Origin of the sequence: Flavobacterium fructosi, from assembly GCF_042787335.1 — a bacterium.
Lineage (GTDB): Bacteria > Bacteroidota > Bacteroidia > Flavobacteriales > Flavobacteriaceae > Flavobacterium > Flavobacterium fructosi.
The window spans coordinates 57,672-113,273 of sequence record NZ_JBHZQA010000009.1; the positions used below are offsets into that span (position 1 = coordinate 57,672).

The 55,602-nt window shown below is 35.1% G+C and carries 66 protein-coding genes and 1 pseudogene (2 of these 67 running past the window's edge); 37 read left to right on the plus strand and 30 right to left on the minus strand.

What is annotated here, in order from left to right:
• Together ACFX5D_RS13040 and ACFX5D_RS13045 are read right to left on the minus strand one after the other, a co-directional pair.
• Positions 1-952, minus strand: partial view of an MFS transporter gene (locus ACFX5D_RS13040; protein ID WP_379858631.1) — the 5' portion only. 266 nt of this gene lie to the left of the window's left edge; 952 of the gene's 1,218 nt are visible here — the first part of the coding sequence; the start codon lies at positions 950-952; its stop codon lies beyond the left edge, outside the window.
• A gap of 53 nt (positions 953-1,005) precedes the next feature.
• Entirely contained in the window at positions 1,006-1,917 is a 912-nt protein-coding gene (locus ACFX5D_RS13045; RefSeq protein WP_379858632.1) for an AEC family transporter, read from the minus strand.
• A gap of 206 nt (positions 1,918-2,123) precedes the next feature.
• On the opposite strand from ACFX5D_RS13045, the gene meaB reads away from it, so the two are divergent.
• Both meaB and ACFX5D_RS13055 read left to right on the plus strand, forming a co-directional pair.
• Positions 2,124-3,212: a methylmalonyl Co-A mutase-associated GTPase MeaB gene (meaB, locus tag ACFX5D_RS13050; RefSeq protein ID WP_379858633.1), complete on the plus strand. Its 1,089-nt coding sequence runs from the start codon at positions 2,124-2,126 to the stop codon at positions 3,210-3,212.
• A 224-nt stretch (positions 3,213-3,436) separates the two neighbouring features.
• Complete coding sequence (locus ACFX5D_RS13055; protein ID WP_379858634.1) at positions 3,437-4,735, plus strand: Xaa-Pro dipeptidase; 1,299 nt, start codon at positions 3,437-3,439, stop codon at positions 4,733-4,735.
• Between the two features lie 153 nt (positions 4,736-4,888).
• Here ACFX5D_RS13055 and ACFX5D_RS13060 read toward each other — a convergent pair whose 3' ends face one another.
• The 3 genes from ACFX5D_RS13060 to ACFX5D_RS13070 all read right to left on the minus strand — a co-directional run bounded on the left by ACFX5D_RS13060 (position 4,889) and on the right by ACFX5D_RS13070 (position 7,759).
• Positions 4,889-5,119: a hypothetical protein gene (locus ACFX5D_RS13060; protein ID WP_379855732.1), complete on the minus strand. Its 231-nt coding sequence runs from the start codon at positions 5,117-5,119 to the stop codon at positions 4,889-4,891.
• Positions 5,120-5,394: 275 nt separating this feature from the next.
• Entirely contained in the window at positions 5,395-6,303 is a 909-nt protein-coding gene (locus ACFX5D_RS13065; RefSeq protein ID WP_379858635.1) for a prohibitin family protein, read from the minus strand.
• A 76-nt stretch (positions 6,304-6,379) separates the two neighbouring features.
• On the minus strand, positions 6,380-7,759 hold the full coding sequence (locus tag ACFX5D_RS13070; RefSeq protein WP_379858636.1) for an MATE family efflux transporter: 1,380 nt from the start codon (positions 7,757-7,759) through the stop codon (positions 6,380-6,382).
• A 233-nt stretch (positions 7,760-7,992) separates the two neighbouring features.
• Here ACFX5D_RS13070 and ACFX5D_RS13075 point away from each other — a divergent pair, with 233 nt between their 5' ends.
• Positions 7,993-8,544, plus strand: a complete 552-nt coding sequence (locus ACFX5D_RS13075) for a hypothetical protein (RefSeq protein WP_379858637.1) — start codon at positions 7,993-7,995, stop codon at positions 8,542-8,544.
• A 33-nt stretch (positions 8,545-8,577) separates the two neighbouring features.
• Here ACFX5D_RS13075 and ACFX5D_RS13080 read toward each other — a convergent pair whose 3' ends face one another.
• The 3 genes from ACFX5D_RS13080 to ACFX5D_RS13090 all read right to left on the minus strand — a co-directional run bounded on the left by ACFX5D_RS13080 (position 8,578) and on the right by ACFX5D_RS13090 (position 12,956).
• Complete coding sequence (locus ACFX5D_RS13080; protein WP_379858638.1) at positions 8,578-10,350, minus strand: cytochrome c peroxidase; 1,773 nt, start codon at positions 10,348-10,350, stop codon at positions 8,578-8,580.
• Positions 10,351-10,438: 88 nt separating this feature from the next.
• Positions 10,439-11,887 carry a PhoX family protein gene (locus ACFX5D_RS13085; protein ID WP_379858640.1) on the minus strand — a complete coding sequence of 483 codons (1,449 nt, stop codon included), beginning with the start codon at positions 11,885-11,887 and terminating at the stop codon, positions 10,439-10,441.
• Positions 11,888-12,074: 187 nt separating this feature from the next.
• The gene (locus tag ACFX5D_RS13090; protein ID WP_379858641.1) at positions 12,075-12,956 is read right to left on the minus strand and encodes a PPK2 family polyphosphate kinase; all 882 of its coding nucleotides are present in this window, start codon (positions 12,954-12,956) and stop codon (positions 12,075-12,077) included.
• 195 nt (positions 12,957-13,151) lie between these two features.
• Between ACFX5D_RS13090 and ACFX5D_RS13095 the strand changes: the two genes are divergently transcribed.
• Both ACFX5D_RS13095 and ACFX5D_RS13100 read left to right on the plus strand, forming a co-directional pair.
• Positions 13,152-13,988, plus strand: coding sequence for a DUF6929 family protein (locus ACFX5D_RS13095; protein ID WP_379858643.1), 837 nt, complete (start codon positions 13,152-13,154; stop codon positions 13,986-13,988).
• 133 nt (positions 13,989-14,121) lie between these two features.
• Positions 14,122-14,838, plus strand: coding sequence for a 3-ketoacyl-ACP reductase (locus ACFX5D_RS13100; RefSeq protein ID WP_379858644.1), 717 nt, complete (start codon positions 14,122-14,124; stop codon positions 14,836-14,838).
• A 170-nt stretch (positions 14,839-15,008) separates the two neighbouring features.
• Here the strand turns inward: ACFX5D_RS13100 and mtaB are convergent, their stop codons facing one another.
• Positions 15,009-16,337 (minus strand): tRNA (N(6)-L-threonylcarbamoyladenosine(37)-C(2))-methylthiotransferase MtaB, encoded by a 1,329-nt coding sequence (mtaB, locus tag ACFX5D_RS13105; RefSeq protein ID WP_379858645.1) that lies wholly within the window; start codon positions 16,335-16,337, stop codon positions 15,009-15,011.
• Between the two features lie 392 nt (positions 16,338-16,729).
• On the opposite strand from mtaB, the gene ACFX5D_RS13110 reads away from it, so the two are divergent.
• On the plus strand, positions 16,730-18,763 hold the full coding sequence (locus tag ACFX5D_RS13110) for a S9 family peptidase (RefSeq protein ID WP_379858646.1): 2,034 nt from the start codon (positions 16,730-16,732) through the stop codon (positions 18,761-18,763).
• Between the two features lie 115 nt (positions 18,764-18,878).
• Here the strand turns inward: ACFX5D_RS13110 and ACFX5D_RS13115 are convergent, their stop codons facing one another.
• The 11 genes and pseudogenes from ACFX5D_RS13115 to hisS form a co-directional block, all read right to left on the minus strand.
• The gene (locus ACFX5D_RS13115) at positions 18,879-19,676 is read right to left on the minus strand and encodes a Cof-type HAD-IIB family hydrolase (protein ID WP_379858647.1); all 798 of its coding nucleotides are present in this window, start codon (positions 19,674-19,676) and stop codon (positions 18,879-18,881) included.
• Positions 19,677-19,715: 39 nt separating this feature from the next.
• On the minus strand, positions 19,716-20,021 hold the full coding sequence (locus ACFX5D_RS13120; protein ID WP_379858649.1) for a type II toxin-antitoxin system RelE/ParE family toxin: 306 nt from the start codon (positions 20,019-20,021) through the stop codon (positions 19,716-19,718).
• Between the two features lies 1 nt (position 20,022).
• Positions 20,023-20,268 carry a hypothetical protein gene (locus ACFX5D_RS13125; RefSeq protein ID WP_379858650.1) on the minus strand — a complete coding sequence of 82 codons (246 nt, stop codon included), beginning with the start codon at positions 20,266-20,268 and terminating at the stop codon, positions 20,023-20,025.
• 34 nt (positions 20,269-20,302) lie between these two features.
• Positions 20,303-20,521, minus strand: a complete 219-nt coding sequence (locus ACFX5D_RS13130; RefSeq protein WP_379858651.1) for a DUF2007 domain-containing protein — start codon at positions 20,519-20,521, stop codon at positions 20,303-20,305.
• A gap of 112 nt (positions 20,522-20,633) precedes the next feature.
• Positions 20,634-21,305: pseudogene (locus tag ACFX5D_RS13135) on the minus strand (DEAD/DEAH box helicase); the annotation flags it as partial.
• 86 nt (positions 21,306-21,391) lie between these two features.
• On the minus strand, positions 21,392-22,555 hold the full coding sequence (locus tag ACFX5D_RS13140) for a sigma-54-dependent transcriptional regulator (RefSeq protein WP_379858653.1): 1,164 nt from the start codon (positions 22,553-22,555) through the stop codon (positions 21,392-21,394).
• Positions 22,556-22,692: 137 nt separating this feature from the next.
• Positions 22,693-24,009: an ABC transporter permease gene (locus ACFX5D_RS13145; RefSeq protein ID WP_379858654.1), complete on the minus strand. Its 1,317-nt coding sequence runs from the start codon at positions 24,007-24,009 to the stop codon at positions 22,693-22,695.
• An 86-nt stretch (positions 24,010-24,095) separates the two neighbouring features.
• Complete coding sequence (locus ACFX5D_RS13150) at positions 24,096-25,016, minus strand: ABC transporter ATP-binding protein (RefSeq protein ID WP_379858656.1); 921 nt, start codon at positions 25,014-25,016, stop codon at positions 24,096-24,098.
• Between the two features lie 140 nt (positions 25,017-25,156).
• A complete protein-coding gene (gene dnaJ / locus ACFX5D_RS13155) occupies positions 25,157-26,272 on the minus strand; it encodes a molecular chaperone DnaJ (protein ID WP_379858658.1) in 1,116 nt (371 codons plus the stop codon).
• 78 nt (positions 26,273-26,350) lie between these two features.
• A complete protein-coding gene (locus tag ACFX5D_RS13160; RefSeq protein WP_103999710.1) occupies positions 26,351-26,923 on the minus strand; it encodes a nucleotide exchange factor GrpE in 573 nt (190 codons plus the stop codon).
• 307 nt (positions 26,924-27,230) lie between these two features.
• Positions 27,231-28,601 carry a histidine--tRNA ligase gene (gene hisS / locus ACFX5D_RS13165; RefSeq protein WP_379858659.1) on the minus strand — a complete coding sequence of 457 codons (1,371 nt, stop codon included), beginning with the start codon at positions 28,599-28,601 and terminating at the stop codon, positions 27,231-27,233.
• Between the two features lie 372 nt (positions 28,602-28,973).
• On the opposite strand from hisS, the gene ACFX5D_RS13170 reads away from it, so the two are divergent.
• Positions 28,974-30,215, plus strand: a complete 1,242-nt coding sequence (locus ACFX5D_RS13170; RefSeq protein ID WP_379858661.1) for an ABC transporter permease — start codon at positions 28,974-28,976, stop codon at positions 30,213-30,215.
• Positions 30,216-30,446: 231 nt separating this feature from the next.
• Here ACFX5D_RS13170 and prmC read toward each other — a convergent pair whose 3' ends face one another.
• Together prmC and ACFX5D_RS13180 are read right to left on the minus strand one after the other, a co-directional pair.
• Positions 30,447-31,301 carry a peptide chain release factor N(5)-glutamine methyltransferase gene (gene prmC, locus ACFX5D_RS13175; RefSeq protein ID WP_379858663.1) on the minus strand — a complete coding sequence of 285 codons (855 nt, stop codon included), beginning with the start codon at positions 31,299-31,301 and terminating at the stop codon, positions 30,447-30,449.
• A 136-nt stretch (positions 31,302-31,437) separates the two neighbouring features.
• Positions 31,438-31,923, minus strand: coding sequence for a GNAT family N-acetyltransferase (locus tag ACFX5D_RS13180; RefSeq protein ID WP_379858664.1), 486 nt, complete (start codon positions 31,921-31,923; stop codon positions 31,438-31,440).
• 117 nt (positions 31,924-32,040) lie between these two features.
• Between ACFX5D_RS13180 and ribD the strand changes: the two genes are divergently transcribed.
• From ribD to ACFX5D_RS13195, 3 genes are read left to right on the plus strand one after another with little or no spacing between them, the layout of a single operon-like run.
• Positions 32,041-33,084 (plus strand): bifunctional diaminohydroxyphosphoribosylaminopyrimidine deaminase/5-amino-6-(5-phosphoribosylamino)uracil reductase RibD, encoded by a 1,044-nt coding sequence (gene ribD, locus ACFX5D_RS13185; RefSeq protein WP_379858665.1) that lies wholly within the window; start codon positions 32,041-32,043, stop codon positions 33,082-33,084.
• Positions 33,077-33,679 (plus strand): HAD family hydrolase, encoded by a 603-nt coding sequence (locus ACFX5D_RS13190; protein WP_379858667.1) that lies wholly within the window; start codon positions 33,077-33,079, stop codon positions 33,677-33,679. The genes ribD and ACFX5D_RS13190 overlap by 8 nt, the downstream gene beginning before the upstream one ends.
• Before the next feature lie 13 nt (positions 33,680-33,692).
• Positions 33,693-34,322: an IMPACT family protein gene (locus tag ACFX5D_RS13195; RefSeq protein ID WP_379858668.1), complete on the plus strand. Its 630-nt coding sequence runs from the start codon at positions 33,693-33,695 to the stop codon at positions 34,320-34,322.
• A 29-nt stretch (positions 34,323-34,351) separates the two neighbouring features.
• On the opposite strand, the gene ACFX5D_RS13200 is transcribed toward ACFX5D_RS13195, so the two are convergent.
• Positions 34,352-34,756, minus strand: coding sequence for an acyl-CoA thioesterase (locus ACFX5D_RS13200; RefSeq protein ID WP_379852104.1), 405 nt, complete (start codon positions 34,754-34,756; stop codon positions 34,352-34,354).
• Positions 34,757-34,940: 184 nt separating this feature from the next.
• Between ACFX5D_RS13200 and dnaA the strand changes: the two genes are divergently transcribed.
• Genes dnaA through ACFX5D_RS13215 form a run of 3 tightly spaced genes read left to right on the plus strand, consistent with a single transcriptional unit; the run spans position 34,941 to position 37,625 of the window.
• Complete coding sequence (gene dnaA, locus ACFX5D_RS13205; RefSeq protein WP_379858669.1) at positions 34,941-36,368, plus strand: chromosomal replication initiator protein DnaA; 1,428 nt, start codon at positions 34,941-34,943, stop codon at positions 36,366-36,368.
• Between the two features lie 7 nt (positions 36,369-36,375).
• Positions 36,376-36,843 (plus strand): low molecular weight protein-tyrosine-phosphatase, encoded by a 468-nt coding sequence (locus tag ACFX5D_RS13210; RefSeq protein WP_379858671.1) that lies wholly within the window; start codon positions 36,376-36,378, stop codon positions 36,841-36,843.
• A gap of 59 nt (positions 36,844-36,902) precedes the next feature.
• The gene (locus ACFX5D_RS13215; protein ID WP_379858672.1) at positions 36,903-37,625 is read left to right on the plus strand and encodes an SAM-dependent methyltransferase; all 723 of its coding nucleotides are present in this window, start codon (positions 36,903-36,905) and stop codon (positions 37,623-37,625) included.
• A 597-nt stretch (positions 37,626-38,222) separates the two neighbouring features.
• Here ACFX5D_RS13215 and ACFX5D_RS13220 read toward each other — a convergent pair.
• Positions 38,223-38,918 carry a S24 family peptidase gene (locus ACFX5D_RS13220; RefSeq protein ID WP_379858674.1) on the minus strand — a complete coding sequence of 232 codons (696 nt, stop codon included), beginning with the start codon at positions 38,916-38,918 and terminating at the stop codon, positions 38,223-38,225.
• A 106-nt stretch (positions 38,919-39,024) separates the two neighbouring features.
• Between ACFX5D_RS13220 and ACFX5D_RS13225 the strand changes: the two genes are divergently transcribed.
• The 24 genes from ACFX5D_RS13225 to ACFX5D_RS13340 all read left to right on the plus strand — a co-directional run bounded on the left by ACFX5D_RS13225 (position 39,025) and on the right by ACFX5D_RS13340 (position 50,110).
• Positions 39,025-39,216, plus strand: coding sequence for a hypothetical protein (locus tag ACFX5D_RS13225; protein ID WP_379858675.1), 192 nt, complete (start codon positions 39,025-39,027; stop codon positions 39,214-39,216).
• Complete coding sequence (locus tag ACFX5D_RS13230) at positions 39,216-41,216, plus strand: hypothetical protein (protein ID WP_379858677.1); 2,001 nt, start codon at positions 39,216-39,218, stop codon at positions 41,214-41,216. Before ACFX5D_RS13225 ends, ACFX5D_RS13230 begins: the two co-directional genes overlap by 1 nt.
• Positions 41,217-41,262: 46 nt before the next feature.
• Positions 41,263-42,108 (plus strand): AAA family ATPase, encoded by an 846-nt coding sequence (locus tag ACFX5D_RS13235; RefSeq protein WP_379858678.1) that lies wholly within the window; start codon positions 41,263-41,265, stop codon positions 42,106-42,108.
• Entirely contained in the window at positions 42,108-42,734 is a 627-nt protein-coding gene (locus ACFX5D_RS13240) for a hypothetical protein (protein WP_379858680.1), read from the plus strand. The genes ACFX5D_RS13235 and ACFX5D_RS13240 overlap by 1 nt, the downstream gene beginning before the upstream one ends.
• Positions 42,735-42,736: 2 nt before the next feature.
• Positions 42,737-43,123: a hypothetical protein gene (locus tag ACFX5D_RS13245; RefSeq protein WP_379858681.1), complete on the plus strand. Its 387-nt coding sequence runs from the start codon at positions 42,737-42,739 to the stop codon at positions 43,121-43,123.
• Positions 43,124-43,125: 2 nt separating this feature from the next.
• Positions 43,126-43,308 carry a hypothetical protein gene (locus tag ACFX5D_RS13250; RefSeq protein WP_379858683.1) on the plus strand — a complete coding sequence of 61 codons (183 nt, stop codon included), beginning with the start codon at positions 43,126-43,128 and terminating at the stop codon, positions 43,306-43,308.
• Positions 43,305-43,601, plus strand: coding sequence for a hypothetical protein (locus tag ACFX5D_RS13255; protein WP_379858685.1), 297 nt, complete (start codon positions 43,305-43,307; stop codon positions 43,599-43,601). The genes ACFX5D_RS13250 and ACFX5D_RS13255 overlap by 4 nt, the downstream gene beginning before the upstream one ends.
• Positions 43,602-44,354, plus strand: coding sequence for a DUF3164 family protein (locus ACFX5D_RS13260; RefSeq protein WP_379858686.1), 753 nt, complete (start codon positions 43,602-43,604; stop codon positions 44,352-44,354).
• A gap of 318 nt (positions 44,355-44,672) precedes the next feature.
• A complete protein-coding gene (locus tag ACFX5D_RS13265) occupies positions 44,673-44,948 on the plus strand; it encodes a hypothetical protein (protein WP_379858688.1) in 276 nt (91 codons plus the stop codon).
• An 87-nt stretch (positions 44,949-45,035) separates the two neighbouring features.
• Positions 45,036-45,284, plus strand: a complete 249-nt coding sequence (locus ACFX5D_RS13270; RefSeq protein WP_379858689.1) for a hypothetical protein — start codon at positions 45,036-45,038, stop codon at positions 45,282-45,284.
• A complete protein-coding gene (locus ACFX5D_RS13275) occupies positions 45,271-45,627 on the plus strand; it encodes a hypothetical protein (RefSeq protein WP_379858690.1) in 357 nt (118 codons plus the stop codon). Before ACFX5D_RS13270 ends, ACFX5D_RS13275 begins: the two co-directional genes overlap by 14 nt.
• A 91-nt stretch (positions 45,628-45,718) precedes the next feature.
• Positions 45,719-45,979 (plus strand): hypothetical protein, encoded by a 261-nt coding sequence (locus tag ACFX5D_RS13280; protein WP_379858691.1) that lies wholly within the window; start codon positions 45,719-45,721, stop codon positions 45,977-45,979.
• Positions 45,980-46,105: 126 nt separating this feature from the next.
• Positions 46,106-46,321, plus strand: coding sequence for a hypothetical protein (locus tag ACFX5D_RS13285; protein ID WP_379858692.1), 216 nt, complete (start codon positions 46,106-46,108; stop codon positions 46,319-46,321).
• Positions 46,318-46,650 (plus strand): hypothetical protein, encoded by a 333-nt coding sequence (locus ACFX5D_RS13290; protein ID WP_379858694.1) that lies wholly within the window; start codon positions 46,318-46,320, stop codon positions 46,648-46,650. Before ACFX5D_RS13285 ends, ACFX5D_RS13290 begins: the two co-directional genes overlap by 4 nt.
• Positions 46,650-47,153, plus strand: coding sequence for a DUF4406 domain-containing protein (locus ACFX5D_RS13295; RefSeq protein WP_379858696.1), 504 nt, complete (start codon positions 46,650-46,652; stop codon positions 47,151-47,153). Before ACFX5D_RS13290 ends, ACFX5D_RS13295 begins: the two co-directional genes overlap by 1 nt.
• Positions 47,153-47,674 carry a hypothetical protein gene (locus ACFX5D_RS13300; protein WP_379858697.1) on the plus strand — a complete coding sequence of 174 codons (522 nt, stop codon included), beginning with the start codon at positions 47,153-47,155 and terminating at the stop codon, positions 47,672-47,674. The genes ACFX5D_RS13295 and ACFX5D_RS13300 overlap by 1 nt, the downstream gene beginning before the upstream one ends.
• A gap of 11 nt (positions 47,675-47,685) precedes the next feature.
• Positions 47,686-47,970 carry a hypothetical protein gene (locus tag ACFX5D_RS13305; RefSeq protein WP_379858698.1) on the plus strand — a complete coding sequence of 95 codons (285 nt, stop codon included), beginning with the start codon at positions 47,686-47,688 and terminating at the stop codon, positions 47,968-47,970.
• Complete coding sequence (locus ACFX5D_RS13310) at positions 47,967-48,485, plus strand: hypothetical protein (protein WP_379858699.1); 519 nt, start codon at positions 47,967-47,969, stop codon at positions 48,483-48,485. The genes ACFX5D_RS13305 and ACFX5D_RS13310 overlap by 4 nt, the downstream gene beginning before the upstream one ends.
• A 4-nt stretch (positions 48,486-48,489) precedes the next feature.
• Complete coding sequence (locus tag ACFX5D_RS13315; protein ID WP_379858700.1) at positions 48,490-48,807, plus strand: hypothetical protein; 318 nt, start codon at positions 48,490-48,492, stop codon at positions 48,805-48,807.
• A gap of 48 nt (positions 48,808-48,855) precedes the next feature.
• Entirely contained in the window at positions 48,856-48,984 is a 129-nt protein-coding gene (locus ACFX5D_RS13320; protein ID WP_379858701.1) for a hypothetical protein, read from the plus strand.
• 55 nt (positions 48,985-49,039) lie between these two features.
• Complete coding sequence (locus ACFX5D_RS13325; protein WP_379858702.1) at positions 49,040-49,195, plus strand: hypothetical protein; 156 nt, start codon at positions 49,040-49,042, stop codon at positions 49,193-49,195.
• A gap of 9 nt (positions 49,196-49,204) precedes the next feature.
• Positions 49,205-49,456: a hypothetical protein gene (locus ACFX5D_RS13330; protein WP_379858703.1), complete on the plus strand. Its 252-nt coding sequence runs from the start codon at positions 49,205-49,207 to the stop codon at positions 49,454-49,456.
• 11 nt (positions 49,457-49,467) lie between these two features.
• Positions 49,468-49,854 carry an FxLYD domain-containing protein gene (locus ACFX5D_RS13335; protein ID WP_379858704.1) on the plus strand — a complete coding sequence of 129 codons (387 nt, stop codon included), beginning with the start codon at positions 49,468-49,470 and terminating at the stop codon, positions 49,852-49,854.
• Between the two features lie 76 nt (positions 49,855-49,930).
• The gene (locus tag ACFX5D_RS13340) at positions 49,931-50,110 is read left to right on the plus strand and encodes a hypothetical protein (RefSeq protein WP_379858705.1); all 180 of its coding nucleotides are present in this window, start codon (positions 49,931-49,933) and stop codon (positions 50,108-50,110) included.
• On the opposite strand, the gene ACFX5D_RS13345 is transcribed toward ACFX5D_RS13340, so the two are convergent.
• From ACFX5D_RS13345 to ACFX5D_RS13370, 6 genes are all read right to left on the minus strand, one after another.
• Positions 50,107-50,694 (minus strand): hypothetical protein, encoded by a 588-nt coding sequence (locus ACFX5D_RS13345; RefSeq protein ID WP_379858706.1) that lies wholly within the window; start codon positions 50,692-50,694, stop codon positions 50,107-50,109. The genes ACFX5D_RS13340 and ACFX5D_RS13345 overlap by 4 nt on opposite strands.
• Positions 50,669-51,181 (minus strand): phage virion morphogenesis family protein, encoded by a 513-nt coding sequence (locus ACFX5D_RS13350; protein ID WP_379858707.1) that lies wholly within the window; start codon positions 51,179-51,181, stop codon positions 50,669-50,671. The genes ACFX5D_RS13345 and ACFX5D_RS13350 overlap by 26 nt, the downstream gene beginning before the upstream one ends.
• 73 nt (positions 51,182-51,254) lie before the next feature.
• On the minus strand, positions 51,255-52,427 hold the full coding sequence (locus tag ACFX5D_RS13355) for a phage minor head protein (RefSeq protein ID WP_379858708.1): 1,173 nt from the start codon (positions 52,425-52,427) through the stop codon (positions 51,255-51,257).
• Positions 52,428-52,522: 95 nt separating this feature from the next.
• The gene (locus tag ACFX5D_RS13360) at positions 52,523-53,773 is read right to left on the minus strand and encodes a phage portal protein family protein (RefSeq protein WP_379858709.1); all 1,251 of its coding nucleotides are present in this window, start codon (positions 53,771-53,773) and stop codon (positions 52,523-52,525) included.
• Positions 53,774-53,776: 3 nt separating this feature from the next.
• Positions 53,777-54,190, minus strand: coding sequence for a DUF1320 family protein (locus tag ACFX5D_RS13365; protein ID WP_126568816.1), 414 nt, complete (start codon positions 54,188-54,190; stop codon positions 53,777-53,779).
• Positions 54,190-55,602 carry the 3' portion of a hypothetical protein gene (locus tag ACFX5D_RS13370; RefSeq protein ID WP_379858710.1) on the minus strand. The gene runs 102 nt beyond the window's last position, so the window shows 1,413 of its 1,515 coding nt (coding positions 103-1,515); the start codon falls outside the window, past its right edge; its stop codon occupies positions 54,190-54,192. Before ACFX5D_RS13370 ends, ACFX5D_RS13365 begins: the two co-directional genes overlap by 1 nt.

The following is a 55,602-nucleotide window of genomic DNA, read 5'->3' on the forward strand; positions in this document are numbered from 1 at the left end:
TCCAAAATAGATTAGCATAAGGCAATAGCAGCGTAAATGGTGCTGCGCCAAGTATGGAAATCCAAATGATATATTTCCTTCCAAAACGGTCTCCTAAAGGGCCTCCGATTAGTGTTCCCGCTGCTACGGAAGCCAGGAAAATAAACAAATGAAATTGAGATTCCTGTATGGTCAATCCAAATTTATGCATCAAATAAAAAGTGAAATAGCTGGACATACTGGCCATATAGAAAAATTTCGAAAATATTAACAGCAATAAAACTGCGATTGATAAATTAATTTTTCTTTTGGACAATGGGACCACAACATCTTCAGCAACTATTTTTTTTGAAGCTCTTAAATTCAGATGATTTTGATACCACAGCGCAATTCGGGACAAAATAATAATTCCTAAAATACCCACTGTCACAAACCATATTATATTCGATTGTCCAAAAGGAGCTACAACTAATGCGACTAACAAAGGACCAATAGCGCTGCCTGAATTCCCTCCCAATTGAAAAATAGATTGCGCCAAACCACGCTTTCCGCCTGACCCTAAATATGCAACACGAGACGCTTCCGGATGAAATATGGATGATCCAATTCCTACAAATGCAACGGAAACCAATAACATCCAGAAAGAAGTCGAAATCGATAAAAATCCCAATCCCGTAATGGTAAATAACATCGCGATTACTAAAGAATAGGGCTTTGGATATTTATCAGTATAAAGTCCAATAAAAGGTTGCAAAATAGAAGCTGTCAGTTGAAAAACGAATGTTATCAATCCGATTTGAGTGAAACTAAGATTAAAATTTTCTTTTAGTATGGGATAAGTCGAAGGAATAACGGATTGCATCAAATCATTTAACAAATGGGCAAAAGCAATAGAAAACAATATAGAGTAAACTGTTTTTTGGACTAAAGGCGCTTGGATTGTTTTTGTTGCAGCCACTGAGGAAATATTCATATTCTAATTAAAATAATATTAACAATAAATCGTAAAAAATTGATTTGGACAAATTAAATAAACTGTACCACAAAATACCAAAATACCAACGTGATAAACGATAATGGTATTCCAAAACCAATCATCATGCTACTTAATCTGGGTTTTAAACCATGAGAGGATGCTAAAATACTAGCTGTTATCATAGGAGCCATTGCAGACTCCATGATGGCAACCTGAATTGTTTTTGAATGCTGCTGCAAAATTACGACATACAGTAAATATATGAGACCTGGAGTCAATATTAATTTATACAAAAGTCCCAACCCCAAAAATTTCCAATGCTGGCTTCTCTTATCAAACCGCAATTGCAATCCTACGGAAAGCATTGCCAAAGGGGTCATCAAACTACCTACTTTTTGCAAACCAAACTGAATATAATGGTGGAAATCAAAATCGAAGATATTCATTAAACAAGCCACTAAAAAAGTAATAAATGGGGGAAAAAAAATAATTTTCTTTGCAATATGAAGACCGTTTGGACTTCCTGTAGAATATAATGTCGCAATCAGAATTCCTAAAGTAGAGAGCACTACAAAAGAGCCAGGCTGATCTACTAAAATTGCCGTTTTCAAACCTTCTTCTCCATACAAAGCTTGAATTATGGGAAATCCTAAAAACGAAGTATTTCCCAAACCGGCAGTTATAATCAAACATCCCGTTAGTTTTTTAGACCAACCCAGTTTGTTCCCCAAAAAACTAAAAAAAAAGTAGGAAACAATAAACCCAATCCATGCAACACTTATAGGAAATAACAATTCACTGCTCCATTCTATTTTAGGTATGTAATATAAAGCTAAAGCAGGAAGGCAAATATAAATCACAATGTTGTTAATGACCTTATGACTATTGGATGGTACCCATTTTACCTTTTTCAATACGATTCCAAGCAATAAAAAAACGAAAATTATAATGAAATTGTACATAGTATTTAATTGACCACAAAAATACTATTAAAATTGCTTTAAGAAAAAAGAACATTGTATTTAAAATTTCAATAAAAAAATAACACAGATTTGTAAAATACCTTTATTTTTATAAAGCTTTTACACTCTGGTTTATAATCTCCCAAAAGTATTAATACTGTAGAAACAAGTAATTTTCATTACTTTTACTTTTCAAATAATATGCTTTGCCAAATAAAAAAACCCATCCAAGTGCTTTACACGAAAAAGCTGGAATTTCCCCTCCGGAAATGATTAGTTCTGCTGCCGTGAAAAATATTCAGCAATTTAGAAAAGTACAACCTTCATCAATAGAATTAGTTGAAGGAATTTTAGCAGAAAACATAACTTCTTTGAGTCGTGCGATTACTTTGGTGGAAAGCACGAATGTTAGCCATTTGGTAAAAGCCAATGAGGTAATCAATGCCTGTTTACCTCATGCCAACAAATCAGTGCGAATAGGAATTACCGGTGTTCCCGGCGTTGGGAAGAGTACGTTTATTGAAGCTTTTGGAAAATATTTAACTGGTTTAGGAAAAAAAGTGGCAGTTCTTGCTGTTGATCCCAGCAGTACGATTTCGCACGGAAGCATTTTAGGCGATAAAACCAGAATGGAGGAACTGGTAAAAGATAAAAATGCGTACATACGCCCTTCGGCTTCGGGAGCCACTTTGGGCGGTGTGGCGCGAAAAACCCGGGAAACGATTACGCTTTGTGAAGCTGGTGGTTTTGATACGATTATTATTGAAACTGTGGGAGTTGGTCAGAGTGAAACTGCTGTTCACAGTATGGTAGACTTCTTTTTACTTTTAAAAATTTCTGGTGCTGGCGATGAATTGCAAGGCATTAAACGCGGAATTATGGAAATGGCCGATGCAATTGTTATCAACAAAGCAGATGGTGACAACATCAAAAAAGCCCAATTTGCTAAAATGGAATTCAACCGGGCACTACATCTTTTCCCGGCCAAAAAATCCGAATGGATACCAACTACTTCTACCTGTAGCGCCATTACTCATGAGGGTATCCCTGAAGTTTGGAAAACCATTGAGCAATTTCTTGAACTGACAAAAGGTAACAATTCCTTGTTTGAAAAACGCAAAGAACAAAACCAGTATTGGATGTTAGAAACCATCGACGAACAATTGAAATTGAATTTTTACAATCATCCTGAAATTCAAAAATTATTGGATTCAACGAAAAAATCGGTGCAAAATGATGAAATCTCACCCTTTGCAGCCGCAAGCTTCTTATTGAAAATGTATTTTAAAAAATAAAAAACAATCTATAAGTTCCGATTTTGCGAGTTGTATGACAATTGATAAAAATATTTTGATGAGTTTTTGATTTCGCAAAGTAATTTTTTATCAATAGTAGTAAATTCCCTATTTCTACTTAAATTTGAAATCATGTAACACTATATAAAACAAATAATTAAAATTACCCAACACAAAAATTCTATTTCGTTGTTTAAACCATTTTAATATTTAATCCCAAATTAATGAAAAACAAAACATTACTTACAGTTCTTATTTTTATTACTTCTTGTACAATTGTCTTTTCTCAGACAAAAATTAAAGCCATAAAAGCAGGAAAACTTATTGATGTCATTAGCGGAACAGTGCTTAATAACCAGATTATTTTAATTGAAAACAATAAAATAACTGCTATTGGCTCCTCTATTACCATCCCCGAAAATGCGGAAATAATTGACCTAAGCAAGTCAACAGTTTTACCAGGTTTAATAGATTGTCATACTCATCTTAGCGGAGAACCAACCGATGATTATTACGGAGATATTTTCAGAAAAACACCAATTGACTATGCAGTACAAGCACATATTTTCACCAAGCGAACATTGCAAGCTGGTTTTACCACTTGTCGGGATCTAGGATCAAGTGATTTAATTGATATTTCATTAAGAGACGCAATTAATAATGGAATTATTGAAGGTCCCCGAATGCTAGTAGCTTGTTTTACGTTAAGTTCAACGGGGGGTCATGCTGATATGTCAGGATTCAACCCTGCCATAAAAATGAATTCAAATCCTGACTATACAGGCGTTGCTGATGGTGTTGATGAAATCAGAAAACGGGTACGCAACAATATAAAATGGGGCGCTGATGTCATTAAATTTTGCGCTACTGCGGGTGTATTGTCCGAAGAAGAAAGTGTAGGCGCACCTCAATATTCATTAGAAGAAATGAAAGCAATTGTAGACGAAGCCCACATGTGGGAACGAAAAGTAGCCGCACATGCCCATGGAACCGAAGGTATAAAACGTGCCATCATAGCTGGCGTAAATTCAGTAGAACATTGTAGCATTGTTGATGATGAAACCGTAAAACTAATGAAAGAAAAAGGTACTTACATGGTACCAACAATGTATGCCTTAGATTATGTTATTGAAAATTTTGGAAAAAAGGGGTATCCTGAAAAAATAATAAATAAAGCAAAAAGTATTGCCAAACAAAAACAGGAAGGGCTTGTCAAAATAATTAAAGGTGGTGTTAAAATTGCCTACGGTACTGATGCTTCAGTAATGCCGCACGGTCTAAATGGCAAAGATTTTGCATACTTAGTAAAAGCGGGAATGACTCCTATGCAAGCTATTCAATCAGCTACAGTAAACGCAGCGGACTTACTTGACATCACGGCTAAAACAGGTTCGATAACAGTAGGCAAATGGGCCGATATTATTGCCGTAAATGAGAACCCCATTAACGACATTAAAGTTTTGGAACAAGTACAATTTGTAATGAAAGATGGAGTCGTTTATAAAAACGAAACCGCAAAATAAACAAGCATAATTACGCTTGGTTATTTTTAAAAATAAGCTCAAATCCAAAAAAATATTTGATTAAAAAAAGCTAGCGGCAGCAAAAGATAAATTTTCATCTTTTACTGCCGCTAGCTTTTTTTTATTGACAAAAAAATATCTTAGAAAACAAAACTATTCTTTCTCGTAACGTTCCATTTCTCTGTCATAAAAATCATTTGCCAGAACAATCAAACCTTCCATTTCTACATTTAATTCTCCTTCATCAAGATCTTCGGCTTCTTCCATGAATTCGACCTCATCATCTTTTAGATTTATAATAAATCGAGGGTAATCCAAATGTATGATAAAAATATCTTCCGGAAAATCAGTGTTGTCGCCTAGTAAAAATTTTGGTAATTCCATATTTCAAATTTAGTATAATGTATTGCTGTAAATTGTAATGCTGTAAAAATAGGTAATTTATTAATTTTTTATAGGGATTGAAATCTAAAAATATATTTAATACGTTTAAAACTATCTTTCTTTCTCTTTTTACAAAAGGTCCAAAATACAACTAAGTTGTAGATTAGCCCCGATGGAAGCGACATTCTTTGTGTCCGGGTTTCGGGCATAAAGAATGTCGCTTCCATCGGGTGAAATTAAGTTTTGAAAACTATTGTTTTCTGCTACAAAACCTCCTACTTATCAGAAAGTATAACCGGTGTATTTCCTCTACCATTCATAAAAATGATTTTAGTGTTAGGAGAAGCAGCTAATTCTTTTTGAGCTTTTATTTGTTCGTATTGCAATTGTTTATCGGATAAACCGGTTGAAATAATTCGCTGATAATCAGCAATACCTTGTGCCTCCACCCTTTTACGTTCTGCTTCTTGTTTTTCTTTTTGAAGAATAAAAGTCATCTTTTGAGCATCTTGCTCAGCGTTAATTTTACTTTCGATCGACGCTTTTACTGATGTTGGAAGATTGATGTTTCTAATTAACAATTGCTCCAAAACCAATCCTCTTAACTTGAAATCAGCTTCGATAGTTTTGAAAATTCGTTGTTGGAATTCATTTCTTTTAGTAGAATATAAGGCTACTGCATCATAATAAACAGCATTATCACGAATACGGGTTCTGGTTACGGGACGAACAATTTTATCCGAATAATCAACTCCAATTTGTTTAAAAATCTTTGGTGCCGATTCTGGTGAAACGCGAAATAAGACCGTCAGGTCAATTACCACTTCCAGTCCATCGTTTGACAAAACACGAATGGCATCATCACCTGCTTGAGCACCTTCTCCATGAACTGCTGACATGGTGTAATTTTGGGTTTGAATATCAAACTCGGTAACATCTAATAATGGATTTATCAAATGCAAACCACTTTCCAAAACATCAGGTTGCACACTTCCGTATAGCGATTGAACTCCTACTTTCCCCGCATCAATCTGTTTGAACATTGAAGAAAAAAGCCCTAAAGCAATTACTAAGAAGCCAATAATTTTTAGAACATTTGCGAATTTTGAAAACGGATTTACATTGTTTTTTAATGAAAAACTTGTAATCAATAAAATTATTCCAAGAATAATAAATAGTATCATTTTTTTATTGGGTTGGTTAGGTTTGTATGCTTATTATACGAAGAAAGAAATTAGAAGTTACATTGTCAGAACATTATTATTTATGATTCTTTAAAACTAATTTTCTTGTTAATCTCGCAAAGCGAATATACAAAAATAAAGCGGCAGCTGTTAATCCCGCCAAAAGCCCAATCCATATTCCTACTGCTTGCAAAGAAGTATATTTTCCTAAATAATAAGAAATTGGAAAACCGATAACCCAATACGCAACAAAGGTAATATACATAGGGATTTTCACATCTTGTAAACCTCTTAAAGCACCCAAAACCACTACTTGGATACCATCTGAAATTTGAAAAACTGCTGCTACCAATAAAAGTTTAGCTGTTATAAATATTATTTCATTATTATCTAATACTTGTGCGGAATCAGTCATATTCAAAAATAAATGTGGCAAGTAATTATGGAAAACAACAAAAATAATCCCGAAAAGTGTTTCCAACATAATCGCTAATAAAAAAATAGAGCGAGCAACAATTATTAAATTTTTATAATCGTTCATTCCTTTAGTATGACTCACTCTAATCATTGCGGTAACACTCAAACCCATAGCTACCATGAATGTTGATGAAGCAAGAGTCAGTGCTATTTGATTGGCTGCCTGACTATTTTTTCCTAAAGAACCGGAAAGCCATATTGCCGCCGTAAATAGAGTTACTTCAAACAACATCTGCATCGCTGAAGGCAAACCTAGATTGATGATTTTTTTCAAAACTGATTTCCGTATTTCTTTGAAACTAAAATTCTTGAAATAACGTTTCAAATCTTCATTTCTTTTCATAAGATAATGCATAAAAACCACCATCATAATTCTTGAAATTACCGTTCCTAAAGCTGCACCTAGAATTCCTAATTTTGGGAAAATCCAAAATCCATAAATCAGCACATAATTAAAAAACACATGCACCACATTTGCCATAAAAATAGCATACATCGAATATTTTGTTTTCGCTAAACCATCTGCAAATTGTTTGTATCCTTGATACATTATAACCGGAATTAAAGAAAAAGCCACCCAGTCTATATAAGGAGCAGCCATATCAGCTACTACTTTGGGCTGGTGCATTAAGTACATTATTTGCTTAGACAATACCGTCAAAATGAATAACGCTACTCCTAGAACAGTACACAGCAGCAATCCATGGTGAAAAGTAGTTCTAATTTTTTTATCATCGTTTTCGGCATCAGCCTCCGCGGTCAATGGTGTTATAGCTGTAGAAAAACCTATTCCTAAGGATAATGCAATAAAGATAAAACTATTACCCAAAGATACAGCTGCCAACTCAGTGGAACCAAGATTACCCACCATGAAATTATCCACAATACCTATTAATGTATGGCCTAACATTCCCAAAATTACAGGATAAGCTAGTTTGATATTATAAGAAAACTCTTTGGTATATTGAGATAAATTCACTTTCTATTTTTTTTGGCAAAGATAATTAGAAGGTTTCAATTGTATTGATACAATTGAAAATATATAGCCTCTCTTTTAGTTATTATTTACATATATCGAGGAATTCTATAACAAAACCCATTAATTCTATAACATTCCGAAGAATGGGGAGTTCTACATTTGCAGTGTTGTTTTGTATCAAATAAAAATCAGAACAATGAAAATAAAAAAAATATTAATAAAAAATTACAATTATGAAAAGCACAGGAAAAATCAAAATGTTATTTCTATTCGCAATAGCAATGATGTTTGCTAGCAATGTACAAGCACAAGAAACAAAAGAAGCTACAAATTATGATCAAGGTTTCCGTTTAGGATTTGGTGTAAATGCAGGATACTCCGTTAATGATCCATACAAATTGGTATTAGGAGCCGATGCAAGAGTTCAATACGATTTGTCAAAAAAATACTCTTTAACTTTGACAACTGGTTATACTAACTTATTTGTAAGTAAAGCAGACGGTAGTGATTTAGGATTTATCCCAGCTAAAGCAGGTTTTAAAGCTTTCGTATGGAATGACCAATTTTATGTAATGGGGGAAGCTGGTGCTGCTTTTGCAGTAAGTAATGGTTACGATAAAACGTCTTTATTATTATCTCCTAGTATTGGTTATGCTACAAAATATATTGATGTCTCATTGCATTATGAGCACTATTCTGACTTTGCAAAAGTGAACAACAACGGTTCTGTAGGAAAAGGTGTTGGACAAGTAGGAGTTCGTTTAGCTTATGGTTTTGAGCTATAAGACATATAGTTTTTTTTAAAATGCCCTGAAATTTCAGGGCATTTTTTGTTTATAAAACTTTTTATCCGTTAAGGTCTTCATAAAGACGATGAGCTGCTTTTTTTCCAAGTCAGTTAAATTCAGTTTATCCTCCGGTAAAGTTTGATTTGGTAAATTAAATCCCAATCCATTTCCACCACCTTCGTTATAAAAATCAAGTACTTCTTCCATAGTTTTAAAAACACCGTTATGCATATAAGGAGCTGTCAATGCAACATTCCTTAAAGTAGGCGTCTTGAAAGAATTGCGATGAATTGCTGCTTTTGTTAATTCAAATTTCCCTAAATCGGCATCCATTTTTTTAGTGGCATCAGGTACACCTAATACTTCACTTTCGGATTTTACAAAACCCGGAGGGACTGTTCCGTTAGTTAATGGAATAAAATGACAGGTAGCACATTTTGCTTTTCCAGCAAATAAATTAAATCCAGCAATTTCATCCAAATCAAATGTTTCATTTCCCCGCATGTATTCATCAAATTTTGAATCATAATCACTCAAAGATCTTATATAAGAGGCTAATGCATTTTTTATTCCAAACTCGTCTATTGCTTTTCTCGGAAATGCTTTTTGGAATTTAGCGCCATAATGCGCATCCTTTTTTAAAATCAAAACTGACTTTTTCAAAGAACCGTGCATTTCATTTTCATTTGTAATTACAGCTATAGCTTGGTCTTCCAGATAAGTAACTCTGGAATCAGAAAAGAAAACACGTTGAAAAGCAATATTAGACAGCGTAGGCGTATTTCTTTTAACCAATGAGTGTCCATCTAACGAAACTGCTTTTTCTAGTCCGTCGGTAAAAGCTTTGTCAGCATGATGACAGGAAGCACAAGAGCGAGAATTATTCCCGGACAAAATAGGATCATTGAATAATAATTTTCCTAACTCGATTTTTTCTGGAGTAGTTTCATAATCTGGAAATGCTGAAAAAGCTTCGGTATCAAAAGCGTTTTTATCAAAAAGTGTTTGAGCAGTTGTTTTTAATCCTCTGATTTCTTTCATCAAAGGTATTTTCAAATCCATTTGAATTTTATACAAACCCTTACTGAGGGGATTAGCCATTTTTCGAATAAAAACAGCTCGGTCAAATTCATTGAACTTGGTATTCTTTTTCAAATATGCTGTTCCTTCTTCAATCGTTTTTAAAACTAAATTAGAAGACGATTCATCATAAATTTGATAATATTTTTCGATACTTTCTAATGATGCTACTGCTTCTGGAATGGAATTTTGGGCAATTGGAGAATCAAATCCGGTGATTCCTAAAGTAATAATTCTAAAAACTTTTAAACGCATCGCATCAAAAACATGGGAATCAGTCAATTCATTGGTTTGCGAAACTTTGTCCAATCGTTTTAAGTTGGCAGAAAGAATCCCAATTTCTTTTAAAAGTTCCTCTTTTGATCTATGATCATACTTAGGAAAAAGAAATTCTTCGATTACCTGAAATCCTTCCGGAGGAACTGTTTTTCCTTCGTCTTCTTCAAATTCATCTAATGCAGGTCCATTAATCGCTTTTGAAACAACAGGGAAATAATATTCGCTTATCGTTTCTACGCGCTTATAGTTTACATGCGCCAGAAGAAATTGTTTTTGAATTTGTGTCGAAATCGAATCTGATTGTACCAAGAGTTCCAATCGAGCAACATCTTGAATCAGGACCTGAATATCCGATTGAAACAAATTATTTATTTTTTCGTGTTTGGGTTGGTTTTTACAAGAGAAAAGAAGCATCAACAGTAAAAGAAAAAAGAAATTTTTCATAATAAAATTAAAAAATGGGTAGAAAAGCAAAAACCACGAATCCTAATAAGAAACCGTGGATTTTGTAACTATTTAATTTAGAGCTAAATTATCTAGCAAGTCCTTTGATAATTACAATTTGACTAGCTTGATCTTCATTTGGACGATTTGTTCCTCCATCAACTCCTTTATATTTTGTTCCTCTCCAGGTATGTGGTTGAACACTTAATAAAAAGGTATCGTCAATTCCTACTTGTTCCGATACATCAATTAATGCTCCATATTCCCAATCTCCAAATTTAGAAGTTCCTCCAACATTATATTTTGCAGCATCTATAGCGGTACGACGTTGATCTAACTCTACGACAACTTTTAATGCCTTAGTAGCAATATTATATTGATAAATGTAACCGTCATGGGTTTCGTCTCCATATCCATTAGCGTCTTCTTGCACATATACATAGTTTTTTGTCACGCAAATATTATCTGGATTTTGAAATTTTCCGGCAACTCCAGTACGATCATCACCATCAAGGATTACTTGTAACGTTCCTGTCAACGGATTTGCAGCGTCTAAATTTAACTTGTAAACTCTACCATACTTCGTTCTTGAAGCATCAGCATTATTTCCAGTAGTATTTTGTCCTGTAACATTAAAGTAAATTTCACGATCAGCTCCATCGCCTCCTTTTCTATAATCTAAGTCTTCTACTCTACCAAATTTAATTGCTTTTAGCGTATTTACCGATGCGTTAATTTGAGCTCCTGTCATTGTAGTATGATTTTCGATTTTCACAAACGAAACAGTATACGTTTGCCCTACAGCCATATCTTTTTCTCTTTGATTTTCATCTGTTCTTTTCATCATGTATAAAGAACCATTCGCTAAATCACCAACCGTATTGGAAACGTACATAAATACCTGACCTCCATAAGTACCAGAATCATCATCACCTATTACAACAACCGTTTTTCCTGCAAAGGCAGTCTTTTTTAAAGGCAAAGCATTCTCCGCGCTTAATCTTCCTAAGCCCGGCAATTCTTTAGAAACAGCTGCTGACCCAACATCTCCATAAGGATTTAGAGCATGAGTACGAGATTCTTCACCTGATTCACCACTCGTTAAATAAAGTGGACCAAAACCATGTTCAGCGACAGTTGCCATCGTAGCACCACATAATCTCCAAGTTCCTCCATTTGAATTCAACAAATATTCTCCTTTTGTAGGTTTGAATGTTTTGTCTAATGTGATTCTGGAAACTGCAAAGTTATCTTCTTGATTTACTAAAAAAGTAAAAGTTCCATCTGAATTTTTCAACAATCCTGATCCGTCAGCTGAGCCACCAAAAACATAATTTGGACTCCCAGCCAAAACATCATCTGAAGTAATCAGTGAAAAAACTTCTAGGCTTTCAAAACCTGCTTGCTTTTTCAATAATACTGGAGTTACGGATTGGTTAGCTAAAACTACATCCGTAGTTTCATTTGAAGATTTAGCATCATTCTCACAAGAGATTAATGAAGCTAAAAATAACATTGGTAAAATAATTTTTTTCATCTTGGTTGATAGTTTTAAATTCAAGGCAAAGAAATGCACTGAATTTAAACTTCAAATGAACTTAATATTAATAAAAAGCCAAGAGTTCACTAGGGTTTCCACCTCTAAAAAACAATAAATTTACATACTAACGGTAAAGTAATACAATGATAAACTTGAAATAACTTTGACTAGAAAATAATTCAAACTATTTTTCTTTCTTAAGCATTTCTTTATACATTTCAATATTCTCCCTGATTTTTTCATCCATTTCGGGTTCTTTAATATCGGTATGTTTTTCCATTTCTTCCAAAATAATTTTGGCTACAATATAACGGGCCATTTCTTTATCATCAGCAGGAATCACATACCAAGGCGCGTAGTCAGTTGCAGTTTTATTAATTGCTTCTTCGTAATAATGCATATAATCATCCCAATGTTCTCTTTCTTTCAAATCACCGGTTGAGAATTTCCAGTTGTGTTTTTGTTCTTCCAGTCGGCGTAACAAGCGTTGTCGTTGCTCTTCTTTACTTATATGTAAAAAAAATTTCAACATAATCGTTCCGTTTTGAGTAATGTGCTTCTCAAAATTATTGATTTGCTGCATTCTATTTTCCCAAAATGTTTCAGTAATTGCTGAAACGCTATCAATTCCTGGCAAATTTTCATTCATAATATATTCCGGATGCACTCTGGTGACCAAAACGTTTTCATAATGCGATCTGTTAAAAACCGTAAATTTCCCTTTTTCAGGTAAAACCAAATAATGTCTCCACAAATAATCATGTTCTAACTCGCTTGAATTTGGTGTTTTAAAACTATGAACAACCACCCCACGGGAGTTAAATTCCTTAAAAACTTCCCGAATCATACTATCCTTCCCCGAGGTATCCATACCTTGCAAACAGACCAAAACACCATAGCGATTGTGTGCATACATCACATCTTGTATTTCACTCAATTTCGCTTGCACCTTCTCCAGTTTCTCTTCTTTATCATCATCATCGGCTTTGCTAAACAAGTTCGTAGGAATTTGAGACAATTCAATTTTGCCAATCACTTTAAAATCATCGGGTTTTATAGATTTCATAAGAAATAATTTATCTTTGCATCTCAAATATAAGAAATATTAGGGAATTATCCTGATGAATTTCAGAAGCTATTTCCTGCTGTACACTTGTATCTTCCTAGTCCTTAACCTGTTTCAATATCCTGAAACAAATTCAGGACTAGAAAGGATACCGCTTCCATCAGGGCTAGGGCACTTCTTTCCAAAATAAAAAATATGCTACAATTTCAACTCGAATTCCTATTTCAAATCAACGGAATTGGTTCCGCCTCAGGACTCATTCGCAAAGACGATTCCTTATTTATCATCGCTGACAACAGCTCTTTTCTTTACGAATACAACATCAAAGAAAAAGAACTCCATAGAATAAAGCTCTTCGAAAACAGTCAAGAAAACATTCCTAAAAAAGACAAATTCGATTTTGAATCCATAACCCAAAAAGGAAATAAAATATATCTTTTTGGTTCTGGTTCCACATCAAATAGAAACAAACGCATCAGTTACGATCTTACTTCCGCAGCAATAGAAGACAAAGATTTGTCTGCCATTTATGAAAAACTAAAACAAACTGCTTCAATTTCGGATGCAGATTTAAACATAGAGGGCGCTTTATTTCACAACGAAAAATGGTATTTATTTCAACGGGGAAATGGAGCACAATCCAAAAACGGTATTTTTATTTTAGACAAAGAAGGAAATGATATTCGCTTTGTTCCAATCCAATTGCCAGAAATCCAAAATATTGAAGCTACCTTTACCGATGCAATTCTTGTGGAAGATAAAATCTATTTCTTGGCAGCGGTAGAAAACACGACCTCAACCTATGAGGACGGAGAAGTATTTGGAAGTTTCATCGGAGCTTTATCATTAGACACTTTAGAAGTTGCATTTACCCAAAAAATTTCAGAAACCCATAAATTTGAAGGATTAACTGTATTTACACATTCAAAAGAAAAAATCGAATTCTTACTCTGTGAAGATAAGGACACCGAAGCTTTGGAAACAGACATTTACAAATTGACTTTGGATTTAAAAAGAAGTCTATTAGATTAAAAATATTCGTTTCAGTAAAAATACTATAACGTTAAATTTAAATTAAATAGAAACCCAAAATAGATTTCAAATATAAAACGAGGTACTTTTACAGTAAACGAAGCCCTATATTGGCTTCCCAATAATTGATAAAATGACAGACTTAAAAAATAAAAATGCCCTGATTACGGGAGCTGGAAAAGGAATTGGAAAAGCTATCGCTTTGGCCTTAGCAAAAGAAGGTGTAAATGTGATTTTGGTTGCCAGAACACAAGAGGAAATTGACAGCGTAGCTGCAAAAGTACGCTCTCTAAGAGTAAAAGCGCTGGCAATAACCGCTGATGTTGCCGATATCAATTCGGTAAACGCAGCCGTTGAAAAAGCATTGGCAGAATTTGGAACTATTGATATCTTAATCAACAATGCCGGAATAGCAGCTTTTGGAAAATTTTTAGAATTAGAACCAACGGATTGGGAACGCATCATTAAGGTAAACCTGATGGGAACGTATTATGTAACCCGTGCCATTTTGCCCAACATGATCGAAAGACAAATGGGCGATATCATCAATATTTCATCCACAGCAGGATTAAGCGGAAATGCGTTAACAAGTGCCTACAGTGCTTCTAAATTTGCTGTTTTGGGATTAACTGAATCGTTGATGCAAGAAGTCCGTAAGCACAATATTCGCGTGACGGCATTAACGCCGAGCACCGTTGCTACAGATATGGCCAAAGAATTAAAATTGACTGATGGAAATCCGGAAAAAGTAATGCAAGCAGAAGATATGGCCGAATTAATCATTGCACAACTCAAATTAAACCGACGCGTTTTCATCAAAAACAGTAGTATTTGGTCTACGAATCCTTAATTCGTTTTTATTATTAAACATCTAAACTTAAAATAAAAAACCATTAAGAAATTAAGTGATTAAGTCTTACGCTTAATTTTAATCTCTTAATGGTTTAAACTTTATATGACTTATATGGTGAAAAAAATCTTTAATGGTTTAAAAACTTATGTGACTTATATGTTTAGTAATTAAACCAAAGCCGTAACAAAATCCATTCGTACACTTCCATCTTCATCAATTTTTGTCAAATTGATTTTATGTAATGTATTTACTAATTCTGGATTCCAGGGTGTTTTTACTTTTACATAATTTTCCGTAAAACCGTGAATATATCCTTCTTTATTTTCGCTTTCGAATAAAACAGTTCTGTTAGTTCCCAACTGGCTTTCATAAAAAGCACGGCGTTTTTTAACCGATAAACCGCGCATCATTTTGCTGCGTTTGGCGCGAACATTTCCTGGAACAACACCTTCCATTGCTGCTGCTTCGGTATTATCCCGTTCCGAGTATGTAAAAACATGCAAATACGAAATATCCATATCATTCAAGAAATGATAGGTTTCCAAAAAGTGCTCGTCAGTTTCCCCAGGAAAACCAACAATCACATCCACACCAATACAAGCTTGTGGCATGACTTCTCGAATCTTATTTACTCTTTCCGTATATACTTCACGTTGGTACCGACGCTTCATCAACTTTAAAATATCATTGCTCCCGGATTGCAACGGAATATGAAAATGCGGCACAAAAGTCCTGCTTTTCGACACAAATTCTATCGTTTCATTTTTCAATAAATTCGGCTCAATAGAGGATATTCGCAGTCGTTCGATTCCTTCCACTTTATCTAATTCCTGAACTAATTCTAAAAATGTATGTTCGTGTTTTTTATTTCCAAATTCCCCTTTACCGTAATCGCCAATGTTTACTCCGGTAAGCACAATTTCCTTGATATTTTGTTTTGAAATTTCAGATGCATTTTTCAATACATTTTCCAGTTCATCACTTCGCGAAATTCCTCTTGCTAATGGAATCGTACAATAGGTGCATTTATAATCGCAACCGTCCTGCACTTTCAAGAAAGCCCGAGTTCTGTCTCCTATAGAATAACTTCCCACATAAAAATCGGCTTCGGCAATTTCACAGGAATGTACTTCTCCAAAATCATTTTTGGACAAATCATTAATATAATCGGTCAATTTGAATTTTTCAGTTGCACCAAGAACTAAATCTACTCCATCAACAGCAGCTAATTCTTCCGGTTTCAATTGCGCATAACACCCTACTGCCGCGACAAATGCTTTATCATTCAATTTCATTGCTTTTCGCACGACTTGCTTGAACTGCTTATCTGCATTTTCCGTAACCGAACAGGTATTAATCACATACATATCAGCCACTTCTTCAAAATCTACCCGATCAAAACCCTCATCTTGAAGATTACGGGCAATCGTAGAAGTTTCCGAAAAATTCAGTTTGCAACCAAGCGTATAAAAAGCAACTTTTTTTCTGTTTTCCATAATGATAACTCAATTAATGAAATCGTTGTCAAAAAATTGAGTGTGCAAATTTACGAACAAAAAACTTTAAAATGAAATCGTGAATTTACAAAGAAAAAGAACAATTAAAAACTACAACAACTTTCGCAATTGTGGTCATTTTCAAATGTTCAAATTGAATTATTAGCTAATTTTATTCCTTCCTCCACTTTTTAGTTCCCTCAAAAAGGTGTTATAAAACAGCTACTTTTTTTATTTTTATTTTTGACAATCAAATACTTACAACAATTTGATAAATATTTACAAAGACGAAAAGAAAGTTTACAAAGAAAACCCAACAAAAAAAGATAAATTTTTTGTAACTTTTTTCTGCAATCAATAACTAATCTTAAAACCATTTAAAACTTTATTTTATGAAAAAAACCATTCTACATCTTGTACTATTTATTATCACGGTTAATGTTGCCGTTGCTCAGACAAAAACTAACAAAACCGAAACTCCAATTTTGGATCGAGAGTTGTTTTTTGGAAATCCAGAAATTACTGGAGGGCAATTAAGTCCCGACGGAAAATTTATTTCTTTTATGAAGGAATATGAGGGAATAATGAATATTTGGGTCAAAAAAATTGACGAACCGTTTGAAAAAGCTAGACCACTAACTAACAGTAAACGTCCGATGCAAGGCTATTTCTGGTCATACGATGGCAAATACATCTTGTATATTAAAGATGAGAATGGGGATGAAAACATAAATATCTTTGCCGTTGACCCGATAGCATCAGCAGAAGCAAATAAAGTTCCTGTGTCCAGAAATCTAACCCCTCTAAAAGGAATTGCGGCAAGAATAAATTTGGTCAGCAAGAAAAATCCTGATTTGATGATGGTATCATTAAATGAAAGAGACAAGGCTTGGCACGATTTGTACCAACTTAAAATTTCTACGGGCGAACTTACTAAAATATATGAAAACAAGGAAAGAGTTACCGGTTTTACCTTTGATTGGGATGAAAACCTGAGAGTTCTTTCTAAAACTGATGAGAAAGGAACTACCACAGCATATAAAAAAGAAGGGGATAAACTAACTCCAATTTATGAAACATCAGTAACAGAGCAAGCTTATATTGCCAGCTGGACACCAGACAACAAACAAGCCTATTTTGTTAGCAATAAAGGAGATTTAAATCTATCTACTTTGCTTTTAATGAATTTAGGAACTCAAAAAATCACCAAAATAGAAAGCGACCCAAAAAACAAAGTTGATTTTGGTGGGCTTTCCACAAGCGATATAACCCACAAAATTATTTTTACTTCTTATACGGATGATAAAACCACCTACTACTGGAAAGATAAAAACTGGGAATCTAGTTACAAGTTTTTACAATCGAAATTCCCGGGGAGAGAAGTAAGTTTTCAAAGTTTAACAAAAGATGAAAAGAAATTATTGGTAACAATTTCTGGAGATAAATATGCTGCAGAAGTATATTTTTTCAATGTCGACACCAAAGAATTGCTTTTGCAATATGTATCAAGACCAGCTTTAAAAAAGGTAGAACAGTATTTAGCAGCAATGACACCTATAAAATATAAAAGTAGTGATGGTTTAGAAATTTCAGGATATTTAACGCTTCCTGTTGGTTCAAATGGCAAAAATTTACCCGTGATAATGCTAATTCACGGAGGACCAAAAGGACCAAGAGACAATTGGGGCTACAATTCAATCGCCCAATTTTTGGCAAATAGAGGTTATGCGGTTTTGCAACCTAATTTCAGGGCAAGCGGTGGTTATGGAAAAAAATTCCTGAACGCCGGTGATTTGCAATGGGGAAAATTGATGCAAGATGATATTACTTGGGGTGTAAAATATTTAATTGCTCAAGGAATTGCCAATAAAGATAAAGTTGCCATAATGGGCGGTAGTTATGGTGGTTATGCAACTTTGGCAGGACTAGCTTTTACTCCAGACTTGTATGCTTGTGGTGTTGATAATGTTGGTCCAAGTAATCTTTTTACTTTAATAGAATCTATTCCGGCTTATTGGGAAGCTGCAAGAGCTTCATTGTATGGAATGGTTGGTGATCCAAAGACGGAAGAAGGTAAAAAAAGAATGCAAGAAGCAAGTCCGTTGTTTAGTGCAGATAAAATTGTAAAACCTTTATTGATCATTCAAGGTGCAAACGATCCAAGAGTTAAAAAAGCCGAAGCGGATCAAATTGTTGTTGCTTTGAGAGAAAAAGGAAAACAAGTTTCATACCTGCTAGCTGATGATGAAGGCCATGGCTTTAGAAAACCTGTTAATAATATGGCAATGTTCGCTGAAACAGAAAAATTCTTGGCGGGAATTCTTGGTGGAAAATACCAACAAGATATGCCAGAAAATATAGCCAAACGTTTAAAAGAAATAACTGTTGATATTAATATGGTAACGTACGAATCTAAAAAGGAATAATTTTTTTTAAATTAATCAGCGAGAAGGAGTTATTTTTTTTCAACTCCTTCTTGTTTTTTTAATCCGGAAAACCTAACTGCATGCGTTTAAAATCAGCTCTTTAGAATGATGATTTTTAGTTCAAAATAAATCGTCTGACCACCTCAGCCACACCGTGATCATTATTTGAAGCTACAATAACATCTCCTTGATCTCTTAATTCTGGATCTACATTATCTACCCATACCCCTAATCCGGCATATTGGATCATGGTTAAATCATTTCCTGCGTTTCCAACGGCTATGATTTCACTTTGATGAATGTTCAGTTTTTCAGCTAAAAATTTGATGCTGGCACCTTTATCAATCCCGTTTTGTGCTACTTCCAGAAAAAAGGGTTTTGACATACATACGCTCAGATGCGGCATGGCAGCTCTTAAGTCTTTTTCAACTTCTTTGAGATAGGCTGGCTCTTCTAATAAAATACATTTTATGGCTGCCGATTTAACTTCCTCTTTAAAACTAAGGACTTTATTGTGTTCTAAACCGGTGATGTTTTTTTCGATTTCAATGTATTCAGAATCCGTCTCACTCACAATTTTCCCATCAAGGTACGTAATAATATGGGTATTACTTTTTAAACTGTAATCATACAAATCATGAATTTGTTCTTGGGTTAGCGTTTGCTCAAAAATGATTTTATCTTCTTTTAAATCAGTAATCACAGCGCCGTTATATGATATCATATAGGAATTATCCAATTGCAATTCTTTCGCGTAAGCAATCATTGCAGGTGTTGGTCTGCCAGATGCCAAAATAACATAAACTCCCAGTTCTTGGGCCTTAAACAACATTGCTTTATTCTCGTTTGAAATGATATGGTCATCGGTTAACAAAGTGTCATCCATGTCCAAAACTAACATTTTATATTTCATTTTTATTTTTTAAAAAGCAGTATTTCAAATACCGAAAATTCACAAATTATTTTTTAATTTACTTTGATTTTGTCTTGTGTCAAAAATTTGAAGAATACGAATTTCCTTTTCAGAATGAATTTTATAAATGATTTTATAATCTCGTACAATCATTCTTCTATAAGGTTCTCCTAGAAATTCATCCGCTTGAAATTGCTCAACAAAATGAATATTTTTACTTTGAACCACAATATCTCTAATAACGTTTTTTGCTCCTTGAGGAGATTTTAACTTGATAAATTCAAATATTAATTTCAAATCGGCTTTGGCTTGATTATCCCAAAGTATGGTAATTGGCTTTTGCATATTACCACTTCTCGATTTCTTTTTCTAGATCTTCAATAGTTGTATATTTTCCTGATGAAATTCGTTCATCAGCTTCTTTAACCATATTGATGTATTCTTCTTTGTCAACTGGATAACCACTAATAGTATGAGCAACAACTTCTTTATCTAAAACAGATTTAAGCGCTATTATTTTTTTTAGTTTACTTTCATCATTAATATGAAGCAACCAATCCATCAATTCTATTTTCTTTGCAGCTATGTCCATCTTACAGAGTTATTTGATTAACAAATATACAAATTTAAATACTCATTCTGAATTCTTCAATAACGGGATTCACTTTTGAAAACTCGGTTTCCTGAACAAACAATTCCACTGCCAAGCCGGAATTTCCAAAACCTCCTAATCGAGCTGATTGTATATTATTTTTTAAAACGGTATCTACTCCTATTGCTTCAATTCTCTTTTGTAACGCTAAAGCTAAAATTTCACTTCCCGAAAACACTTTCATTAATCCCATCTTATTCTTTATTTAATTATTTATTACCATTTTCTTCATCCCCTTCTTGTTCCTCGAAGTCATCTCCAACTTCAGGTTCGAAATCTTCTTCCTCCTCAAAATCTTCATCTCCTTCTTCGTCTTCATTTCCTTCTTCGTCTTCATTTCCTTCTTCGTCTTCATCCTCTTCATCGGCATCAAATTCAAATTCAAAAGGCTCCACTAGCATTTTTTCAGCAAGGACTTCTATTCGTTCTGTCAATTGTTCCGAAAAAATAATACGTTGGGTTCTTACAATGCTATTCGAAATACGCATGATTTTAGTTTCATGACGCAATTTCAAGATTGGGTCTGCATCATCAAGGATAAACATTTTCAATCGGTTTACATTAAAACCTGCTGTTGTGAACATTTCACTCAACCTGTTTGGAGTCCCAATCAACACATCAATTCCGCTAGAAATATAATTCTTATCGTACTCCATATCCCCTTTATCATGAACACCATAGACTTCTAAATTAGAATTCTTTCCGTATTTTTCAAAAAGCGATTCCATTTCCAATACTTTGGCTTTGCCTTCGACAATAATCAACGCCCGCGGTGATTCTTCGGTTGCGCCTGCCAGTCTCTGGATTACATTCAGCACAATTGTTGTCGATTTCCCGCTTCCTTTTGGTGCAATAATGATACAATCCGAACCACTTTTCATTGTCGAAAATGTTTCTTTTTGCATTGCATTGGCCTCGTTCAAACCGTTTTCAATTAAGGCTTCTTGTAACGCTTCGTTTATTTTTTTTAGTTTCATTTATTTTAGATTGAAAGATTTAAATATTCAAAAATTAAAGGAGTACTCCATGAATTTTTAAATTATTTAATCTTTAAATTATTTAATTATTTCGATGCAAATAATTTCACATCATTCTCGGAAATTTCGCTTCCGCCAAGGATAATCAAGCGTTCCACTACATTTCGTAATTCACGGATGTTTCCTGTCCAATCGTAATCTTGCAATAAATGGATCGCTTCTTTTGAGAACTTTTTTATAGCATTTCCTTGCTCAGAAGCAATTTTATCTGCAAAATATGAAATCAACATTGGGATATCATCTCGCCTGTCATTCAACGATGGAACTTTTATCAGGATAACAGCCAAACGATGGTATAAATCCTCACGGAAACGCCCTTCGGCAATTTCTTTTTTCAAATCTTTATTGGTCGCTGCTACGACGCGAACATCGACTTTAATATCTTTATCTGCTCCCACTCTGGTAATCATGCTTTCCTGTAAAGCACGCAATACTTTGGCTTGCGCCGAAAGACTCATATCACCAATTTCATCCAAGAAAATAGTTCCTTTATCTGCAGCTTCAAATTTTCCAGCACGGTCTTTCACTGCCGATGTAAATGCTCCTTTTACGTGACCGAATAATTCACTTTCTATCAACTCCGATGGAATAGCAGCACAATTCACTTCGATTAAAGGAAAGTTAGCTCTTTGACTTCTTTCGTGTAATTGATGTGCAACAAGCTCTTTTCCGGTTCCATTTGGTCCCGTAATTAAAACTCGAGCTTCGGTTTGGGCAACCTTATCAATCATTACATTGATGTGATTAATAGCGTCGCTTTCGCCAATCATTTCGTAGTTTTTACTGACTTTTTTCTTCAGAATTTTATTTTCAACTACGAGTTGTTTTTTATCTAAAGCGTTGCGAACCGTATTCAACAATCGATTTAAATCCGGTGGTTTTGAGATGTAATCAAATGCACCCAAACGCATCGTATTGATAGCCGTTTCCATATCACCATGACCGGAAATCATAACCATCGGAATTTCGGGTTTGATTTTTTTGACGGCTTCCAGAACCTCAACACCGTCCATTTTTGGCATTTTGATATCGCACAAAACCAAATCGTAATCGTTGTTTTTTATTTTTTCAAAACCTGAAGCACCGTCTTCGGCTGCTTCAACCTGATAGGTGTCGTTTTCTTCGGAGAGTATTTTTGTGAGCACTCTTCGAATAGCGGCCTCGTCTTCTATGATTAGTATTTTTGACATATTTTTATTTTTTTAGCCCCGATTGAAGTGGAAATCCTTTTTATTTTTTCTTTAAAAATAAAAAGATTGCAACGGAAAGCGGGAAATAGCTCCATAAATTAATTAAATTTTAACGGAAGCGGAAACAAACCAAAGTATTAATATTTCAACCATCGGTATAATTCGTTCCATGTTGGTTTTTTGCCGTACATGAGTATCCCTACTCGGTATATTTTGGCGGCAAACCAAACCACTGAAAAGAAGGTGCCGAATAATAGTGTTATTGATATTGCGATTTGCCACCAAGGTACGCCAAACGGGATTCGCATGAGCATAACGATGGGTGATGTGAGCGGAATCATTGAAAAAACAACTGCAATTGTCCCATGTGGATCATTTATAACGGTAAAAAAACCAATGTAAACACTCAACATTAATGGCATGATGATAGGCAAAAGAAATTGTTGTGAGTCAGTTTGATTGTCGACTGCCGCTCCAATTGCTGCGTAAAACGAACTGTACAGAAGATACCCGCCAATGAAATAAATCACAAATCCAATCAAGATACTTGCAATGGGTAAATTCCATAATTCCTTAATATACATTTGCGCGGTTCCGGCAAATTCTTGTTGGGCGGTATGCATTAATTCGGGTGAAATTCTAGCGGTTGGTCCAACATTTACACCAAAAAATAGTGACGCAGCAAACATTAACGATAATCCGATAGCTGCCCAAATGACGAATTGCAATAATCCTGCTAATGCCGTTCCTACAATTTTCCCCATCATCAATTGAAATGGTTTTACGGAGGAAATGATGATTTCAACAATTCGGTTCGTTTTTTCTTCGATAACGCTTCGCATCACCATGTTGCCGTAGATGATAATGAACATCATAATAAGATAGCCAAAAGCACCACCAATCCCGATTTTTATTTCGTTAAGTCCTTTTACACTTTCTTCGCCCGATGCTTTTGTTAAGCTGATATTGACTTTAGATTCTGCATTTTTTATCGCTAATGTATCGAGATGTGCATTTTCCAGATTAGTTTTGGTCAACTTTTTTGCAATAATTTCCTGAATATTTTCGATGAAAGAAATACTCGGACTGTTGTTTGAAATAAATTGTATCTTATTTTCAAAATCATTTGTGTTTTTTTCTTTTGGGATATATAACAATCCTTCGTAGCTTTCATTAGTGATACTATCTTTAAGAAATTTTAAATCTATCTGAGACAAATCGAGATATTTAAATTCCCCGTTCATAGTATTTTTCGAAGTGAATTCCTTGACAAACAAACCCGATTCATCGTGAATGGCGATTCGTTTGGTATCCGCTTTCATGGAGCTTAAATAGCCCACAAATGCGGCTATTCCCACAAACAATAGTGGACTCAGAAAAGTCATTACTATGAAAGACTTATTACGAACTTTGGAAATAAATTCTCTTTTTATGATTAATGCTATGATAGACATTTTAGTTTATTAGATGATTAGACATTTTAGATTATTAAAATTATAAACTTTTAGATTTTCTAAAAACCTAAGAAGTCTAAGGAAGTCTATTTACTTACTGTTTGTATAAAAATATCATTTACACTGGGTATTTTTTCTACAAAGTGCGTCACTTGTCCGCGTTGTGTCAGAATATTTAACAACTCGTTTGGCGTGGCACTCCCCAATTGAATTTCTAGTTTTAATTCGTTGTTAAGCGATTTGAAATTAGCAGGACCAACCGTAAATTTTTGCGTAATATCATACATCAAACCTTCTACATTATCCGATAAAACACCCACCTCGTAACTATTGGTTTTAAATTGTCTTTTGACATCATCTAGTTTTCCTTCAATCAATTTATTCGACTTATGAAGTAAAGCAATATGATCGCACAATTCCTCCACACTTTCCATACGATGTGTCGAGAAAATTATGGTAGCTCCATTTTCTCGCAGCGCAAGAATTTCATCTTTAATAATATTGGCATTTACGGGATCAAAACCAGAGAACGGCTCATCAAAAATCAACAGTTTTGGTTTGTGTAACACGCATACCACAAACTGAATTTTTTGTGCCATTCCTTTAGAAAGCTCCTGGACTTTCTTGTTCCACCATCCTTGAATTTCCAATCTGTCAAACCAATATTCGAGTTGTTTCTTGGCCTCAGCCTGGGAAAGTCCTTTCATTTGAGCCAAATACAAGCATTGCTCCCCCACTTTCATCGTGTTGTACAATCCTCTTTCTTCGGGCAAATACCCTATGTATTGAACATGTTTGGGTTGCAGTTTTTCACCGTCCAAAATAATTTCGCCGCTATCCGGTAATGTAATTTGGTTTATTATTCGGATAAGAGATGTTTTCCCTGCGCCGTTTGGGCCTAAAAGCCCGTAGATACTTCCCTTTGGAACAGTTAATGAAAGCTCGTTAAGCGCCACATAATCACCGTATTGCTTGACGACTTTATTAACTTCAAGTATATTACTCATGCTAAATTTTTAATTGGTGTAAAAGTAAATAATTAGTACCGAAATAGTTATAATTGTTACATAAAAAACCCACCCTTGTTTTTTTACCAGGATGGGTTTTTTTATTTATTTTACAACAAACGGAATAAATTACGTCTGTATTACGAAAACATATCTTTTACTTTTTCGAAAAATGATTTATCTGACTTTTCAGGATTTGGAATAAAATTCTCATCCGTTAAGGCATTTTCAAAAAATAGTTTTTGTTCTTTATTCAATGTTTTTGGAGTCCAAACATTCACATGTACTAACAAATCGCCATTACCATAACCATTGATATTTGGAATTCCTTTACCTTTTAATCTAAGAATTTTACCAGACTGAATTCCTTCTTCCAGCTTAATTCTTACTTTACCGTTTATCGCTTCGATGTCCTTAGAAATTCCAAGAACAGCTTCAGCAAAACTGATGTATAAATCATAATGCAAATTCTCCCCTTCACGTTTCAAGAATTCATGTTCCAGTTCTTCAATGGCAACAATTAAATCTCCTGGAATACTATTTCCCGGAGCATCATTTCCTTTGTTAGACACTTTCAATTGCATTCCGTCAACTACACCCGCAGGAATTTTGATTGAAACGGTTTCGTCTTCAAGAATCATGCCTTGTGAATCCGCTTCTGCTGGTTTTCTATCTAAAATCTGACCAGAACCTCCACAAGTTGGACAGGTTGAAGCAGACTGCATTCTACCCAAAATGGTATTGGTAACTCTCATCACCTGACCTTGACCGTTACAAGTAGAACAGGTTTTATAGGAAACACCCGGAGCCTGCACTTTGCGTTTTACCTTTACTTTTTTCTCAACACCATTGGCAATTTCTTCCAATGTCAGTTTTACTTTGATACGTAGGTTGCTTCCTTTAGCACGACGAACTCCGCCACCGCCACCGCCTGAAAATCCTCCGAAACCACCACCGAAGATATCACCAAACTGACTGAATATGTCATCCATATTCATTCCGCCGTGACCACCTCCGCCAAAACCACCTGAACCATCAAATGCTTGATGACCGTATTGATCATATTTAGCTTTTTTCTGAGCATCACTTAACACTTCATATGCTTCGGCTGCTAATTTGAATTTTTCTTCTGCCGATTTGTCTCCAGGATTTTTGTCAGGATGATGTGCTATTGCTTGTTTTCTGTATGCTTTTTTAATTTCAGCAGCATCGGCATTTTTTGAAATGCCTAATATTTCGTAAAAATCTTTTTTCATTTTTATTTTTTTATGTCGTACAGATGCGGTTTATCGCGTCTCTCTCACTAAAAGATGCGATAAATCGCTTCTCTACTACTACTGCCCTATAACCACTTTAGGAAAACGAATAATTTTGTCTCCCAATTTGTATCCTTTTTCAAGAATATCAACAATTTTCCCTTTCATTTTCGGAGCGGGAATTTGCGTTATTGCTTCAGCAAAATCGGCATCAAAAACATCACCAGCCTTAATCTCAACTTGTTCTAATCCTTTGGAAACTAAAGTATTTTTTAATTTTTCATGGATAAGTTCAACACCTTTCAATAAAAGTTCATCTTCTGATTTGCTAATTTCCACCAAAGCTCTGTCAAAATCATCTAAAACAGGAAGCATTGCAAGTAAAACCTCTTGGTTAGCTGTTTTAAACAACTCAATACGCTCTTTTGTAGTTCTTCGTTTGTAATTTTCAAATTCAGCAAATAAACGTAAATACTTATCTTTTTCCTTCGCTAAGTCTTGAGTTAATTGCTCTTCTACACTTAATTCCTCAATAATAAGCTGTTCTCCGTTCGCATTATTTTCTAATGTTACTTCATCTATTTCTTGATCGATTTCTGTATTTTCAGTAGTCATATTACTTATATTTTTAAAAATATTCTTAAACTTCATTTTTTATTCTTTTCTATGGATTGCAAAAGTACTGCCAATTCTTTTAAAATGTCAAATTGTCACTCTTTTATAAAAACACCCCTTAATTTTCATTTTATTCTTTGTAAAACAAAGACCTCTGTATTATATAAATTTTAATATAATTTTATGATTATCTCTATATAGTTTGCATACATTTGTATAAGTTTTTTTTAAGTATAAAATAAAAACGAAAGGTTCCCTAAAAAATTATTAATTCACCATTGTATTATATTAAAAAAAGCTTCGTTTTTAAACGAAGCTTTTTTTATGCTGTAAAGTCATAAAACTATGAAAGTACCACCAATAAATTTTCAAAATCAAGCGAAACCTGTTCTCCCGTAATTAGATTTTTAAGCGAATAACTTTCCGATGCCATTTCCTGTTCTCCGATTATCACTGCATAAGGAATTCCTCGTTTATCCGCATGCTGAAATTGCTTCGCCAACTTTGTATTATCAGGATACAATTCTACTTTTACTCCTGAAGCTCTCAATTTCTGAATGGCTTGCAACGCATACAAAGCTTCTTTATCGCCATAATTAATAAATAATGCTTTAGAAGTTGCCGTAACTGTTTCCGGAAATAAATTCAGCTCTTCGACGACCAAATAAATTCGGTCTAATCCGAATGAAATTCCCACGCCGCTCATATTTTTCAATCCAAAAATCCCGGTCAAATCATCGTATCGACCTCCACCTCCAATGGAACCCATTGCAACCGATTTTGGCGGGGCCACTTCAAAAATAGCTCCTGTATAATAATTTAATCCTCTCGCTAATGTTACATCTAAATCTAAAATGGAATTACTCAATCCCAATTTGATTACATTCTCACAAATAAAACGCAATTCTTCCACTCCTTTCATTCCTTCTTCTGATTCAGAAAGCAGTACAGAAAGTTGCGTTATTTTCTCCGAAATAGTTCCGGTAAAACTGAAAAGCGGCTGTACTTTTAGGATGGCTTTTTCAGAAATCCCTTTTTCCATCATTTCTTTCTTCACACCATCCTCACCTATTTTGTCCAGCTTGTCCAGAGCTACTGTAAAGTCAATTAATTTATCTGATGCACCAATCACTTCGGCAATTCCCGATAATATTTTTCTATTGTTAATTTTGATGGTTACCCCTTTTAAACCCAATGCGGCAAAAACAGTGTCATATAATTGTACCAACTCCACTTCTTGCCACAACGATTTAGAGCCTACCACATCAGCATCACATTGAAAAAATTCTCTGAAACGCCCTTTTTGTGGACGGTCTGCACGCCAAACGGGTTGTATTTGGTAGCGTTTGAATGGAAATTCAATTTCGTTTTGGTGTTGTACAACGTATCGAGCAAACGGAACGGTTAAGTCATAACGCAACGCTTTTTCGGAAATACTTGAAGTCAGTTTGGTACTGTCTTTATTTTCTAAATTAGTTGCATTGGCTTTCGCCAAATAATCGCCGGAATTTAATATTTTGAAAATCAAGCGATCGCCTTCTTCTCCGTATTTCCCCATTAAGGTTTCGGAGTTTTCGAATGAAGGTGTTTCTATAGGTTGGAAACCGAATTTCTCGAAATTACTTTTTATAATCTGAATGATATATTGACGTTTTGCCACCTCAGTTGGGGAAAAATCTCTTGTGCCTTTTGGAATGCTCGGTTTTGATGCCATTGTTGATTTACAAATTACGAATTATGAATTACGAATTTAAAAAAACTATCAAACAACTTAAAATCGCAGATCGGAATTCTAAAATTGTAATTCTTTGCAAATATCTTACTTTTTAAAATAATTCTTTCTAAAAAAATTCGCATTTTATTTCCCGAATCCTTAGCCCGGATTGGAGCGGAAATTAAGCGCTAAAAATAATATTATTTTCTTGGCAAAAAGAGCGACCAAAGGAAGCTCCTTTTTGACAATTGAAAATACATTATTTTTAATGCTTGATTGTAACGAAAGCTGGAAATAGCTCCTAAAAATAAATTAGTTTTTTAGAAAAGAAAATTTGTAACAAAAATTGTATTTTCGTGTCAAATAGGAACTATGCTAAAATTATTCAAAGAAAATATTCGGATCGCTTTAGGATCTATCAAAACGCAGTTGTTAAGGACCATTCTTACGGTTTTGATAATTGCTATTGGAATTACCGCATTGGTTGGAATTTTGACTGTTGTTGCTGCTTTAGAAAACACGATTTCATCTGATTTTGCTTCCATGGGAGCCAACACTTTTAATGTCAGTCAGTACGAAAATACGGCTCGAAGACAAGGCGGTGAGGAACGAAAAATCATAAATCCAATCATTTCCTACCCGGAAGCCGTTGCTTTCAAAAATAAATATAAATATCCTTTTACCGAAACTTCGCTTTCTTTTACGGCTACAACTACTGCCGAAGTGAAGTATGAAGGGGCTAAAACGGATCCTGAAAATGCAATTGTTGGAGTCGACGAATATTTCATGACTAATTCCGGTTTAGAAACAAGTTCAGGGCGAAATTTTACTGGATTTGATATTCAAAACAATGCTTATGTATGTGTTGTTGGTTCTGATTTCGAGAAGGGATTACTTAAAGATGTTAACCCAATTGACAAAATTATATCTATTAGAGGAGCCCGATTTAGAGTTATTGGCGTTTTAAAAGAAAAAGGAGCCACTTTTGGCAACAAGCAAGATTTAAGGATTTTGATTCCTATTCAAGTAGCACGTTCCCTGTTTACAGCACCAAATATAAATTACACGACAAGCGTCATGGTTTCTAGAAAAGAATTGCTGGATCAAGCAATTGACAACGCCATAAGCACGATGAGAAGTGTTCGCAAATTAAGTCCGGTAAAAGACAATAATTTTGGAGTAGTTCGAAGTGACGACCTAATTAATCGAATCTTGGGAATTACCAAATATCTTGGACTTGCATCTTGGCTAATTGGCATCATTACCGTTTTTGGATCTTCGATTGCTTTGATGAATATTATGATTGTTTCCGTGACCGAGCGCACTCGAGAAATAGGTGTTCGTAAGGCATTGGGCGCTAAAAAAATAACAATTGCCGTTCAATTTTTTATAGAAACTTTATTAATTGGTCAATTAGGCGGTTTGGCAGGAATAATTTTTGGAATATTAATTGGTTTTGGCATTGCGACAGCCATGAATTTTGTTTTTGTAATTCCATGGGGAGCCATAACAGCAGCTTTTATTACGAGTTTTCTTGTAGCAATATTTTCCGGTTTATATCCTGCTGTAAAAGCGGCTTTATTGGATCCGATTGAGGCTTTGCGATATGAGTAGTTTTTAGCATTATTGCGAGGAACGAAGCAATCACATACTGTATTATCCAATTATTTTGGGCGTGACCCCATTAAAAAAAGGGGCTAACTCATCATACATGCAAGTTGCCCCTTTTTTTAAGGCGGTCGGGTCATCCGCATTACAAGGTAATTTGCTCCTACCCCTTACGCACACCCTACTAAACCATAACTTTTGCTTGTAACAATTAAGCTAAATGTGATTGCTTCGTTCCTAGCAATGACAACTAATCATCCTGTCATTTCCATAAATATCTTTTTGCAATTCGATGTTTTTGAAATTCATTTTTTCGAGCAACTCCACCATTTCTTTTGCTAGATATTGATTAATTTCAAAAAATAACTTCCCGTTTTCTGAAAGGTTTTTTTGAGCCAATTCCGCTATTTTTCTATAAAAAATCAACGCATCATTATCTTCTACAAAAAGAGCCAAATGGGGTTCGTTGTCCAAAACATTTTTCTTGATTTCCTCTTTTTCCAAATTTCGAACATAAGGAGGATTGGAAACGATAATGTCAAATTGCTGTTTCAAATCTTCGGTATCAAGAATGTTTTGATTGCTAAAAGTAATCTTTACGTGATTGAGTTCTGCATTTTTTTGGGCAGTAACCAAAGCTTTTTCAGAAATATCTACAGCGTAAACCTGTGAATTCGGAATGTTTTTTGCCAATGAAATAGCAATGCAGCCGCTTCCTGTTCCAATATCAAGAATTTTTAAATCTTTGGATTTCTTACTCTCTGAACTACTTTTGATAATCCAATCCACTAGTTCTTCGGTTTCCGGTCTGGGAATTAAAACGTTTTCATTGACTTCAAAATCCAATCCATAAAAACTAGTTTTACCCAATAAATACTGAATCGGAATTTCTTTTTTTAATTGTTCCAAAATTAAGTTCCAATCCACACTTTCTTCTTCTGAAAAATTAAGATCAGGATGCAAAGCCAAGTCTATTCTCTTCAATTGCTTTTTTTCTTCAAGAACCAAATAGAAAAAACTTTCCGCTTCACCCGCATCATAGATCGGAGTGAGTTCTTGAATAAATTGGCTTCTGTATTCTTTTATTTTCATTGGTTTTATACTATTCGTTATTCCAAATTGAATATTCAGGTTTGTGATTCGAAATTCGTTATTCAAAATCGAATATTCAACATTAAAAAAATTTAAAGTTTGAATAAGGAATGTTGAACAACGAATTTTGAAGTTTTTACAACGCTTTCAACATCCAAACCGGACATGAAGTATGACCAGTGCTTCCCATAGGCGAACAAATATATTCGAAGCCCGTTTTTTTATAGAGTTTCTGTGCATCGAGCATGAAAGGCATCGTTTCCAAATAACATTTTTCGAAACCAAAATCCTTAGCGCTTTGCAAGCATTTAGCCATCATTTGGCTTCCTATTCCCAAACCTCGTGTTTCTGGCAAAAAATACATTTTTTGCAATTCACAAATAGTCGCCGCTTCACTTTCAAGTTGAGCCACTCCAGCGGAACCAATAATTCTGCCTTGTTTTTCAACGACGTAATAAACCGATTTTGGCTTGCTGTATTCCTCAAACATTAAATCCAAATAAGGATCTTCATAAGCCGTTCCCACTTTAGGAATATTCAATTCGTCAAAAACAGCTCTAATCAATGCTGCAACTGCACTATTGTCCTCTTTTTTTATTTTTCTAATACGGTAATTTTCCATTTTTTAACAGGTCTAATTTTACTCACAAAAATAGAAATTGTTTAATGTAATTTTCGAAAGTTTAAAAACAAATCGAGAAATTTCGGGGCTAAACTCAAAAACAACTACTTTTGCATAGTGAGTACACAGGAAAAATACATCAAACGTTGCATCGAATTGGCCAAAAATGGCTTGGGAACAACCTATCCCAATCCTTTGGTTGGAAGTGTAATAGTTTACCACGGTAAAATCATCGGCGAAGGCTGGCATAAAAAAGCAGGAGAACCACACGCCGAAGTAAATGCGATAAAATCTGTGAAAGACAAATCGCTTTTGAATAAATCGACTATTTACGTGAGTTTAGAACCGTGCAGCCATTTTGGAAAAACACCACCTTGTTGTGATTTGATTATAAAAAATGGAATCCCAAATGTTGTTATCGGAACTGTTGACCCGAATGAAAAAGTAGCTGGAAATGGCATCAAAAAATTAATCGAAGCTGGAATACATGTTACCGTTGGTATTCTTGAGACCGAATGCAATAAACTGAATAAACGCTTTTTTACTTTTCATGAAAAGAAAAGACCGTACATAATTTTGAAATGGGCCGAAAGTAAAGATGGGTTTATCGCTCCTTTACAAAAATCAGAAAAAAAACCAGTTTGGATTACCAATCAGCATTCACGACAATTGGTGCATAAATGGAGAAGTGAAGAACAAGCCATTCTTGTAGGAACCCAAACCGTTATTGATGATAATCCAAAATTAGATGTGAGGGATTGGATCGGTACTAATCCTATTCGGGTGGTTTTAGATCAAAACAATCGCATTTCAAACGAACATTATCTATTTGACAGCAACGTTAAAACAATCGTGTTTTCGAAATTAAAACCTGCAGTTGAAAAAGAAAATATTATCTTTGAAGTAATTGATTTCAAACAAAACATAGCAACGCAAATCACTGAAATACTTTATAAACATCAAATCCAATCCGTAATTATTGAGGGAGGAAGACAAACGATACAGACCTTTATAGATTGCAATCTTTGGGACGAAGCGCGTATTTTTATTGGAAGCACTCTAATTAAAGAAGGGATAAAAGCACCAATATTGGTTAGAAAATCGTTCGAAAAACTTTTAATTGGTGATGACGAACTAATACTATCTAAAAACGATGATTAATACTATTATTTTTGATTTTGGAGATATATTTATCAATCTGGATAAACAAGCTACTGTGGATGGCCTAAAAAAATTAGGTTTAAAAGAATGGAATGATGACTTAGACCACTTAAACATTCAGTTTGAAATGGGACAAATCTCAAGAGAAAACTTTCTTTTTGGTATTCAAAAACACCTCCCAAATGCAAGTATTAAAGAAATATTAGCCGCTTGGAATGCGATTCTTTTAGACTTCCCGCTTTACCGTTTGGAATTTCTTCAAATGCTCTCCAAAAAATACCGCTTATTTTTACTAAGCAACACCGACTCAATTCATATAGAAACTTTCGAACAGAAAGTCGGTGTTTCCTTTTACAGTGATTTTTACCAATGTTTCGAAAAAGTATATTTTTCTTTTGAAGTTGGAATCAGAAAACCCAGCACTGAAATTTTCAATTACGTACTAAACAACCATGAATTGTCTCCAAAACGAACTTTGTTTATCGATGATAAAAAAGAAAATACGGATGCTGCGCATGAGTTAGGAATAGACGTTTGGCATCTAAAAGTGGGCGAAGAAGATATTGTCGATTTATTTGACAAAAAAATAATTTAGAAAACAATACCTTTTGGAATTTAAAGATACGTACAATACCATTGAATTTTCCCCTTCAGCAGTATTATTCAAAGAAAAAAACAGCAAATTCTTTGGTTATGCTTTCCCCATTCAGTCCGAAGACCAAGTAAAACCCATTATAGACAGTTTACGAAAAGAACACCCTATCGCGGGGCATTTTTGCTATGCCTATCAAATAGGTGCTGATATGATAAATTATAGAGCAAATGACGATGGAGAACCAAGTAATAGCGCAGGGATGCCAATTTATGGCCAAATTCAGTCATTTTCTGTTACCAATATCCTGATTGTAGTGGTGCGCATTTTTGGAGGAGTTAAATTGGGCGTCGGAGGATTGATCTCTGCTTATAAAACTACTGCCCAAATGATTCTGCAAACTTGTAAAATAGTCGAAAAAACAATTGATATTCATTTTATAATCACATTTGATTACGTCAATATGAATAAAGTAATGCGAGTAATCAAAGAAAAAAAATTAGAAATTGTAACTCAGGAAATGGAAATAAATGAAATATTTGAACAGCCGACAGGAAAAATCGAGATAAAAACTCGAAAAAAAAATGCCGAAATAATTTTCGACATTTTTAATTCTATTTTTGAAATCAACATAAAAAGGCTCTAATTTCTACAAAAAAAAATCTCTCTGATAAGTTATTCGATAGTTTTTAACAAATCTAAAATGTAATCCGGTGGAGCCATTGGACGACCCGTTTTTAAGGACACGAAAACTAATATAAATTGGGCTGTTGTTAATAACTCTTCTGATTCATTATAAATAGCGCAATCAAATTCTATCTTCACAGAGCTCTGACTTTTAAAAACGGTATGAACAGTAAGCAACTCATCATATCGAGCTGATTTTTTATAATTTATATTCATTGAAACAATAGGAAGAGCGATACCACTTTCTTCCATGCTTTTATAAGAAATCCCTTTGTGTCTCAGCCATTCTACCCTTCCTATCTCAAAATAAGGGATATAATTTCCATGATAAACGACGCCCATTTGGTCTGTTTCTGAATAGCGAACCCGAACTTGAATTTGATGATCTTTCATTAATTATTTATTAAAAATTTAAATTTATAAAGCTCCTTACAACATTAATTTATAAAATTATTACCTATTATATTTTTTTTTACAGAAAATTGTTCACATATTTGTTACCCTGAAAAATATTAGAAACACACTCTTTTTTTTGTAGGATAATAAATACCCAAATAAAAATAATTTAACCGAATCTATGAACAAAACTGCTCAATCAGTATGGGAAAACTGTTTGTCTTTTATAAAAGACAACATTCAGGATCAAGCTTATAAAACTTGGTTCGAACCAATCAAATCAGTTGAACTTACCGATAACGCATTATATATTCAAGTTCCTAGCAAATTCTTTTATGAATGGTTAGAAGAACACTACGTGAAATTATTAAAAGTGGCACTTACTAAAGAACTTGGAAAAAACGCTAAGTTACTTTATAAAATCAGAATGGAAAACACTTATGGTAACAAACAACCGTTTACGGAACAATTACCTAGTGCCAATAGAGTCCCTATGAAGCCTCAAGAAGTTGATGCTCCATTCAAGAATTTAAACCCAGAGTTAAAAAATCCATTTGTAATTCCAGGAATTCGTAATTTAAAAATTGAATCTCAACTGAATGCGAATTATAGTTTTGATAATTTTCTTGAAGGAGACTCTAATAGATTAGCCAGATCTGCTGGGATGGCAGTTGCCAACAAACCAGGCGGAACATCTTTTAACCCATTATTGATTTTTGGCGGTGTTGGTCTGGGAAAAACACATTTAGCACATGCTATAGGTGTTGAAATAAAAGATAAATATCCGGACAAAACGGTTTTATACATTTCAGCTGAAATATTTACCCAACAGTACATTGATTCGGTAAAGAAAAATAACCGAAATGATTTCATTCATTTCTATCAATTAATAGATGTATTAATCATTGATGATGTTCAATTCCTTTCGGGAAAATCGGGAACTCAAGATGTGTTTTTTCACATATTCAACTATTTGCATCAAAATGGAAAACAGGTAATTTTGACTTCAGACAAAGCACCAGTTGACATGCAAGATATCGAACAACGTTTATTATCTCGCTTCAAATGGGGATTGTCTGCTGAATTGCACCAACCGGATTACGAAACCAGAATTTCTATACTGAAAAATATATTATACAGAGATGGTGTTGAAATACCGGAAGAAATTATTGAATACGTTGCCCGTAATATAAAATCGAATGTACGAGAACTTGAAGGAGCAATTATTTCCTTGATTGCACAATCGTCTTTCAACAAGAAAGAGGTTACGCTGGAACTTGCTAAAAGTGTCGTTGAAAAATTCGTCAAAAATGTAAAACGAGAAATTTCGATTGATTACATACAAAAAATTGTTTCTGATTATTTTCAATTGGATTTAGAAACACTTCAATCTAAAACTAGAAAAAGACATGTAGTACAAGCTAGACAGTTAGCTATGTTTTTTGCTAAAAGATTTACAAAAGCATCTTTGGCTAATATTGGTTCGCAAATTGGTGATCGGGATCATGCTACCGTATTACATGCTTGTAAAACTGTCGATAATTTGATGGCTACCGACAAACAATTCAAAAAATTTGTGGATGACATCAATAAAAAATTAACATTATAAAAGCAGTATGCCTATAAAAATCTTAATGGTTTGTTTAGGAAATATTTGTCGGTCACCCTTAGCTGAAGGAATATTGGCTTCGAAACTTCCAAAAAATAAATTCAAAGTAGATTCAGCAGGAACAGGTTCATGGCACATCGGTCGTTCCCCTGATGATCGCTCCATTGCTGTTGCAAAAAAATACAATCTGGATATTTCAACACAAAAAGGAAGACAATTCAGTACTAGTGATTTTAACTCTTTCGACTATATATTTGTAATGGATAATGCCAATTACGATGATGTAATGCAACTTGCCCAAAACCAAGAACAAAGGGAAAAAGTTCATCTTGTATTAAATGCTTTATTTCCTGACGAAAATGTAGATGTCCCCGATCCTTACTTTGGTTTACCAAATGGTTTTGAAATTATTTACAATATGTTAGATGATGCGTGCAATGTTATTGCCAAGCAATTAATAGCCAAACATCGTTAACAAATTGAGTTTAAAAAAGTAACCCGTACAATCAGCTTTAGAAATATTAAATTACACCCATGAAATCAACTACTCCTTTAGGAAAACTATATTTAATCCCTACCACGATGGGTGATTGTGACCCTATGGATGTTTTACCACAGACTATAAAAAGAAGTATTGATTTTATTGATTATTATATTGTTGAGAATGATAAAACAGCTCGTAAATCCATCAAAGAAGTTAGTCCCGAGAAGAAACAATCAGAGCTAAAGCTTTTTGTTTTGAACAAACACACCGAAACGAAAGAACATTTAGATTTTATCAAACCTTTATTGGAAGGTAAAAATGTAGGTTTAATGAGTGAAGCGGGTTGTCCCGGAGTGGCAGATCCCGGTGCTGTGATTGTAAAATTAGCCCATGAAAAAGGAATCCAGGTTATTCCTTTGGTAGGTCCTTCATCTATTCTTTTGGCCATGATGGCATCAGGAATGAACGGTCAAAGTTTTACGTTTCATGGCTATTTACCTATCGAAAAAGAGGAAAAGAAAGCCAGTTTTAAAACCTTAGAGAGGGTATCTTTCGAAAAAAATCAATCTCAGATTTTCATCGAAACTCCATATCGCAACAATAAATTACTAGAAGATTTAGTACAAACACTCCATCCAGAGACACATTTATGTATCGCTACTGATATCACCTTACCAACAGAATATATCAAGACTAAGAAAATTGCAGTTTGGAAAAAAGAAATCATCGATTTACATAAACGCCCGACAATTTTTATCATACACAAAATGTAAAGTTTGTCTATTACAAATTATCGTTTAAACAATCCATTTAAGGGCTATAAAATAAAACATACATAAGTAAGTAATATAAAAAAGGTCGAAAAACTCAACAAATTCAATACTTCACGACAAAAAAGGTCTAAAACACTCCAAAATTAAAAGGTGCATTTATCTACCGTTTACTTCCATTGAACTACCATCGCTAGTATCATTTTTAAACGCTTTAAACGCCTTACTACTATTAAGTCGAACAAATATAGCTAAAACCCCCATTTTATTACTAAATGGGGGTTATTTTTTGCCGTTTAAATACTATTTAAACGCTTTAAAAGGATTGTTTAAACACTTTGTAACTGGACTGAATGAATAAATATAAAAAACTCTAATAATGACTTTGCAGTTACAGTTGCGGTTACAGTTGCGGTTACAAATATTAATAAATGTTAGTGTATAAAATGATTCTTAAAACTTAAAAACATTAAAAAAGTCTTTAAAAAAGCATTTAAGTATATACTTAATACCTATGTTTTTTTAGAATACGGCAATAAAAAAGCCCTATTTACAAGGGCTTACAAGGTTTTAGTCTGCGGAATCAGTTGAAAAAAATAATTAACTCATGGAATTGATCCTTATTGATGCTTTTATTAGTGCTAAGGCTTTTATGTTTTTAAGATGAACATCCTTTGCTTGATGGTGGCTATTTTGCGAAACTATTTTTATAAAATCATCGCCTCTATCAGATTTATGAATCCACTTTACGGTTACAAATTCCTCCCCGTCCAGATTAATTGATAATAGATACATTTCACCAAAGAAAATATTATCTATAGAGTTGTTTAGCTCTTTGTACATTACGATATCGCCACTCTTTAATAACGGATACATACTGTCGCCCGTGACATAAATTGCACCATCGCATTTTGGAAGATTTGGTATTGAAATAAAATCTACTGGTTTTGTTTTGCCGTTTTTATTCCTGAATAACTCTACCATTCCGGCTGTCGCCTCAATGTCGTATAAAGGAACTCTTTGATCCTTTATTGATCTGTCAGTTTTCAATTTATAGATCGTGCTAGGCTCGCCTATTTTAGATTTAGCCGGGTCTACGTAATCTGATAATAAATAATCGAAACTTATTTCGAATATCTCTCTGAGTTTTACGACGAATTCGAGTTTTGGCATCGTTTCCTTACGGTAATTACGAATATTAGCCTCACTTGTACCCATAACTTTAGCAAAGGCGGAATTGTTGCCTGCGTAGTGCTCGTTAGCTATGTCGTCAATCTTCTTGTTTATAGAACTCATTTATAAAGCATTATAAAATACTTTCGAAAAAACTTTCGAATATATTTTTTTATTTCGAAACTTGTTTCGATATTTGTTCAGAATTTAAAACAAAGCTAACGAAAAAATGGAGCACTTTACAAAAGCACAAAGAAAAAAAATAAATAAGTCGGCTCTTGCAGAAAAACACGATTGTACTGCGACCTATATAACCCTTGTTTTAAAAGGCGAACGTGACAACAATACGGATTTAGCAAAAGCAATTTTAAAAGACGCAAAAGTAATGTTGGAAATTTTTGAACCTAACCAAGAATCATAATGTTTGAATACTATCAAAATAATATCCTTTGTGTACAAGCCTCTTGGATTGTAGAAAGCGGAATAATTAGCGAGCCTAATTATAAGCAACTATGTTCAAGAGGCCACCTCAAAAAAATGACGACAGGCGGTAATGGCCGTAAAGCACTAATACAATTCGACACCATGAGATCAGATATAAAAAATAAAGTAATTGAACTAGCCGGAGATCCTTACGCAAAGGTGACGACTATCACATTTACTGATTATATCCTTGACGATCAAAAAGCATACGAATTTTTTAGAAACTATACGCTTGACAGTGGCGAAGCGCTCCCAGAGAAAAACATTAAAGAATATTGCTGTAACGCTTCAATCGCAAATGCAATCAACACTATCGTTAATTCAAAATTAGCACAACGAAAAGCATTAGCAGGTTCTAAAGTAAATGTTTGGGAACGTATTGCAGAGGTGGTTTCAGAATTGCCAAAACATACTTACCCGCACTCGCTTCCAAGAAATCAAAGAATCCTTAGAGACAAGGTTAAACAGTACTTAAACGATGGTTACGGGGTTTTTATACACAAAGCCTTTGGTTCTAAAAATGCGGAGAAAATTAACGATGATGCCAAGTCATTTGTTTTGGCTCGTTGGTGCGACCGTGTGAAACGTGTAGCAAATTATAACCAACTTTTGAAAGAATACAACACCGAAGCGGAAGAGCAAGAGTGGAAAATGATTAAGTCAGAGCAATCGCTTATTAACTTCCTAACAGATCCTAAGATTGAGCCATTATGGTACGGGTACCGTTTTGGGGAATTGAAATTCAAAGAAAAGTTTACCATGTCATTCAAAACGGCTTTGCCATCCATGAGAGATTCACTTTGGTATTCAGATGGTACCAAAATCAATCTTTACTATCAGGATGCAAGCGGTAAAATGAAAACTATAAATGTGTACGAGGTTATGGATGCGTACAGCGAAGTATTCTTAGGATATCACATTTCAGAGAAGGAAGATTACGAGGCAGGATACCAAGCTTTCAAAATGGCAATTCAAGTTTCAGAACACAGACCTTACCAAATATCACTTGATAACGGTGCCGGTAACAAGAAGCTTCACTCAGGTGGTTTCTTTGATAAAATTAGCCATTTAGCCATTAAAACACAGCCTTATAATGGTAAATCAAAAACGATTGAGAGCGCATTTGGAAGATTCCAAACTCAGTTTTTGGCACAATTACCAAACTATTCTGGGCAAAATATCACGTCGAAAAAAGTTTCGAGCCATGCTAACATGGAGTTTGTTCTTGCGAATACTGAAATGTTACCAACGTTTGCCCAACTAAAAGCACAATACGAGCAAAAGCGTAACGAATGGAATCAGGCACCGCACCCAAAAACAGGCTTACCACGTATTGAGATGTATTTTGACAGTGAAAACCCGGACTGCCCAAAAGTAACGCCGTTTCAAATGGTTGACTTCTTTTGGATTGAGAGAAACCTACCAATACAGTGCCACTCTAGCGGGATTAGCTTCAAAGAAAAAACAGTTCAATATGAATATGTAGTCTACCAAGAAAATTCAAGAGCCATAGACCAGGAATGGCATATTGAAAATGTGAGCCAAAAGTTTCACATCAAGTTTGACCCGGACGATATGAGTTTGATCTATCTCTACAAGAAAACGCCACTAGGATTGAAATTTGTGAGAGCTGCTGAAACGAAAGTAGAAATACACAGAGGACAGCAAGAGCAAGAAGATTGGGAGTCTCAATATTACAGAGACCAAATCGAAGCCACTAAGAAAATACGAATTGCAACGGAGGAAAAAGCGGAAGCGAACCTTCAAAAACACAACATGACTGCCGAAAGCTACGGATATAAAAACCCAAAACTAAAAGGTGTCAACTCCAAGAGAGTTAAAAAAGAAAAAACCGACATCGCTCAGTATCAAAAGAAATTAAGCGAAGCGGTTCTCACAGAGGATGATCAAGAGTTTGATTATACTCAATTAATGTAAAAACGGGTTGCACCCCGAATTCACCAAAATTTAAAAAAACAAAAGTATGACAACTGATTTCAAAAAACAAGTACATGAAAAACTAGCCCTTTTTATCAATCAAAAGGGAAGCCAAAATAAGGCTGCCAATTCATTAAACGGCGTTTCCTCTGCCTTGCTTTCGCAAATAATGAATAACAACTGGGAAAACATCTCAGAAACGATGTGGAGAAACGTGGCCTCTCAAATAGGACACAGTTCTAAAGAATGGGTTTTTGTTGAAACAACTGACTTTAAAATCATTTCAAAATTCTTGACAGATGCACAACAAAACGCCAATGTTTTTGCCATGACCGGTGATGCAGGTTCCGGCAAGTCTAAGAGCTTTGACCTTTACGTGTCTGACAATAAAAATGCGTATTTGTTGAGCTGTGCTGAGTATTGGAATCGCAAAGAGTTCCTGGTGCAGCTCCTAACTTCAATGGGTGTTGATTATAGCGGTTTTACGGTTGCCGAAATGATGAACGAAATCGTAAAGAAACTGAAATCACAACAAAACCCGCTTATTATTTTGGATGAAGCGGACAAACTTCCGGACACCGTGCTATACTTCTTTATCACTTTATATAATAGACTGGAAGACCACTGCGGAATCATTCTTTGTGCAACAGATCACCTTTCAAAAAGAATAAGCAAGGGAATCAAACTCAACCGCAAAGGATACAAAGAAATCAACTCTCGTATCGGTCGCAAGTTTATAGAGCTGAAAGGAGTTAACTACAATGATGTTACCCAAATATGCATTGCAAACGGAGTAGAAAGCACAAAGGATATCAAGGAAATATTCAACGATTCAGAATGTGACCTAAGAAGAGTAAAACGAAAAATTCACGCTGTAAAAAACAGAGTTTAATGGCAGTAAAAAGAGCCGTTTCGGTTGACGAAATAACAAAAAAGAAGTTCAAAGAATTAGAGTTACCGCCCGAATTTAAAAAGTTGTTAGGTACGCCGGAATGCTCAGGGATTTGGATTATATGGGGTGAGAGTTTCAATGGTAAAACGGGTTTCAGTCTTCAATTAGCAAAAGCCTTAACGCTATCAGGAAAAGTTTTTTACAATACACTGGAAGAGGGCGCACGAAAGTCCATGCAAAATGCCATCGTCGCCCAGAACATGCAGGAAGTTAAAAGCAGATTTACAATAGGCAACCGGGAAGGAATAGACGACTTGAAAGAGCGACTGAGGCGCAAGAAATCACCAGACATTATTTTCATTGATTCCCTGCAGTACACGGGACTAAATAAAAAGGAGTACAAACTTTTAAAGGAGGAGTTTCATAATAAGTTGTTCATTTTCATAAGCCATGCAGATGGCAAGAACCCGGAGGGATCGCTTGCCAAGTTTGTGAAATATGATGCTGATGTCAAAATCAGAGTTGAAGGTTACCGGGCGATGTGTTTAAGTCGCCTTGGAGGAGATAAAGAACCCTATACCATTTGGGAGCAAGGAGCCGCCCAATTTGATTTAAAAATAAAATAGCCATGAGTACAAAAACAACAACAACCGCTCAAAAATTACAAATGACTGCCGAGGATTACGAAAATATGATTTTTGGATCATACGCAAGATGGTGCGAAAGCGTAACCATTAACGCTAGAGAGTTTCAAAAAGTAATAGCAAACTCGGCAGTCAATAAATGGTATTTAATGGAATATGCAAAATGTGAGGAAAAGTTTGCCACCATGACACAGCGCTATGATGAGAACATTCCAGTAAAGGATTATCAAACTTTTTATAACGACTGTACGTATGGCATGTTCAACATACGCCCAACAGCACTACTGCAGGAAATCAAAAAAACAAGAGCGGTGAGTTACCTCAAAGTTCACGGTGTAAAAATCCCAAGTCTAACATTCAATCAAAATTAACAATGAGCCCACAGCATCGAAAAAATAAAATAGCAGAACTAGAGCAATGGCTAAGAGATAATCCCAACCACGCCAACCGCACCACAATTGAAACCGATTTGCGCAAGCTAAAAGAACAACAACTAGGTAGAACCTACGAGCGTGACACCTTCGATTTAAGAAACCATAATTTCCACAGCAAATGAGAAACGAAGACATACACCAACGATTAGAAGATTTACACAACGTGCTCGTGTATTGCTCGGATTTGCAAAAACAAGGTCGCATTCATGTATTCAAAGTTGGGGAACGCATCTGCATCAATCAAGAGCGTGGCGCACTGCTTTCGCAATTATCCCACGCCAACAATGAAACCTTTAGCCACGAAGTCCGGGAGTATAAAATACCGGTAGCAATTGAGGCAAAAATCAAGTTCACCATCGAGAAGATACACGCCACGGGATGGGGCGGCTTTTCCTCCGATATAATTTTAAAATAAATGGAAACCAATAATATAACAGTAAAAGAAGCAATAATTATGAGTACAGCAACAATGGAAGCACCGGCAGTAGATTTAACCAAATTTTCACCTGCACAACTAAAAGCAGCATTACAGGCACAGGAAACTAAAAAAGACGCCGATAGAATCGCTTATAAGGAACTAGTTGAACAAACAGTACCGAAAGCCATTTTTAAACTCGCATTAGCATCTGAGGTGCTGTCTAATGCAAAAACAGAAGCGTTTCAGTACTTCGAGGATATCCTTAAACTAAAATCAGAAGTTTTTGGAGTAAAGGAAAAACAGCAATCCCACACGTTCTCTTTTGAAGGTGGCGAAGTACAAATAGGCTACCGCATTACTGACGGTTGGGACGATACGGTAAACGCCGGGATTGCTAAAGTAGAAAAATACATTAGCTCGCTTGCAAAAGATACGGAAACCGCTGCTTTGGTTGATATGGTTTTTAACCTATTGAAAAAAGACGCTAAAGGAAACCTAAAAGGTAGTCGAGTTTTAGAGCTGCAAAAATTAACAGCCAAATTCAGTGATGAAGAGTTTACCGATGGTGTTGACATCATAAGTAAATCATACAAGCCTGTGCGCTCGGTTTGGTTCGTTGAAGCGGCACTGATTGACGAAAACAAAAACAAAACTCCAATCCCTTTGTCTATGTCTGCGGTTGATTTTTCTAAAGGCTACAAGTTTGAGTTTTACAACGAAGTAATTGCAGAAACCAATGCACCAGAGTAATTCAGTAACGGCACTATTAGCAATCCTGCTAATAGTGCTCAACGGGAAAGCCATCGTTGAATATGTGATTTGGCTACGATTTAAGATAAGAACCACTTTTAAACAAATGGAAAATGAGCGTAACAATCAAGCCAATAACAGATCACGAACAATACGAGGTTAACGGTCATTTAGTATATAAAGATAGCTTGGATAACTGGACATGCAAACACGATTTATCCAGTAAAGAGTTAACCGCATTTAGAAATTACCAAAAATTAGTAATCAATAACAAAGCCTTTAAAAAACACACCAAGGCAACTTATAAAATTTATAAAAATGCCAGAAAAAAACAAAAAACAAGAAATTCAAATTCAGTTTCAAGCAAAAATTTTAAGCGCACTACAGTCCGTTTTTGACGAAGAAAGTGATTACTACATTGATGTTAATAAAGTGTCTAAAGAAGGGAATTTAAATGATTTGTTTCACGTCTTAGGGACAAGAGTACCACAACACATCTTTAGCAAAATCACGGGACAATCACCCGATCCGTTAGAGTTCAATCATATCTGTAACAAATTGATTTTTCAAGACAGAGAGGACAGCAAAAAATAATCTGGTTAGTTAATTCGGTTTCCCGAGTGAAAATGGCTTTTGCGGGTTCGAGTCCCGCCTCGGGAGCAAATTTAAAACAACAACAAAATGTATACAATAATCGAATTAGAAGATAACGGACAGGACTTTTTAGAATTAATTACAGACCAGGAAGGTGTAATCATTGACGCAAAACCTTTTCAAAAGGAAATTTGGGCGGGAGGAATAATTCCAATTGAGACAATGCTTGTCGTTGGCGAAGAGTTACCCCTTCACAAACCGCCACATATTAATTATGGCTTTTTAAATCACAAAGTAAAATCAATTAAAAAAGTTGACAGCTATGACAGCAACTAAAGCATACGTGTACGAGGGACAAGGTTCCGCAATTGACGACTACAACGCCCCAAAAAAGCAATTGCAAACCATTGTACAAGGTGGCAGAGGCCACGGCAAAAGCAACTGGGGATTGTTCGACAAAAATAATCAACAGCACAAAACAATCCTATCACTACTCCGTCAAGCACAATGGGTGGTACCCAATGGCAAATGGGGCGAAGTTCCAGACATTAATAGATTGAGCGAGTTTTTAAAAAGTGATAAATCACCAATTAACAAGCCTTTAAAAGACATGGAACCGGAAGAGGTTTCCAAGATAATAGAAGCTTTCAAAGGCATCGTAAAATCAAAGTACAAATGATAAAAAAGTTTTTAAACTCAATTTTCTACAGCATTCAAAAAAAGTTAAACGGCGGTAAAAGATGCTGCCCAAATGAAACAACATGGAGGTAATGGCAATAAAAATTCTTATAGGTATAGGACTAGTTATACTAGCATCAATTGGTTTTCTTACGGGTCTTTTTGTTGGAATTGCCAGCGCATTAGATGTTATGGACGCCGAACATAAAATAGAAAACGAAATAGATAATGACCGGTATTGTGCCGAGTATTCGAAGACTGAAAAACTTTATTGTTTTGATTGTGAAATTGAAATGCCTGTAAAAGTGAAAAAAGGTCGAGCGTTTTGCTCAAATTGTGGATTGATTCATTAATATGGAAAACTGTAATCATTCACTAACTAGAGTCAAAGTTTTAAAAGTAACAGCCACTTGCGAAACGACAGTGATTATTTGCGCTCATTGTAAAAAAGAATTAGAAAAACCTAAAACTGACTGTGCATGAAAATAGCTAAAGTAATATCCGAATGTAACGAGTGTGAATTCTGCGTTATCGCAGACAACCGCCGAGAAAGCAAAAGCAGTTTTGCTATATGTATGTTTCCCAATGCTCCTCATTTTTTGATTGCCGAAAGCCAAACGGGGGATATTTCACAACACACACTAACAATACCTGATAACTGTCCGCTTGAGGATTATAAAGAAACTCCAAAATGAAAATAGATTTAAAGCTAAATCCTGAAACTGCCCTAATAATAGCCGCCACAATAGAGGCGGTTTACAATACTAAAGCATTCACAAGAAGACACAAATCAACTTTATCAATTGCTATTGATGTTGCCGCTAAATTAGACGCAAAAGCGGTTCATATAAAAGCAAAAATGAACCTTTTTGATGCAAAAAAGAAAATTAAAGTCTCATTAAAGTTTCACGAAGCTGATATGTTAGAGTTGCTGTTAATTCAACAACTGGAGGGGGTTCAAGAACCATACATTAGGCAAGAAATTCAAAAAACAATCAATGAGTTAAACCAAAAATTAGCCTAATGAGTGGGTCAAGAGATTTAAAGAACCTCCCAAATTATATTATTATAGATGATATTGAAGAGGACAATAAAAGGACACCGGAGCAAATCGAAAAGCTCAAAAAAAACTACTTGTTATTTATTGAACTGTATTTTCCAAGGTACTCACAAAAATCAGTATCAAACATTTACCACCCACTTAAATCAAAAATTCGCATGAATAAAACAATCTACATCGCCGGGAAAGTAACCGGACTACCCGCAGAACCAACCGCACTAAAATTCAAAGAAGCCCAGGACGAACTCGAGGCAAAAGGCTTTGATGTCATAAACCCAATTGAGCTGATAAACAACCCAAAAGAAGACTGGGACGTGGCAATGAATAAGTGTCTTGAAGCTTTGGAGTTTTGCGACGCTATTTATATGCTGCCATGTTACACGGACAGCAAGGGCGCAATGATTGAGCACAGGACGGCCACCAAGTTAGGAATCCAAATTTACTACGAACTGGAAACAATTATTTAATGGAGCAACTAACTACCTACCGAGCCAAAGGAAAAGAAATAGGATTGATATTCCTATTTAAATACGATTTAAACGGCAATTTAAAGCTATTTGAAATCTGTGAGGGACAATTGAATGACGGACAAATGAAATGGCTATTTTCCGCCAATTTTCCTGCCAACGAAAGCATTATTCAAAGCGTTTGGATGAAACAAGAAAAATACACCAAAGTATTTATAATTGAAAAGTCAGTAGCCGATTTAAGTTTTGAAGCATTGTGGAATATTTATGGTTATAAGGAGTCGCGAAAAGATGCCGAAAAGTCCTTTGACAAGTTAACTGAAGCCGAAAAGATTAAATGTTTTATCCAAGTACCAAAATATAAAAAAAGGATAGCACAATCGAAAATTGCACAAGCTCTATTGGCAACATGGTTAAATAAGGAACGGTTTAACGATGAATACCAGGAAGCGGTACCCACAAAGAATTTTAACCCCATGATAGCCGATTTAGCAAAACGCAAAACCGACAGAAAAATTTAAAAACACCAAAAATGGCAAAACAATTTACTAAGGTTACTAAAACCTACTCCACAAAAAACAAGCTGCAGCTGCTAATTTTAAATGAGTTGAATACGGTCGACTGTATTCTCTTTAGCACTAAAAGTGAAGCAACCGAATATATAGTTCAATTGTACAAAAACGCATTATTAAAATATAAAGGTAACGCAGCGGTGCCAGAATTAAAAAGGCACGAATCAAGGCATCAAAGTATGTCTTTTTATGTTGACGATGTGATCAGTATTTCAATGTATAATGTAACAACCGACTTGTCATGATACTACCATTCAGTACACAACTTAACGGAAAGCCTACCTATTTTGTAGAGAAGATTTTAATAGGTATTGATAAATATATTGGAGTTTATCATACAGAATTATTTTTAAAGTCTTTTCAAGAAAAGTTTAAAAGTAAACCGCCAGCAAATTATAGTGCTAAAATCCACACCATCCGGGAAGATAAAAAAGACCGTTGGAAAGTGGGAACAGAAATCCATTTCTTTATTAATTGCCGTCAAAAAGATATGTTTCGGTTTGCCCCGGTTCTGCAAGTGGTAAGTGTTCAAAAAATAACAGTTTTATGGTATAGGCAAGAATGTAATGCATTTTTAGAATATAAATACACTTATAAAAATAGAAACGCAAGAGTGTATATTGATGGAGCTGCTATAAAAAAAGAAGCAATTGAGCAATTGTCTAAAAACGATGGCTTTGATACCCCGGAAGAGTTCTTTGAATACTTCAATGAAAATTTCACGGGTAAGTTGATTCATTGGACGGACTTAAAGTATTAAAAAGATGAGCATAAAATCAATAAATCAATCAGAAATTCAAGCAATCCATCATTTTTTAAGGTCTGCTATCTATGATTTCCATGCAATGAATTGCCAATCGGATGAGTTAATTATCAGTCTACCAAATTGGTTACAAATTATTTTAAGGAGTTATCCAATGGTTAATTATATAGACCATAATGCGGCAATACTATTGACACACTCAAAATATTTTGATATTCAAGTACAATCCCATTTTAAGGATGAAATAGTGGTTTTTTTTAAAGACTACCACATTAACCCCAGTTTTTTTACACCCGCCATTTACACAATTAATTTTTAGAATGAGGAAAACCGTAAGGAGCAATAAAACTAACTTAATACCTTTGAAATGATGCAAGAAATTTGGGAAGATCACCATCGAAAAATAAAAGAAATAGACCGGGCGTATAAACGCAATTTGAAAAGGTTGTTTATTATTGTAGGATTAATTTTAATTACAGTAGCAATCACTTTATAAATATTAACTAGATTTGGTATAACTTAAAAACAAAACTATGAAAAAAATTATCATTATGAGTACCCTTGGACTTATGATTGCAGGATCAGCATTTGCATATGATTATTACGGCAAAAAATGCACCGGTTCTAAAAGCTGTAATGCCTGTAAAAACTGTAAGTATTGCAAGCATTGTGCAAAAGATGGTGGTGAGTGTGGTGTTTGTAAATAAAATAACATTATGGATTTAACAAATGAACAAATAGAGCAAAAACGTCTCGAAGTAATAGCTAAGTTCAATAAACAATTTATTGATAATAATTTTAGCACAGACCCATATACGCATAAGGTGGTTGAGCTTTTGACTAGAGGTGCCAATCCTTATGAAATTATAGAATGGATACTTACTGCTAATCAGGAGCTTTTAAAAGAATTTGATAAGCTTATTAGGAATCAGCCACCGGCACCAATAACAATAGAAAAACAACCTTAAAAAATGAAATTATGAAAGTATTAAAATGGATTGGAATTGTAATTGTGGGTATTATCGTTTTGGGCTTATTATTACCTGACAGCGACAAAAAAACGGAGGGCAAAGCAGAAGTTGCCGAAACGTCAAAAGAAGATATTGAGGTAGTAAAATCGAGCGAAACAAACACCGAAATGATGAGAACCGTACATGTTGAAGTAAAAAACAACACGGATAAATTGTTGAACTCAGGGCAAATTAAAGTAATATATGAAGACGCAAAAGGCAATATTGTAGGAACCGGATTGGGAACAATATTAAATTTAGCATCAGGAGCATCAAAAGTAGTGGATTGTTTAGCAATGGATGTTGTTGGAGCTTCAACCTATAGAACTGAAGTAACTCCCTTAATGTATGAATAATAAATACTCTTAAATCAAAAGCCCACTCTAAAAAAGTGGGCTTTTTTTATTACAAAAAGGTTTATATATTTGTAACATGGCTAGAGATATTGAACTTCAAAATCAAAAAAAACAAGAAATTGTAGCTTACTTCAATAAGTTGAGTGCTGTTATGGAGTTTGGTGTCAAAAAATACACTATTGCCTATTGTACTGCCGCCGCTGCTCAAAAATTTTACTTACGTCCAAAAACTATTGAGACTTATATTTATCGTTAAACTTCAATAGTGCCATATAAGCCACTCTGATTGCCTACCGGCGGAACCTCTTCCCTAATTACTTCCATTTCCATTTGCTCAAATTTCAAGTTTTCGTACAATACACTTGCAGAATCGTCTGTCATGATTAATTCATAACGCTGTACGTATAGAATACCCGCTCCGCCCGTTTCTACGGGGTTAAAACCAGTACGGCGCATGTTGCTGTAATAATTGCCAAAAGTGGCGTGAAAACAGGCGTTTATCTTGGTCAGTAAATCAAGAAAATCAAGGGCCTTTTGTTGCTTCTTGCTTCCTTTTGCTGTATCAGCAAATGTTTCATAAAATAAATACACATCAACTTGTAAACGCAGTTCTTGTATTTTTTCTCCTTGGTCCTCTGCTGATAAAACTCGGTACCCAAAAAATACTGCAGGAGATTTAAACGGATGCTCATCGGCCATAAAGGAAACTTGCTCACTCCATAAATCGCTATGCTTTATTTCCGGTACATTATCGGTAACTCTAGTTTGGTGCTCTAGGTATAAGTTTTTTAAATCTTTCATATTTAAATAGGGTTTAACTGGCTTTGAATCGTTGTACAATCATTTTTTTAAACTTGGCATCAATCAGATTATTGAAGTAAACTGACTCACCCATGAATTGTCTTTTTGGGATATTTACAGTAAAATGCGTTTTCTTTGTCAAAGCCATTCCTTTGTATTTAGCCTGTCCGGTTTCTTTGTATTTGTACCAAAAAAACTTTCTCATTTTTGCCGTTACCGGAATGTTGATTGTTCCACCTTCATTGTGAATTTTGGCATATTTAGAATCTGAAGTGGCAACCACACGTTTAGTGCTGCTGCTTGATATTTTTACAGAATCCCGTAAAGCTCCGGTTTTAGTAAGTATCGCTCGACCACTATCAGCATCATTTTTCCGACCTTCCCACGGCACAATTGAACTGTCAAGGAAACCTTGTTTTTCAAAATTGCCCATTATAAAGTTGATCATCTCAACCTCTGCAATAGTCTGGGCGTCAATAATTAATTGCTTGCCAATTTGTTGAAAATTTGGGATTTTGTCTAACATGTTGAATATTTATATATCTTTGTACTATAACATGAGGGCGCGGATCAGTAATGATGCAAGCCCTCTCCCTTTTTTATAGCATTGCCTCTAATGCTTTGTACTCTTTTTTAAGTATATTATCTCTCGTTAATTCCACAGCCTTACCTTTTCGAATAAAGAAAACACGATCAATGTTTTTGCCTCTTGTAGCGCTGAACTTATTAGATAATTGTTTAGTGATATCGGCTAGTTTTACTTTCTTCAGGTTATCTAAATTGAACACTACTGAATAGTGATTTTTACCAATACCCATTTGTGTTTTAGCAGCATCAAAACCATTTGTAATCCCTTTTACGGATTGGATGCTTTTTAAGTCAGAATTCAAACCATTGATTTCATATTCGGGGTTTTTACGGTCTTTTATAAACTCGCTGTGCGCTTTTATTTTGACACTAACCCCCAATTCGTCTACCAGTGTTTTTGCGTATTTATGATTGATTTCAATATCATAAGGATCCGCCCAGGTGGATACTTCAAGCTCAGCTTTTTTGTTAGTGTGTACTAAATTATAATCCGGTTCTGCGAGCTTCAAGTTCTCAAAGCTTGCCTTGATTTTCTTAGCATCGGCAGCAGGAAATATAAAGTAAGGATGTTCCTCTTCATTAAATGTCATGTTGCTTTTGCCTACGTGTCCATGAAAGCCGGGCGTAGGTTCACCGGTTGCGGTTCCGGGTGTGGCCGGTTCATCTGTTTGAGTAACATAGCATCGACAACGCCACCCGTTTGGCGGGTACCATTTGTCCCAAAATGCATCATCTATAGGTTTGATTACATCGTGGAGCTGTCTATGCTCTTCACGAACTCGGTTGTCTTTTACCGTTTTGTATTTTAGGTTTGGATATAAAACTTTTTGATCGTTTATTTTTTGCCACTTCTCGGCCATTGCACCAGAACGATTTGCCGTTACAAACTCATTTTCGAGATATTGAACGTTGTACTCCTGGTTCACTTTCAAAGCTTCTTTTTTGAAGTCTGGAAACGATTTATTATTGCCTAAAAAGTAATTTATTTTAGCAAGTTCCTGAAAGGTTTTCGCACCCGAAAAGCGATACAAGTTTTGCTTGAGCTGTAGCTTGCTTTTGGCATTGGCAGTATAATCCAAAAATGAATCACCGTAACCGGTTTTCATAGATCCTTTTAAATCTCCTAAAATAGTCGTCAATAAATCGCCGTTTAGATCTGATGGTTTTAATTTTCCATCGTGCAACTGCTTGGCGATAGTCTCAATTAGTTTAGTATAATTAGTAAGTTCTACCGCCTCATAAACACTGTGATCATGGTCACAAACATGATCATAAAATGCTACAGTTTCGTTCTGTAAAAAGCTACTGGCTGTAACTTTTGAGACTTTTTTTTTTGAGTGCTTTCAAGCGTTGTTAATTGAGTGGTTGGCTCTTGTTTTAATCCAACAATCGGAATACCTGTTTTGTCAGTGATAAATTTAGTGTCCACCTCAAAACCTGCAGTAGATAGTTTACCCACCATTTCCACAATTTCTGCAGGTGTCATTTCTTTGGAATCGTCCCAATCGAAAGTATAATTTTTTAAGACTCCATAAACCGGGCTAATCAATTGCAAACGCCAAAGCAGCTCCGCATTGATTAAATCCTTAATATCAGTTTTATCGGCATCATGACGGTCATCAGATACATCCTGCATTACTTTCAAACTGCCATACGTTCCTTTGGCATTGGCATCGGTGGTACCATCTTGACCAAGTATTCTTTTGGTCATTTCAGAGTTCATGCGATCAATTAACTTATCGAATATCTCGTAAGAACTGGCACCAGAGGAATTCATTACCTCAATTTTCTCATTGCCTTTCAATACTGCCCAATGGTTACTTACCATATTAGCCATCATGTCTGCCAATTCATTCTCACGGCTTTCGCTATAACTGTCCGTTGTTACCCAACGTGGCGGAATGCCGTATTTCTCAACAAATTCTGCCCATGAAGCTTTTGCAAACTTCTTGGTCAAAGCATCGGGAGCAACATCTTTCAGTATTCCTAAATCCTTGTTTTTACCAATTTGGATATAATATGGTTTCAAAGGATCCTCTTTGTAAGAGTAGCCGGTTTCGTCACCGTTTTCTTTTACAATTAAACCTTTAAGCGGTAATATGTTTTCTTGCTCAATAGCATTAACGTTATCCAAGCCCATTGTTTCCGGGTTCAAGTCCCAAAGCTCCACAACCGTTGTGCCTCTAAACTTAGCCATGATAGCATGGTAAATAAAAGAGTTGAACCACGGTTGCTCAAACAATTTACTAATTTCTGAATTGGATTTCCCTGAGGCATCAACGAGCTTAAACTTAGATTGCTTTATTTTCAAAACACGGCTTTCAATCACTGACGCCAAATGACTGTCTAATAAAATGCTGTCGCAAAGCTCAATGTAGGGCTTGCGATTCGCATTTTCGGCCAGTTGTGCCAAGGTCAAAGCATCCTTCCATTTCTTGATGGTTTGCACGCTTAGCGACTTGCTTTTTGGTAAGATGATATTGGATGGTCTGTTTTCGTAGGTTTTACCCACTTTTGCTCCTTGTGCCATAAATTATAAATAAAGGTCTTCGTTTTTACTATTGCCCCAAAGGACTTGTTTGCGCTCCACGGCTTTCAATGGAAGCTCCGGGCTTTCGATTCCATCCCTAACATCATTGAGCCATTTAATCGCCCAATTGTAGTTGTCCTTAAAATCCGTTGGAATCTTTCGAGCAGCGTTTCTTTTCACCACAAAATAATTAACCAAAGCGGTTAACACCTGTTTAACTATGGGTTTGTCCTCATAATCAGATTCAGAAAACACCACGGCAGTATCAAACCGGCTACGCAGTTTACTTTTAATAAAAGCAATTTGTTGTAGCTCAATATTGTCCAGTGCGACCAAATCCTCCTGAACACTATCATCAATATAGTTTTCAAAAAGTTGTGTTTTTAAATCGTCTTCAGTTAAAAAAGATAGTGCCATTAATATACGTGTTTGCGTTCAACTCTTCCTGCCATTGGTCTACCCGGTGGCTTTGGTGGAATCCATTTTGATAAAAAGGTAATGCATTGCTCATCTGCATCCGGTGAGTCATCGTGACCAGTGTAACCGGGTTCTATGCCTAATAATAATGCGTTACCAACTATCGTGTCGTTATGCGATTTCATTTTTTCATTATACCAAACCCTATTGTTTTGGTAGAAACTGTATTGTGAAATAATTCGGCTTTCTTTTTTGCCTTTAGGAATGTTTACCTGTGTAAGCCTTAGATCAATGCTTTTTTCCTCTTCTACCTTTTCAATAACTTCTTTTACGGCATCATTCCAAAATTGGGACTCAAATCGCCAAAGTATTTTTGCTCCGTCTGGTAGCCATTTTTGATAATCTGCCATAAACTCCACAGCAGGCTTCATTTTGGACTTTTTTACATAACTAGTGATGTAGTAAAACTGTTTTTCTTTTAGCCCCCAAATCCTTACAGCGTTGTAATCGGCTTTTGGATTACCGGAGTAGGCAATATCCCAATGCCCTACAATACATTCAAAGTGATCTATTCTGGGTAAAGCAGTCCACTGTATGTCTTCAGGTTTCCAATATTTACCCTCTACGTGTGGCTCCTGATTGTATTCTGATTGAGCTGCTAATATGTCATCGTCTTCAATTTCCTTATAGTAGTTCTTATCATACTTTTGATGCCAACGTGGTTTGTATGTAACGGAGTCGTACGCTTTGACATGATGAACACGCCATTTTGGATGCCTTGCTTGTAGTTTCTTTTGAATCATTATGGGCGCAAAAGCATTATTTGCCTGCATAAATCTTCTAGTTTCACCATCCATAGTAGGAATCAATGAGCGCTCAATCCAAGTTACAAGTGTGTCCTGATTCTTTTCGTTACTGATGGTTTCCTTACTTTCAATATCATCCACACAAATGTAGTTTGGACGCAAAGGACCAACTCTTAAACCCCTACAGTTTTGCCCTATTCCTAAAGCTTGACCAATGAATTTACCATCTTTAGTTTGCCATAATTTTTCATCCCAACCTCCAAACTTTTTTTGCTCTCCAAAATCTGCAATGATTTGAGTATTATTTTCAAATTCAAGCCTTAAATCTTCCAGTAATTGAGTGGCTTTACTTGCGTTGGTTCCAATGATAACCATGTACACCTTTTCATCATTTAGCCAAAGCCAAAACGGCAATAAGGTATTGCACACAACGGACTTAGCCAACCCACGACCCCATTCACAAAAGCCTCGAAAGTTTTTATCTTTCTTAACCCATTTTGCGTATTCTATATGGAAATCGGGAGTTTCAAACGTAGCATAATGCGGAAAGTACCTTTGAACCATAAAAGGAAAATCTTTCTTTGCCCTTTCTATAGCGGCTTTTCT

What these genes read in the sequence shown, in the direction of transcription:
- ACFX5D_RS13200 (WP_379852104.1), bottom strand. Translation starts at nt 34,756, where the DNA reads ATGAAAGATCATCAAATTCAAGTTCGGGTTCGCTATTCAGAAACAGAC.
- ACFX5D_RS13240 (WP_379858680.1), top strand. Translation starts at nt 42,108, where the DNA reads ATGGCAGTAAAAAGAGCCGTTTCGGTTGACGAAATAACAAAAAAGAAG.
- hisS (WP_379858659.1), bottom strand. Translation starts at nt 28,601, where the DNA reads ATGGCATCAAAACCGAGCATTCCAAAAGGCACAAGAGATTTTTCCCCA.
- ACFX5D_RS13045 (WP_379858632.1), bottom strand. Translation starts at nt 1,917, where the DNA reads ATGTACAATTTCATTATAATTTTCGTTTTTTTATTGCTTGGAATCGTA.
- ACFX5D_RS13090 (WP_379858641.1), bottom strand. Translation starts at nt 12,956, where the DNA reads ATGAAATCTATAAAACCCGATGATTTTAAAGTGATTGGCAAAATTGAA.
- ACFX5D_RS13145 (WP_379858654.1), bottom strand. Translation starts at nt 24,009, where the DNA reads ATGTCTATCATAGCATTAATCATAAAAAGAGAATTTATTTCCAAAGTT.
- prmC (WP_379858663.1), bottom strand. Translation starts at nt 31,301, where the DNA reads ATGAAAATAAAAGAATACAGAAGCCAATTTATTCAAGAACTCACTCCG.
- dnaJ (WP_379858658.1), bottom strand. Translation starts at nt 26,272, where the DNA reads ATGAAAAAAGATTTTTACGAAATATTAGGCATTTCAAAAAATGCCGAT.
- ACFX5D_RS13060 (WP_379855732.1), bottom strand. Translation starts at nt 5,119, where the DNA reads ATGGAATTACCAAAATTTTTACTAGGCGACAACACTGATTTTCCGGAA.
- ACFX5D_RS13180 (WP_379858664.1), bottom strand. Translation starts at nt 31,923, where the DNA reads ATGGAAAATTACCGTATTAGAAAAATAAAAAAAGAGGACAATAGTGCA.
- ACFX5D_RS13330 (WP_379858703.1), top strand. Translation starts at nt 49,205, where the DNA reads ATGGATTTAACAAATGAACAAATAGAGCAAAAACGTCTCGAAGTAATA.
- ACFX5D_RS13100 (WP_379858644.1), top strand. Translation starts at nt 14,122, where the DNA reads ATGACAGACTTAAAAAATAAAAATGCCCTGATTACGGGAGCTGGAAAA.
- ACFX5D_RS13300 (WP_379858697.1), top strand. Translation starts at nt 47,153, where the DNA reads ATGGAGCAACTAACTACCTACCGAGCCAAAGGAAAAGAAATAGGATTG.
- ACFX5D_RS13080 (WP_379858638.1), bottom strand. Translation starts at nt 10,350, where the DNA reads ATGAAAAATTTCTTTTTTCTTTTACTGTTGATGCTTCTTTTCTCTTGT.
- ACFX5D_RS13235 (WP_379858678.1), top strand. Translation starts at nt 41,263, where the DNA reads ATGACAACTGATTTCAAAAAACAAGTACATGAAAAACTAGCCCTTTTT.
- ACFX5D_RS13150 (WP_379858656.1), bottom strand. Translation starts at nt 25,016, where the DNA reads ATGAGTAATATACTTGAAGTTAATAAAGTCGTCAAGCAATACGGTGAT.
- ACFX5D_RS13315 (WP_379858700.1), top strand. Translation starts at nt 48,490, where the DNA reads ATGAGCATAAAATCAATAAATCAATCAGAAATTCAAGCAATCCATCAT.
- ACFX5D_RS13270 (WP_379858689.1), top strand. Translation starts at nt 45,036, where the DNA reads ATGTATACAATAATCGAATTAGAAGATAACGGACAGGACTTTTTAGAA.
- ACFX5D_RS13260 (WP_379858686.1), top strand. Translation starts at nt 43,602, where the DNA reads ATGGAAACCAATAATATAACAGTAAAAGAAGCAATAATTATGAGTACA.
- dnaA (WP_379858669.1), top strand. Translation starts at nt 34,941, where the DNA reads ATGAACAAAACTGCTCAATCAGTATGGGAAAACTGTTTGTCTTTTATA.
- ACFX5D_RS13305 (WP_379858698.1), top strand. Translation starts at nt 47,686, where the DNA reads ATGGCAAAACAATTTACTAAGGTTACTAAAACCTACTCCACAAAAAAC.
- ACFX5D_RS13110 (WP_379858646.1), top strand. Translation starts at nt 16,730, where the DNA reads ATGAAAAAAACCATTCTACATCTTGTACTATTTATTATCACGGTTAAT.
- ACFX5D_RS13335 (WP_379858704.1), top strand. Translation starts at nt 49,468, where the DNA reads ATGAAAGTATTAAAATGGATTGGAATTGTAATTGTGGGTATTATCGTT.
- ACFX5D_RS13290 (WP_379858694.1), top strand. Translation starts at nt 46,318, where the DNA reads ATGAAAATAGATTTAAAGCTAAATCCTGAAACTGCCCTAATAATAGCC.
- ACFX5D_RS13095 (WP_379858643.1), top strand. Translation starts at nt 13,152, where the DNA reads ATGCTACAATTTCAACTCGAATTCCTATTTCAAATCAACGGAATTGGT.
- ACFX5D_RS13075 (WP_379858637.1), top strand. Translation starts at nt 7,993, where the DNA reads ATGAAAAGCACAGGAAAAATCAAAATGTTATTTCTATTCGCAATAGCA.
- ACFX5D_RS13280 (WP_379858691.1), top strand. Translation starts at nt 45,719, where the DNA reads ATGGCAATAAAAATTCTTATAGGTATAGGACTAGTTATACTAGCATCA.
- ACFX5D_RS13255 (WP_379858685.1), top strand. Translation starts at nt 43,305, where the DNA reads ATGAGAAACGAAGACATACACCAACGATTAGAAGATTTACACAACGTG.
- ACFX5D_RS13125 (WP_379858650.1), bottom strand. Translation starts at nt 20,268, where the DNA reads ATGGACATAGCTGCAAAGAAAATAGAATTGATGGATTGGTTGCTTCAT.
- ACFX5D_RS13265 (WP_379858688.1), top strand. Translation starts at nt 44,673, where the DNA reads ATGCCAGAAAAAAACAAAAAACAAGAAATTCAAATTCAGTTTCAAGCA.
- ACFX5D_RS13230 (WP_379858677.1), top strand. Translation starts at nt 39,216, where the DNA reads ATGTTTGAATACTATCAAAATAATATCCTTTGTGTACAAGCCTCTTGG.
- ACFX5D_RS13120 (WP_379858649.1), bottom strand. Translation starts at nt 20,021, where the DNA reads ATGCAAAAGCCAATTACCATACTTTGGGATAATCAAGCCAAAGCCGAT.
- ACFX5D_RS13310 (WP_379858699.1), top strand. Translation starts at nt 47,967, where the DNA reads ATGATACTACCATTCAGTACACAACTTAACGGAAAGCCTACCTATTTT.
- ACFX5D_RS13350 (WP_379858707.1), bottom strand. Translation starts at nt 51,181, where the DNA reads ATGTTAGACAAAATCCCAAATTTTCAACAAATTGGCAAGCAATTAATT.
- ACFX5D_RS13140 (WP_379858653.1), bottom strand. Translation starts at nt 22,555, where the DNA reads ATGTCAAAAATACTAATCATAGAAGACGAGGCCGCTATTCGAAGAGTG.
- ACFX5D_RS13245 (WP_379858681.1), top strand. Translation starts at nt 42,737, where the DNA reads ATGAGTACAAAAACAACAACAACCGCTCAAAAATTACAAATGACTGCC.
- ACFX5D_RS13285 (WP_379858692.1), top strand. Translation starts at nt 46,106, where the DNA reads ATGAAAATAGCTAAAGTAATATCCGAATGTAACGAGTGTGAATTCTGC.
- ACFX5D_RS13340 (WP_379858705.1), top strand. Translation starts at nt 49,931, where the DNA reads ATGGCTAGAGATATTGAACTTCAAAATCAAAAAAAACAAGAAATTGTA.
- ACFX5D_RS13065 (WP_379858635.1), bottom strand. Translation starts at nt 6,303, where the DNA reads ATGATACTATTTATTATTCTTGGAATAATTTTATTGATTACAAGTTTT.
- ACFX5D_RS13190 (WP_379858667.1), top strand. Translation starts at nt 33,077, where the DNA reads ATGATTAATACTATTATTTTTGATTTTGGAGATATATTTATCAATCTG.
- ACFX5D_RS13365 (WP_126568816.1), bottom strand. Translation starts at nt 54,190, where the DNA reads ATGGCACTATCTTTTTTAACTGAAGACGATTTAAAAACACAACTTTTT.
- ACFX5D_RS13225 (WP_379858675.1), top strand. Translation starts at nt 39,025, where the DNA reads ATGGAGCACTTTACAAAAGCACAAAGAAAAAAAATAAATAAGTCGGCT.
- ACFX5D_RS13215 (WP_379858672.1), top strand. Translation starts at nt 36,903, where the DNA reads ATGAAATCAACTACTCCTTTAGGAAAACTATATTTAATCCCTACCACG.
- ACFX5D_RS13250 (WP_379858683.1), top strand. Translation starts at nt 43,126, where the DNA reads ATGAGCCCACAGCATCGAAAAAATAAAATAGCAGAACTAGAGCAATGG.
- mtaB (WP_379858645.1), bottom strand. Translation starts at nt 16,337, where the DNA reads ATGGAAAACAGAAAAAAAGTTGCTTTTTATACGCTTGGTTGCAAACTG.
- ACFX5D_RS13085 (WP_379858640.1), bottom strand. Translation starts at nt 11,887, where the DNA reads ATGAAAAAAATTATTTTACCAATGTTATTTTTAGCTTCATTAATCTCT.
- ACFX5D_RS13115 (WP_379858647.1), bottom strand. Translation starts at nt 19,676, where the DNA reads ATGAAATATAAAATGTTAGTTTTGGACATGGATGACACTTTGTTAACC.
- ACFX5D_RS13325 (WP_379858702.1), top strand. Translation starts at nt 49,040, where the DNA reads ATGAGTACCCTTGGACTTATGATTGCAGGATCAGCATTTGCATATGAT.
- ACFX5D_RS13055 (WP_379858634.1), top strand. Translation starts at nt 3,437, where the DNA reads ATGAAAAACAAAACATTACTTACAGTTCTTATTTTTATTACTTCTTGT.
- ACFX5D_RS13170 (WP_379858661.1), top strand. Translation starts at nt 28,974, where the DNA reads ATGCTAAAATTATTCAAAGAAAATATTCGGATCGCTTTAGGATCTATC.
- ACFX5D_RS13130 (WP_379858651.1), bottom strand. Translation starts at nt 20,521, where the DNA reads ATGGGATTAATGAAAGTGTTTTCGGGAAGTGAAATTTTAGCTTTAGCG.
- ACFX5D_RS13275 (WP_379858690.1), top strand. Translation starts at nt 45,271, where the DNA reads ATGACAGCAACTAAAGCATACGTGTACGAGGGACAAGGTTCCGCAATT.
- ACFX5D_RS13210 (WP_379858671.1), top strand. Translation starts at nt 36,376, where the DNA reads ATGCCTATAAAAATCTTAATGGTTTGTTTAGGAAATATTTGTCGGTCA.
- ACFX5D_RS13295 (WP_379858696.1), top strand. Translation starts at nt 46,650, where the DNA reads ATGAGTGGGTCAAGAGATTTAAAGAACCTCCCAAATTATATTATTATA.
- ACFX5D_RS13220 (WP_379858674.1), bottom strand. Translation starts at nt 38,918, where the DNA reads ATGAGTTCTATAAACAAGAAGATTGACGACATAGCTAACGAGCACTAC.
- ACFX5D_RS13320 (WP_379858701.1), top strand. Translation starts at nt 48,856, where the DNA reads ATGATGCAAGAAATTTGGGAAGATCACCATCGAAAAATAAAAGAAATA.
- ACFX5D_RS13160 (WP_103999710.1), bottom strand. Translation starts at nt 26,923, where the DNA reads ATGAAGTTTAAGAATATTTTTAAAAATATAAGTAATATGACTACTGAA.
- ACFX5D_RS13360 (WP_379858709.1), bottom strand. Translation starts at nt 53,773, where the DNA reads ATGGCACAAGGAGCAAAAGTGGGTAAAACCTACGAAAACAGACCATCC.